Consider the following 55,257-nt stretch of genomic DNA (forward strand, 5'->3'; position numbering starts at 1 on the left):
AGGCCCTCGCTTTTTACATCACGCCACGCTGTTCACAACCTCCATGGGAATTACAACTAGCGGACCAACCTGCGGGCCGCGGGGCAGCCGCCTATGCAAAGGGAAACGGACGACGGCGGGACCCGCCCGCCGTCGTCCGCGTGGAAAGGCGCCTGCCGGGCTTAGTCCCCGTACACCGCGATGAAGCGGCCCACCGCGCCGCCCTTGCGGAGCTTGTCGATGGCGCCGGGAATGTCCTCCTGCTTGATGAGGTTCATGGGCGGGTTGAGCTCGCCGGATTTCATGAGGGCATAAAGGTTCTCCAGGTCTTCCTTGGTGCCGGACTTGGATCCCTTGATGGACAGCTGGTTGATGATCAGAGGGTAGGTGTTGATGGTCGCTTCGAGGCGTCCCATCCCCACCTGGACCAGCGTGCCGAATTCGGCCAGGGTTTCGAGGGCCTCCGAGGTGGTGGTGCCGAATCCGGCGTAGTCCACGATGAGGTCCAGTTTCTTGTCCTTGAAGGCGGTGATGGAGTCGGCCACGCCGGCGAGGCCGATCTCGCCGGCAAGCTTTTGCGTTTCGGGGTTCACCTCGGCGCCATAAACCTCGGCGCCGGAGAGAGCTGCGACGCGGGCGCCAATGTAGCCCAGCCCACCCAGGCCGATCACGCCTACCTTCATGCCCGCCTTGGCCCCGCCCACGGCCATGATGGCGTGGTAGGCGGTGAGGCCGGCGTCGGTGGCCATGGCACCCAGTTCGAAAGACACCTCATCAGGCAGTTTCACCAGGTTGTCGTCCGTGGCGAGCAGCTTGGGGCCGAACCCGCCGTCCCACGTGCCGTAGCCCAGGGCAAAGCCGTCTGTCATGACGGGGGAGAGGCCCACCCGGTCGCCTACCTTCCAGTGCTCCATGCCGGGGCCCACTTCGGTGATGACGCCGGCATTCTCGTGGCCCATGGTGCGCGGGAGTTCCGGGAACAGGGGCATCCAGCCGGCGTCGTCAATGGCGGTGACGTCGGAGTGGCATACCCCGGCGGCCTTGACGCTGACCACCACCTGTCCCGGACCTGCGCTGGGTTCAGCCACTTCGTTCAGCGTCAGGGGGTTGTTGGTACCGGTGAACTGCCATGCCTTCATGGGGCATCTCCTTCGGATCCGTTAGATAAGTTCATGCATTTGCATGCAATTGCAGCCTACGCCTGCTGCGGCCCAGCGTAGCGCTGATGTGACGGAGGGAACATGGTGCGTGATCATCACCTGGCGCCCTAAGCCCGTGAACGGCGGCACCCTCCTCCACGTCGAGCACGCCTGCTTCCTTGCCGGGGTGTCCTGATCTCCCCGCATCCTGCTACGCTCCACCTACCCGGCCCGTCGCCGCGTTTGGGGCCGGCCATCAGCTTCGGTTGTGAGCGAGGGAAGCACCATGACGGTTGCCCAGATCCAAGTGGACCAGCGTGTGATCGGGATCGATTCCCGGCGCTTTGCCTCGGTTGAAAAGGCGCTGGTGGAGCTCATCACCAACAGCGATGACAGCTACGCACGGCTGGAAGAAGCCGGCCGCGAGGTGACAGGCTGGATCCAGGTCGGATACCAGCGGCACCACTCGGGGGCGGTGCTGACCGTGGGCGACCAGGCGGAGGGAATGTCCTTCGAGCAGGCCGGCCGCGTCCTCAGCTACGGCGGTGCCCACAGCCCCCTGGCCCGCGGCGAAGGAGCGGGCCGCGGCTACTTTGGACGCGGGCTCAAGCAAGCCATCTTCGGCCTGGGCCACGGCTGGATCGAGACCATCCAGGCCGGCCGGTTCACCCGCATTGACATCTTCCGCGGCAGTAATGGCGGCTACCTCTATGACGACGACGGCGCTGACCGGCAGGCGTTCCCCGCGGACTACGCCCGGCTTGGGATCCCTGGGGGCGGCAGCGGCACCAGGGTCACCATCGTCGTGGACAACCCACACGCCACCATCACCCAGCAGGCAACGCTGCGCCAGCTCCTCGCCGACAACATCTACCTGCGGGACGTCCTGGAACGGCGCACGGTGGAGCTGCTGCACGGACACCCCGGGAATGGGGACTACGGCCGCGACAGCCTCCGCTTCCGTGAACCGCCGGCCACAACGCTCGTGGGCCCGGATGCGCCCGGCAGTTTCAGCGTCGACGGAGCCGAGTACGCATTCACCGTCACGCTCAAGCGGGCCGAGGGCGTCGAACTGACGTTGAAGGGCGACGAGCGGACTGCCGGCCTGGTGGTTGAGTCCGGCATGGCCGTGCTGGACTGCCAAATGTTCGAGTTCGAAAACCAGGTGGGCACCGAGTACCTCTTTGGAATGGTCCGGTGCCCGGCTTTGACCGACATGCTGGGCAGGGGCGTGGCCATCATCAGCGACGAGCGTGAGGGCCTGAACGCCAAGGACCCGTTCGTTGCAGCCTTCTCGCGCGCAGTGAGCCGGATGATCGCGGGAGCCGTCCAGGCGGAGAAGGAAAAACTCACGCACCTCGAACGTGCCACCACCTCCGGCCGGACGGCCGAAATGATTGAGCACCTGCTGCAGCATATGAGCGAGGCCGCAGTCCGGGACCTTGGCCTGGGAACAGCAGCTGTTGGCCTGGACGAAGACCGCGCCCACGCGCGGGAGGGAGAAACACCAGCGGCCTTGCGGTTCACCACGCCGTTCTACTACCGTCCGCCCCTGCATCCATTCCACATTGCCTTGCTGCTGGACCCGCACCAGCTGCCCCAGGGGGAAATGCTGGAGTTCGGCCTGGATCTTCCGGCCTCAATCCGGCTGGATCCGCTGCCCGTGACCGTTCCAGTCGGCACCCTGGCGGAGACTCTCCGGCTGGAATGGAGTGCAACGGGGGACAGGGCCGGGGACCGCGGTGAAATCACCGTCCGGGCGGGCGACTACTGGGCGCTCTGCGAAGTGGTCATTGCCGAGAACGCTTCACGCCATGCCGCAGACCAGCCGCCGCACCATGTGGCCGCCGGAACGCTGTCCGCCCCGCGCCGCCAGGCCCACCGAGCAAGCCGGGACCACGGCGTCGACCTTTTCACCGGCTATGACTTCAGGAACCTCCACAACACCACGGACCGTGCCGTCTACTCCCAGGAGGAGCGGAAGGTCATCATCAACACCGCGGCCCCCACCGTCCAGCTCTATGTGGACGGCCGGGGGCGGTTCCGCGATTCCGCCCGGCTCCTGCTCGCCGAACTCTTCCTGGACGTGATTTCGGACGAACTTGCCAAGCTCCGCGTGGAACAGCGTGGTGAGGCCGGCGACCTGGAAGCTTTCCGGAATGCCAAGCGGGCCATCGTCGGCCGCTACGGCAGCGAAGTGCACCGGACGTTCCTGGGGTGAAACCGGAGTGAACCTGGTTTGCCTGGGCCTAGGGCCAGTCGGCCCGGGTGAACCGGACGGGGCTTCGCATGGTGAGCAGGCAGTCAGACGTCCACTCCGCACTCTTGTTATCTACGCCCGGTGGCTCCGCCACAGCGGCCTGCTGCGGATCCTGTTTTTCGGCATTACGGAACCCTTCAACCGAGCTTTCCACGTATCCCCCTAGTAAAGCGTGTGAGCCCACCCTAGGCATCGCGTAATTTCACGGGAAGCAAATTAATCCAGCTGCCGGATAAACTGCGCAAATCTTGAGGAAGGCTGACGTGGGGGACGGGCGGGTGGCACATTCACTTGCCTGCGCGTGAGAATACGGCGGCGAAAAACGATGCCAGTGCGTCGGCTTTGGACTGTGCCTCGGCCTGGGAGGCCGTTCGGCCGGCCGCCTCGACCGACAGCGTGCCCCTCCGCGCCCCGCTCTGCACGTGCCATTCACCAGTTCCGTCGCTGAGCTGGTACGCCACGGCGTACCTTGAGTCAGCGGTGATGGCGGTGGCCAAAGCGGTGACGGAGGACCACGTCCGGCTCCCGCCACCGAGCAGGATTTCCTGCACTGACGCACAGCTGCGGAGCTGTTCAGCCCTCGCGTCGAACGGGTAGGGCGGCTGCGTTGCCGAAGGCGTGTTGACGACAGTGAAGTCGGTGTAGTCCATTTTGGTGGCCCCCTGGATCTGCCCCTGCCCCGAGACGGAACCAGCCAGCGACGCGTCGTATGACTGTTCATCGAGGGTGCAGGGAGAGTCCGGCGGCGGCGTCAGGACGGTGGGTGTGGAGCCCTGCGGAAGCCCGATGATCCTCGCCTGCGGCAGGTTGACCGGCTCCCCACCGGGAGTAGTCATGCCCTTGAACAGCGCCACCATCTGGTCGGGCGTCAACGAGTTGGGCGCATTGGGTACCGCTGGTGCTTGGGGTTTGCCCGCTTCGCTGATGAGCTCCTTCGCCAGTTCAGCCATCGAATCCAAGGCCGGCTTGGCGTCGGCCCCAGAGTTCAAGGTGGCAACAGCGAGGGTCAGTGAAATGGACAGCGTGCCGTGGAGGACACGCAAGCCGACTGAGCCGAAGTCCCCCGCGCCCTTCGGCTTGGTGACCTGCATGAACGCGTGCTGCTTGTCGGCGATAGGGGGAGCGGTCAGCAACTGGATCGCGTAGGGGGAGGTCCTGTCCGCCTCCGTATAGGCAAGGTCGAACTGCCCGCAGCGGGACAAGAGGTTATCTGTGTAGCCAAAATCGGCTTTTGCGATGGACGCCTTTTCCGCGCTCCTGAGGACAATCCCGATGGTGGTTGTGGGTCCGGACTCCCCGCCGGACGGCGGCATGCCGCCGTCCGCGAAGCTGATGTCCTTGTCGGCCCAGTGGGTGAACGGGTCCCCGGGAACCAGGGCCACGCACTCACCTGGCGTGGTTTCCGTCCGGGTTGGCGGGAAGGACCCGCTCGCCGCACCCGAGCGCAGGCGCGTTGAGTCCTGGGCCGCAGGGTACGGCAGGTTGCGCGCCCGTCCCACGCCGTTGATGATTCCTGCGAGCTCTGCGTCCGACAAGGGCCCGGACGGTGAGCCCGTCGCGGACGTTGCCGCCCCGGGCGGGGAACTGGAGGCCGGCACTGCAGGCGCCGGGCTGCTGGGTGGGCTGCCGGGCGCACACCCGGCCAGCGCAAGCAGGACTGCCGCGAAGGCGCCTGCCCGGCGTCCGCTGTTCCTTGCCGTTGCCACGCTGCAACGCGTCGCGCGCCCGCCTGAAGGCATGGCCGGCCTCCTTCCGTCAATGCCAGGTGTCAGCCTCGCCGCTTTCAGGTCCGGAGGACCCGGCCGGGTGCAGGACCTCCGGGAATGGGCGCCCCGCCCACGGCCGCCAACGGGATAACCTCCAGCCGGTCGTTTGGGCCGGCAACCACCAGCACGTGCTGGGCGGTGATCCCTGCCAGGGCGTGCGCCACCTCCCGCACTGCTTCCTCCAGGCCCGGAGCGGGGGCGGACGACGACGGAAGTCCGGTGCCGTCGTCGTCCGCCTGCAGCCAGGTGGTCACCTTGGCGCCTCCGGTGGCGTCAGTGATGCCGCGGGCCAATGCCATGGGATCCACGGAACCCGGCGGATAGCCGGTGACCAGGGTGACCCGCTCCACCGCGCGCTTGTGCAAGGGTGCCGCAGCTGCCAGCAGCTCCCGGTCCTGCCGCCACAGTGCGAAGTGGTACCCCGCCACGAGCCCTGCCACCACCAGGAGGCCAAGGGGTGCGCGGACACGGTCCAGGAGGCTGCCGCCCGTGACGTCGCCCAGAAGGAATTCAAAGAGCCGGTAACCGATCACCAGCAGGGTAATGAGTGCCACCACCGCGCTGACGCCGAAGAATGCCACCAGGTAGACCCGCCGGCCAGGCGGAATGTCTCCGGCGCTCCGCGGCTGGTGCCTCGGCTTCCACGCGAGCCACCACACGGGGGCGCCGACTGCCAGGGAACTGATGCCGCCCAGGAGCAGCGTGCGGGTGGCGCTGCCGGCCAGCGGCGAGACTGCTGCGGCCAGCAGCGCGTTGACCACCACGCCTACGCCGGAAGCAGCTGCGGCAAGGGCCACTGCGGACGTCACCAGGAGGCTTGCGCGGCGCGTCCTGGTGGAGCGGGTCACGGACGTGGTGCGGTGGTAGCGCCAGACCAGTGCCCCCACGGCGGCTGAGGCGATGGCCGGGGCGAGGGGCTCAAGAAGATCGTTCAGGGGGCCGCTGCGGTCGAAGGCCAGCCGCAGGAGGACGAACAGGATGATCCCCAGCCCGCCCAGCGCGGTGATCCCGGCGATGAAGATGCCCACGGCGATGATGGTGACGTCCACTAGCCCTGTCTGGAACCGCCGGCCAGCCTCCCGGAACCAGTGCCACCACCAGATGACCGCGCCGCCGGCTGCCCACACCAGGGACCGCAGGACGGGGAACCACCACGGCTCAAAGGCGGCCGTTGCCGTGAAACCGCGGATTGCCACGTCAAGCAGGGTGCCCAGCGCGGCAATGGCGGCGCCCGCGCCCAGCAGCAGGCCAAAAACGGAGCCGACGACGGCGCGGACGTCCTCAAGGTGTGAAGAGGCTTTGCGGGGGTGCTTCCACATCCACCGGTGCCACCACCAGATGGCCGACCACACCAGTCCATTGGCCAGCGGAGATGCCCACTGGCTGGCCTGGGTATCGATGAAGAATGTGGCCAGGTTGAGCAGGGACGTGGTGGCGATGATCAGCGAGACCACGTACATCCCGGTCAGGTAGAGGCCCCACCCGGGTGCCCGGCGCTCGGATTCGTCGTCCAGGCGCCGCCACACGAACCACCACAACAGCAGTGCCAGCGGGCCGCCGATCAGTGTGAAGGCCAGGGACAGTGCCAGGCCGGCCACGTCGCCTGGGACCAGGGTGGATGCAGTCCGGAAGAGCCGTTCCAGCAGGCCCTGCAGCCCTGAGGCCGCGATGACCACCAAGGCAAACAGCAGGACGTACAGGATCAGCCGGCGCAGGGTTGCCAAGCCGCCGGCCGGGGCGGGGACCGTGGGTGCTGCCGGGGCCGTCATGGCTTCACCGGCACTGCGGTGCAGTCCACCAGTGGGTACGGCGGCTGGTCGATCAGCCACTTGCCGTCCACTTTGAGGAGCGAGAAGGCTTCTTCCGTTTCGTATTCGGAAGGGCCGAACGGTCCGCCCTGGGACGACCGGACAATCGAAACCCGCACGGTGGCCGTGTCGGTGCGCTCCGTCGTCGAAACCAGGACGACGCGGGCGGGTACCGGATCGTTGGCGTACGCGCCCCGGCACCTGTTTTTGGCACCCTCGGTGAGGTAGGACGCGGCCGTTGCGGTGTCCCCGTCGAGTAATGCCGCGCTGTACCGCTGGACCACGCCGGCCGGGCTCGCCTCATCCAGCGGGGCCGGGCCGCCGCGGGTGAAGACCACTGCGAGCGCAACCACCACCAGGACGGCAACCACCCCTACCAGCGCCAGCAGGATCCGGTCCGGTCTTCGGGAAATGCGCTCCTTGGCGGCGGTCTCGTCCATGGCGCAAGTATGGGTCAGGCGGCGGGGATCCGCTGGTGTCTTTGGGCCCCATTTAAGCGCGTCAGGGCAGAATCTTCACAATAATTAAGAAAAGGGGTTGTTTGGCCAAAAATCTTCACTATAGTTATGTGAGTAAGCTCACCCAGTGAAAGACAACCGATGACCACCGAGAGTAGCACCACCGCACCGCCGGCCACCAGCGAACTGCTGGCCACGGTTGGCAATAAAGTGCGGGCCATGCGCAAGGAAAAGGGCATGACCCTGGCCAACCTCTCCGACGTCACCGGGCTCAGCCAGGCGATCGTCAGCCAGATCGAACGCGGCATGGCTAACCCGTCCTTCACAACTCTTGCCCAGCTGGCCCATGGACTGGACATTCCCGTGGGAAGGTTCTTCATAGGCCAGGACCAAACCAAGTCACCCGTCGTCCGCAGATCCGCACGGCGGAACCTGAAAAACGTCACCCGTGAATCCATGGGCGAGGCAGTTCACGAACTGCTCACCCCGGACCGTGACGGCACCATCGAAGCGCAATGGATCATGACGCCCCCAGGGCACGACACCAGCGCAACACCCTTTACCCATAGCGGGGAAGAGTTCTGCTACATCATTTCGGGCCGGAAGGACGTCTACTTGGACGGCGTCTGCTACAGCCTGGAAGAGGGCGACTCCATCACCTATCCGGCAGAAACCCCGCACTGGTACAAGAACAGCTACGAAGAGGTATGCGTAGCCATCTGGGTGAACGCACCACACAAGTGGTAGGCCAGCCGGTCTCCACCGGCCCCTGCGTTTCCCCCTGACTGTCCGGACACAACCCGTGGCCCCGGACAATCCTTGCCACCTTCGCATCCTGCGCCTCCTCCAACAGGCGCCGCTGCGTCATACCCTCCTGCGCCCTCCCCGGCGCCAGCGTAAGGACACTTCCATGCTCGACATCCAAGCGACGGACAACGCCGTACCGTCATCCCGTTCCACCACCCCGTCCCCCCGCAACCGCGACAAATTCACCCCGGAAGTCCGCAAAGGACTTCTGGGGCTCGGCCTGGGCAACGCCCTGGAATGGTACGACTGGATGGTCTTCGGCCTCCTGTCCGCCTTCATCGGGCCCAACTTCTTCCCCAGCACCGAGCCCCTCTCCGCAACTCTGAATGCGCTGGCAGTATTCGCCGTCGGATTCGCCTTCCGGCCGCTGGGCGGCTTCCTGCTGGGCACGCTTGCGGACCGCATCGGCCGCCGCCGCGTGATGCTCCTGTCCATCATGCTGATGGCCGGCACCACCCTGGTTATCGCCGTCACCCCCAGCTACGCCACCATCGGCGCCTGGTCCGGCATCATCCTCGTGGCATGCCGTGTCCTGCAGGGAATCTCCACCGGCATTGAGGCGCCGCTGTCCACCTCCCACGCCGTCGAACTGGCACCGGAAGGCCGCGAAGGCTACGTGGCAGGCATCATGTCCTTCTACGTCAACATCGGGATCCTGCTCGCCTCCCTGGTCAGTTTCGTCTGCAGCCTGGTGATTGGCGGAGCGGCCATGGGGGAGTGGGGCTGGCGCGTCCCGTTCATCATCGGCGCCCTGTTCGGATTCATGGTCCTCTACCTGCGCCGGTCACTCCCGGAAACCCTTAAGGAAGAGGAACGCGCGTCCAACACCGCCAAGACCGTGTGGTCCGGGGTGGGCAAGCACTGGCTCTCCGTCCTTGCCATCGTCTTCGTGGTGGGCGCCGCCCAGGCCTACAACTACGCCTGGAACGTAGGACTGCCGAGCGCCGCCCGCAGCGGTTTCAAGGAAGACCCCACCGCGGTCTTCGCCCTCACCACTGTCCTGGGTGTCATCCTGGTGGCCGGCAGCTGGATCATCGGCAAGCTCGCTGACGGCCGGTCCATGTCCCGCTGGTTCCTGGTGACCCGCGTCCTGGCCATCCCGTCCGTGTTCCTGATGCTCCTGTACGTACAGCCTGGCATCGGCGGATTCGCAGCGGTCCTCCTGGGCGGTTCGATCGTCCTGGTTTTGAACATGACCCTCTACAACGTGGTCAGCTCCTCGCTGATGCCCAAGAACATCCGCGGCACCGGCGTGGCCCTGGGCTACGGCATCGGTGTGGCCGTCTTCGGTGGTACCGCCTCCTATCTCCTGGTGTGGCTGCAGTCCCTGGACCTCACCTGGGTCTTCCCGGTCTACGTCGCCGTTCTCTCCATCCTCAGCATCGTTTTCTACCTCGCCGCGCGCCGCTCAAACGGCATCTTCGTCGGAAAGTAAGGACTCCCCTATGAACAACACACCCAGCTTCGCCGCGCCCAAAATCGGCTCCCTGGAGCTCTCCACCACCACCGCGGACCTCACCGCCCCGGTGATCTCCCGCTCCAACGTCCTGGTGGTTGGTGGTGGCCCCGCAGGCGTGGCCGCCGCCGTCACCGCCGCCCGCTCCGGCGCCAAGGTGACCCTCCTGGAACGCTACTCCTCCCTGGGCGGCCTGGCCTCCGGCGGCATGGTTCTGGTCCTGGATGACATGATCAACGGCCAGGACATCACCGTCACCGGCATCGTGTCCGAATACGTGGAACGCCTGCAGAAACTCGGCCTGGCCATCGTCCCGCCCGCCGAGGACCGCCGCACGTCGGAGGAACTCTGGAACAAGTGGGGGCGCTACGGCACGTTCGACTTCCACTCCCACACCAACCCCAAGCCCATCTGCTACGCCGCCGCGTTCGACCCCGACGGCTGGAAGCGCGTCTCCAACGACCTTGTCCGTGAAGCCGGGGTGGACCTGCGGCTGCACTCCTGGTTCTCCCGCCCCATCGTGGACAACGGCGTGATCAAGGGCGTGGTCTGCGAAACCAAGCTCGGCCCCCAGGCCTTCATGGCGGACGTGGTCATCGACACCACCGGCGACATCGACGTGGCCTCCCGCGCCGGCGCCAGCTATGCCAAGGACAACTACCTCACCACCCTGGTGTTCCGGCTGGGCAACGTGGACACCGCCGCCGCCGAAGCATTCGAGCAGGCCAACCCCAAGGAAGCCCGCGCCATCAACCGCAAAATCAAACGCCTCCTGGGCGGGGCCTGGGAGCTGTGGTGGCTCAAGACCCCCATCGACGGCGTGGTCTGGTGCAACGCCCCGCACATGACCGGCTTCGACGGCGTGGACCCGGCGGACATGACCGCCGCCGAGTTCGCCGCCCGCGACAAGATCTCCGAGGCAGTGGACTACGTCCGGGCCAACCTTCCCGGGTTCGAGAAGTGCTACATGCTGGACGTCGCCTCCCAGATGGGCGTCCGCCAGACCCGGCTGCTGCAGGGCGAGTATGTGATGACCAAGGACGACGTCACCTCCCGCCGCCACTTCCAGGACAGCGTGGCCCGCGGCCGCGACTACTACTACCCGTACCGGTCCTTGCTGCCCAAGGAAGTGGACCAGCTGCTGGTGGCCGGCCGCCATTATTCCGCCACCCCGGAGGCCCAGAAGATGTCCCGCGAGATCCCGCCCTGCATGGCCATGGGCCAGGCCGTCGGCGTCGCCGCGGCACTCGCCGTCGAGTCCGGCATGCTGGTTCGCGACGTAGCGGCAGCGGACATCCAGCTGGGAATGCGCCGGCACGGCGCCGACCCCGGCGAGGTCCCGTCGTCGAACGCCACCCTGGACAGCGAAGCGGCGGTCCTGGCATGAGCGCGGCAACGGCAGAGCGGATGGCGGAACGTACGACGGCGGCAGGCCCCGCCGTGGCTGCCCCACCGGTGCCCCTTCCGCTGGAGGGCATCCGGATCGTGGACTTCACCCAGGTGTTCATGGGCCCGTCCTGTACCCAGCTGCTGGGCGATTACGGTGCCGACATCATCAAGGTTGAACGCCCCGGCGCGGGCGACATTTCCCGCAACTCGTTCCCCGACCAGGACGGCCAGGACAACCCGATCTTCCTGTCCATTAACCGCAACAAGCGCAGCGTCTCCGTGGACACCCGCACCGACGAAGGCCGGGAGGTGCTGCACCGGCTCCTGGCCGACGCCGACGTGGTGGTCAGCAATTTCCGCTCCGGCGTCATGGAGCGGATGGGCTTCGGCTATGAGGACCTCAAGGCAAAGAACCCCGGCATCATCTGGGCCTCCGGCACCGGATTCGGCCCGGTGGGGCCGTACTCGCACAAGGGCGGGCAGGACGCGATTGCCCAGGCATACTCCGGAGTGATGTGGCGGCGCGAATCGGAGGACCAGAAGCCGGCCATCTACCCCACCACCCTCTGTGACTACATCACCGGCATGCACCTCATGCAGGGCATCCTCCTGGCGCTGCGTACCCGGCAGGCGTCCGGCGTGGGACAGAAGGTGGAGGTGACCATGTACGACTCCATGCTCCACCTGCAGATGCAGGAGGCCTGCATGCAGCTCAACCGCGGTTACGAGGTCAACTGGGGCGCCATGCCCCTGAGCGGCGTCTTCGAGACCACCGACGGTGCCGTGTGCATGGTGGGCGGATTCACCCCGGACCCGCTGGCCCGGATTTCCGACGCCCTGGGCCTGGACGAGGACCTGACCGAGCGGCCCGGGTTCGCCACGCTGGAGCAGCAGTTCAAGAACAAGCCCGCCCTGCAGGCCATCTTCCGCGGGCACTTCGCCACCAACACCACTGAGTACTGGACCGGGAAACTGGAGGAACAAGGGCTGCTCAACGCCCCCGTCCACACCCTGGAACAGGCACTGGCCGATGCCCAGACCGAGGCGAACGGCATGATCGTGGAGGCCGAACACCCCCGGGTGGGAACCGTCAAAATGCTCAACGCCCCCATCCGGCTCTCCGCCACCCCGCCCAGCATCCGCCGCGCTGCACCCCGCCTGGGCGAACACAACGTGGAGGTCCTGCTGGAAAACGGCTTCGACGCCGAGACCATTGCGCGCCTGCAGCAGCTGGGGGTCCTGCGGTGACCGCGGTGGCGGAGCGGGTTGATGAGGTGACCCTCTTCATCCACGACGGCGTCGCAACCGTCACCATCGACCGGCAGCACGTCCTCAACGCCGTCGACGGCAGTGCGCAGGCCCGGCTCAACAGGATCTGGGAGCAGCTGGAACAGGACCCGTCCGTGCGGGCCGTCGTCATCACGGGCGCCGGGTCCAAAGCCTTCTGCGTCGGAGCGGACATGTCCGCCTCCGCCGTGGACAAGACCGGCCTGGAATACTGGGCCGGCCTGGACCCCAACGGCTTCGGCGGCCTGAGCCTGCGCACCACCCTGGACATCCCCGTGATCGCCAAGGTCAACGGCTACGCCCTGGGCGGCGGGATGGAGATCGTCCTGGGTGCGGACATTGTGGTGGCGGCTGACAGCGCAAAGTTCGGGCTGACCGAGCCCCGGGTGGGTCGGTTGGCGCTCGACGGCGGCATCCACCAGCTGGTGCGCCGCGTCCCCTACACCCAGGCGATGGGCATGCTGCTCACCGGCCGGAAAGCCGGTGCAGCCGAGATGCACGCCATGGGCCTGGTCAACGAGGTGGTTCCTGCCGAAGAGCTCGACGCCGCCGTGCAGCGCTGGGTGGACCAGATCCTGGCCTGTGCCCCCACTTCCGTCCGGGCGGTCAAGCAGATGGCTGCCCGGACTTCGCACCTCACGGCCGCCGAAGCGCGCGGCCTCCGGCTTCCGGCCCTGATGGCTGCCCTGGACAGTGAAGACTCCGCAGAAGGCGTCCGCGCCTTCCAGGAAAAACGTCCGCCGGTGTGGCCGGGCTGCTGAACACACGTTTCCCACTAAGAGTTCCAACAAAAGAAGGACCACTCATGCCGCAATCCGTCGCGCCTGAAAATCGTGAATCCCTGGCTCCGGGCGTGTGGGGCGTCGTTGCCACCCCGTTCCAGGGCAGCACCCTGGACGTGGACCTGGACAGCCTCTCGGACCTCGTGGAGCGCTACGAAACCATCGGCGCCACCGGCCTGACCGTCCTGGGCGTATTCGGTGAGGCTGCCGCCCTCACGGCGGAAGAGCGGCGCCAGGTCCTGGAAATCGCCGTCGAATGCACCAGTCTGCCTTTGGTGGTGGGGGTCACGGCACTGGCCACCCGGCCGGCCATCGAGGAAATCCGCGCCGCACAGGAGGCAGCAGGCTTCCGGCTCGCGGCCGTCATGGTGCAGGCCAACTCGCCCAAGGCCGACGTGGTGGCCGCGCACCTGGACGCCATCCACCGTGCCACCGGCGCCAAGGTGGTGCTGCAGGACTACCCTCTGGCCAGCGGCGTGACCATCTCCACCGACGCCCTCATCGCGGTGGTCAAGGCAAGTCCTGACGTCATCGCCATCAAGGCCGAGGCTCCACCCACCAGCGTGGCCATCGCCACGCTCAGCGCCGCCACCGGGATTTCGGTGTTCGGCGGCCTCGGCGGCCAGGGCCTGCTGGACGAACTCCTCGCCGGGGCGGCAGGTGCCATGACGGGATTCTCCTACCCGGAAGCGCTTATCGCCTGCGTTCGGGCCTGGCAGCGCGAAGGCTATGCAGCCGCGGCCGCCCAGCTGGTGCCGTACCTGCCGCTCATCAACTTTGAACAGCAGGCCAAGGTGGCGCTGGCCATTCGGAAAGAATGCCTGCGGGAACGGGGCTGGATCAAGGACGCCGGCGTCCGGGCCCCGGCAGCTGGTTTCCCAGAGAACCTGCGGCACGCCATGTCCGCCCACCTCTGCGAAGCCACCACCGCACTGAAACTGGCCAGTGCCCCCGTACCGGCCGGGAGCCTCTGATGGATCTGGGTATCGCCGGACGCACGGCGCTGGTGGCGGCCTCCACCGGCGGGCTGGGACTTGCCGTGGCAAGCGCACTGGCCGCCGAGGGAGCCAGGGTTGCCATCGTGGGCCGGCGCCGGGACCGAGCCGAAGAGATCGTGGGCGGGTTGCAGGCAGCGCACGGCGGACTTCCGGGGTTCGCTGCCATCGCCGTCGAAGCCGACCTCACCGCTCCCGGGGGAGTGGAAGCGGCCGTGGCCCAGACCCAGTCAGGGCTGGGCCCGGTGGACATCCTGGTCCTCAACGGACCCGGCCCCAAGCCCGGCGCTGCCGCCACCCTGGACTCGGAGGACATCGCCTCTGCTTTCGAAACCCTGGTCAAGCCACACCAAGAGTTGGTGTCCCGCACCCTCCCCGGCATGCGGGAACGGCGGTGGGGGAGGATCCTGGCCGTCGGCTCCAGCGGCGTGTCGGCCCCCCTGCCCAATCTGGCCATCTCCAATACCGGACGCGCCGCGCTCGCCGCCTACCTCAAGACGCTCGCTGCCGAAGTGGCACTCGACGGGGTCACCGTCAACCTGCTCCTGCCGGGCCGGATCGCCACGGACCGGGTTACCGAGCTGGATCAGGCCGCCGCGAAGCGCCGCGGCACCACGCTGGAAGAGATCCGGCTTGAGTCCCGCAAAACCATCCCCGCGCGGCGGTATGGGGAACCCGCTGAATTCGGCGCCGCAGCCGCCTTCCTGTGCAGCGCGCCGGCGTCGTACATCACCGGCGTGGCACTGCGGTGCGACGGCGGCCTCATCCGCAGCCTCTAGCCACACCCAACATCCCGAAGGAACGCCATGACCTCCACCGCACTGGATCCCGAGACCACTACCCACGCACACCTGACCGCCCAGCACCTCATCAACGGCCAGTGGCTGGGAGAAGCAGCCACCCGGCGCATGAACCCTGCCCGGCCGGAGGAACTGGCGGCGCTGTCACCCAGCGGCACTGCCGCGGACGTGGACGCGGCCATTACCGCTGCGGCCGCTGCCCAACCGGCCTGGGCAGCGCTGCCGGCGCCCTCCCGTGGCGCCATCCTGCTCACCGCCGGGAACCTGCTGATCGAACGCCAGGCCGCCATTGCGGAGGACCTGGTCCGCGAGGAAGGCAAAACCCTGGCCGAGGCCAAGGGCGAGGTGAAGCGGGCTTCCGACGTGCTGCGCTTCTTCGGTTCACTCGGCTGGGCCGCCACCGGCGAAGTGCTGCCCAGCGGCCTGCCGGACACCACCATCACCACCCGTCGGGAACCCCTGGGCGTCGTCGGGCTGATCACACCCTGGAACTTCCCCATCGCCATCCCCGCCTGGAAGACCGCGCCGGCACTGATCAGCGGCAACGCGGTGGTGATCAAGCCTGCCGAACTCACGCCGCTCTCAGCCACGCACCTGGCCCGTGCGCTGCAGGATGCCGGGCTGCCTGCAGGCGTGTTCAACGTGGTCCACGGCAAGGGCCGGGTAGTGGGCGATGCCCTTGCCCGCGATCCCCGCATCGCCGGCATGTCCTTCACCGGATCCACCAGCGTTGGTTTGGGCCTGCAGGAAATCCTCAACGGCCGGCGCGCCCGGGTTCAGCTGGAGATGGGCGGCAAGAACGGGGTCCTGGTCCTGGACGACGCCGATCCCGTCAAAGCCGCCCAGGTAGTGGCTGCCGGTGCCTTCGGCCTCACGGGCCAGGCTTGTACCGCCACCTCCAGGGTCTACGTCACCCCCGGCATCCGCACGGCGTTCCTGGATGCCCTCGTGGCCGAGGCAGCCAAGTACACGCCGGGGGACGGGCTCGAATCAGCGATGGGCGCCGTGGTGAGCCAGCAGCAGTTCGAGCAGGACCAGGCAGCGGTGCGCGGCGCCGTCGAACGCGGTGCAACCCTCCTGCATGGAAAGTACGACGGCGACTCTTCCGAAGCGCTGTCCTTCCCTGCCGCGGTGCTCACCGGCGTGGCCTTCGACGATCCAGCCGTGACCGAGGAAATCTTCGGCCCGGTGGTGGCCGTCTTGGAAGTGCCCGACTACGAGGCCGGCCTGGCCGCCATTAACGACTCCCGTTACGGGCTGACCGCCGGCATCTGCACCGACTCGCTGGCCCTGGCCACCGACTTCTCGGCCCGCGCCCAGGCAGGGGTCATCAAGGTCAACCGGCCCACTGCGGGACTGGACCTGAACGTGCCGTTCGGCGGCGTAAAAGACTCCTCCACCAACACGTTCCGCGAGCAGGGAAGGTCCGCCTTGGAGTTCTTCACCTGGGGCAAGACCGTGTACACGGGCGTGTAGCCGCTGTGACGTATGTGATTGCGCAGCCCTGCGTGGATGTGAAGGACAAAGCCTGCATCCAGGAGTGCCCGGTGGACTGCATCTACGAAGGCGAACGTTCCCTGTACATCCACCCGTCCGAATGCGTGGACTGCGGCGCATGTGATCCCGTGTGCCCGGTGGAGGCGATCTACTATTCCGACGACGTGCCGGACGAGTGGACAGACTACGTCCGCGCTAACGCGGAGTTTTTCACCGAGGTGGGGTCACCGCAGGGCGCATCGGCCGTGGGGAACCTGCACTGGGACCATCCGGTGATCCAGGCTGAGCCCCAGCCGGTCCGGTAACACCCGGGTTCCAGCTCTCTTTCTCCTGCAGTTCCCATGGCCGCCAAGCCTTCCCGCTTGGCGGCCATTGCTGCTTTAAGCGTCCCTTTTCGCTCTTGTTACAACCACGTTGCCTTGGACGCAACTAAGGAATTTTGGCTTCTTCTGGCATGCAATCGACCCCTCCGCCCGTGAAATGCTGACGGATCGCAATGTAATGCTGCAGAAAATCCTTGACTGTGTTCCGGATCACGGCCTATCTTGAAACAACCATGTTGCAAGCAATGCAACTCCTACTCTTAGTGGTGGTTCAATGAGTACCGAATCAACCTCGCCCCGCGCAGGAGCCGTCGCCGCTGACGTCACCGGTCCCGCCCGCGGAGCCCAGGGTGCGGACAACTCCGTGGCCAGCAAGGACGTTCGACGCCGGGTGGTCACCGCCAGCTTCATCGGCAACTTCGTGGAGTGGTTCGACTACGCCGTGTACGGCTACCTCGCCGCGGTCATCTCCTCGGTGTTCTTCCCCGAGGCTGACCGGCAGACCGCGCTGCTGGCCACCTTCGCCGTCTTTGCCATTTCCTTCTTCGTCCGCCCCCTGGGCGGCTTCTTCTGGGGGCACATCGGCGACAAGCTGGGCAGGCGCAAGGCGCTCTCCCTCTCCATCGTCATCATGTCCGTCTCCACCTTCTGCATCGCCCTCATCCCCGGGTACGGGGCCATCGGCATGCTGGCACCGGTCCTCCTGCTGCTGGTCCGCGTGGTCCAGGGCTTCTCGGCGGCCGGCGAATACGCCGGCGCCTCAGCCTTCCTGGTGGAATACGCACCCGCCAACCGCCGCGGACTGTATGCCGCCGTCGTGCCCGCCAGCACCGCCGCCGGCCTGCTCCTCGGCTCCCTGATCGCGGCGCTCCTCACCTCGGTCCTCAGCACCGACCAACTGCACGAGTGGGGCTGGCGGCTGCCGTTCCTGCTGGCCGCCCCGATGGGACTTATTGGCCGCTACATCCGCACCAAGCTGGAGGACACCCCGGCGTTCCGCGCCTTGGCCGAGCAGGAGGAATCCGCTCCCAAAGCCCCCGCGCTGGACATGTTCCGGACCTACCGCAAGCAGCTGGTCATCGCCTGCGGCGCGGTGCTGCTCAACGCCGTCGGCTTCTACGTCATCCTCAGCTACATGCCCACCTACCTGTCCGAGGAACTGGGCTTCGGTCCCACCGAATCCTTCCTGGCCACCACTATCGCGCTGGCCAGCTACATCGGCTTCATCTTCCTCACGGGCCTCGCCTCAGACCGGTTCGGCCGCAAGCGCATGCTGATCACCGCGTCCGTCCTGTTCATCCTGCTGACCGTTCCCGCCTTTATGCTGCTGGATACCGGCAACTTCATGGTGATCGTCCTGGTCCAGATCCTGCTGGGCGGCATGCTCACCCTCAACGACGGAACGCTGCCCAGCTTCCTGGCCGAACTGTTTCCCACCAAAGTCCGGTACAGCGGCTTCGCCGTCAGCTTCAACCTCTCCAACGCCCTGTTCGGCGGCACAGCGCCCTTCATGGCCACCCTGCTGATCGGCATGACCCAGAGCAAGCTGGCGCCCGGCTGGTACCTCGTGGCCGCGGCTGCCGTATCCCTTATGGCCGTTCTTTTCGCCGCCGAAACCTCCCGGAAGCCCCTCAAGCACCTCTGACCAGGGCACCAACCCCGTCGGGGCACACAGACCTACCTCACTACGCAAACCGACACCAACTGCACCCACAGCAGCTGGCACCCATTAGAAAGGCACCACCCGTGACTATCACTGCCGACAACGCCTCCTCCATCGCCGAACTCGAGCGCCTCAAGGTCCTGCACAACGGCACCAAGGGCAAGCTCACGTTCTCCGACGCGGAATTCGAGCGCCGCCTCGGCGGCCTCCGCAAGATCATGGCCGCCAAGGAGCTGGATGCGGTCATCCTCACCAGCTACCACGGCATCAAGTACTACTCCGACTTCCTCTACACCACGTTCGGCCGCAACTACGCCCTGGTGGTCACCGCCGACGACTCGGTCACCGTCACCGCCAACATCGACGCCGGCATGCCATGGCGAACCTCCTACGGCGAGAACATCGTCTACACCGACTGGCGCCGGGACAACTTCTACTTCGGCCTCCAGGAAGCCCTGCGCCAGCGCGGCGTCAAGGCTTCCCGGCTGGGCGTCGAGGACGACTTCCTCCCGGGCCTGACCCGCGAAAAGATCGCCGCCGCGTTCCCGGGCGCCCAGCTGCTGGACGTCTCGCAGGACGCAATGCGCCAGCGCATGATCAAATCCGCCGAGGAGATCGAGGTCATCAAGCACGGCGCCCGCATCGGCGACCTGGGCGGCGAAGCCATCCGCAACGCCATCCGCGAAGGCATCTCCGAGTACGAAGTCGCCCTGATCGGCACCGAGGCCATGGTCCACGAGATCGCCAGGACGTTCCCGGACCGCGAGGTCCGCGACACCTGGGTATGGTTCCAGTCCGGCATCAACACCGACGGCGCCCACAACTGGGCCACCACCCGCAAGCTGCAGCAGGGCGACATCCTCTCGCTCAACTGCTTCCCCATGACCTCCGGCTACTACACCGCCCTGGAGCGCACCCTCTTCCTGGGCCAGCCGGACGAACGGTCACTGGAACTGTGGAACATCAACGTCGAGGTGCACCGCCGCGGCCTGGAACTGATCAAGCCCGGCGCCGTCTGCAAGGACATCGCCGCCGAGCTCAACGAAATCTACATCAGCCACGGCCTCCTGGCGAACCGCACCTTCGGTTACGGCCACTCCTTCGGGGTCCTCAGCCACTACTACGGCCGCGAAGCCGGACTGGAACTGCGCGAGGACATCGACACTGTCCTGGAACCGGGCATGGTGGTCTCCATGGAGCCCATGATCACGGTGGCGGACGGCCTGCCGGGCGCCGGCGGCTACCGCGAGCACGACATCCTGGTCATCGGCGAGGACAACTCGGTGGAGAACATCACCAAGTTCCCGTTCGGGCCGGAACACAACATCGTCCAGGGATAACCACCTGAACAGCCAAAGCGGCGCCGTGCACCACGGCGCCGCTTTCGGCGTCCACCCCCGACCATAGGGAAAGATGGTGTCCACCATGACTCCTGCGAAAACCCCAGACAGCAACGGCGGCGGAACCGGCACCAATGGCGGGCCGGACGCGAAAGGCGCCTCCGTCGTCGTCAATGCCATCGCCGTCCTGCGCACCTTCACCGCGGACGAACCCCTGCTGGGCGTCACCGAAATTGCCAACCGGGTGGGCATGCACAAAAGCAGCGTCTCCCGGATCCTGGCAACCTTCGAGCAGGAAAACCTGGTGGAACGTGACCCGGAAACCAAGCGGTTCCGTCTGGGCCTGGGGCTGATTGCCGTCGCCGGACCGCTGCTGGCCGAGATGGAGGAACGCCGCGTCGCCTACCCGGTCCTGCGGCAGCTGACCGAGCAGACCGGCGAGACCAGCGCGCTCATGCTGTGGAGCGGCGACGAAGCCATCTGCGTGGAGCAGATCGCCAGCCACCACCAGATCAAACACACCACGCCATTGGGTGCCCGCTACCGGGATGCCATGAGCGCCTCTGTCCAGGTGTTCCTGTCCACGCTTCCGGGCGAGCGGGTGCGGGAGCTGCTGCGCAGCGGCGCCATCACCTTTCCGGGACTGGACGACGACGGCCTGGCAGCGTACGAGGCCCGGCTCCAGGAAGTTGCGCAGCGGGGATGGGCGGGGAACTACGGCGAATCATCCATGGACGAAGTGGGCGTGGCCGCGCCCGTCCGGGACCACCGCGGCGACGTGGTGGCTGCCGTCCTGATACCGGCCCCGCGGTTCAGGGTTTCCAGGGAACAGTTCGAGAGCCTGGGTGAGGCCTGCATGGCCGCCGCCGCGAAGGTCACCACCCGGCTGGGCGGCCGGCCGGGCTGAAGCGGTCCATTGCGGCAGTGGGTGCCGGGCACTGGATTAGCCGGTGACCCCGCTGACCGCCACCACGCCGCCCCAGGGGTCGCTGATCACGGCGCTTCGGAATCCTGGGCTGTCCATGGGTGCCATCACCATCCCGCCGCCCAGGGCAACGGCACGGGCGGCGGTCCTGTCCGCATCAGTGACCGCGAAATTCACGCTCCAGTGCGGCGGCACAGCCACGCCGTCGGTGGTGGCGGCAACCGCCACCAGCTGGTCTTCCAGGAGCCACAGCGAAAACGGCGATTCCGGCGGCGACGTCAGTTCCCAGTTGAACATTGTCCCGTAGAACGCCCGGGCCGTTGCAAGGTCAGGCGTGTGCAGCGAACTCATGGCCCAGCTGTTGGGCTGGTCTGCCATCCCAACGCCGTCATTGACGCCCGCCTGCCGCAGGCAGAACAGCACGCCGGCGGAATCGGCAACCAGGCGCGAGCCCGCGCCGATGGCCCCCAGCTGCCGGCCTCCCGCCTGCTCCGCGAGGGCCGAGGCCTTCGCGGCATCGCGCACCCGGACATGGGTCAGCCATCCCGCGGGCGACCCCGGCGGGGCCTGTCCCACGCCGCCCACCGTGCGTCCATCAAGGCGCGCCTTCCAGTATTCACCCTCGAATCCCGGCGCCTCGTCGAACGTCCAACCGAACAGTCCGCCATAAAATTCCTTGGCGCCCTGTGGATCCGGTTGCCAGGTGTCGACCCAGCACGGTGCACCCACCGAGGACGTATCCCGCTGTGCCATCAACCGCACCCCTTCCATCCGGGTGGCCCGGGTCCTGGCCCGGCCACAGGGCAATGCCAGGCAAGCATACGTCCGGAAGCGCAAGGCCTGCAGGGGTCAGGGCAACCCGGCCAGCCTCGCTGCCAGATGCAGCGCCGCGAGGCGCCCTGTCCCGCGCGGATCGCCGCCGCAGAGCTCGAAGATCCGCTGCAGCCGGTGGTGCATTGACTGCCGCTCCAGGTGGAGTTCGCGCGCCGACTGTGCGGTGTTGCAGCCGGAGTCCAGCCACACCTGCAGGGTCTCGAGCAGCTGGGACTGGCGCTGCGCATCGTGGTCCAGGACCGCCCGCAGTTGCCGGTTGACGAATGCCTCCCGGGAGGAGGCGTCCATGCAGGTCAGGGCAAGGCTTTCCACGGCGGTGTCCTGGGCGTCCAGCACCACCAGGCCGCGTGCCGGGTGCCGCCTGCGCGCCGATGCGTTCCGGCGTTGGGTCTGCCGTACTTCCAGGGCCCGCCGCGCTTCCGCCAGTGACCAGGACGCCTCCGCCACCCCGGCTGCCAGCGGTCCCACCGCAATCACGGCATCATGGTCTCCGTCCAGTCCCCGCAGGGACTCCAGGATCTGCCGCCGCACCCCGGCCGTTTCGGTGCACGGCAGCCCGATCATCACCACCAGTTCGGTGTCATCCAGGTACGCTGCGCTGGGAATCCGCTGCGAGCTCAGGAAGTTTTCGACGGCGCCGCGCAGCTCCTGCGGTGCCGCCGCATGAATGGCTGCCACCACGGCGGGGGAGTCCGTGGGGAAACCGGCGCCGGGTGCCAGCTGCTCGAGGCGCCATTCCGGCGCGGCGTTGAGCACCGCGCGCATCAGTTCGGCACCCGCCAGCGCATGCAGTCCCGGCGGGGTGTGCTGCAGGAGGGCCAGGCCCAGGATGTCCACGGCGCGCTCGCCGGCCACCTGGGCCAGTGCTGTGTCCGCGGCGACGGGTACGTGGACCTCAAGCCGCCCCATGAGGACTCCCCGGACGGGGATGTCCACGGTGATGACTGTTCCGCCGGGCACCGGGTAAAAGCCGCCGTGCCCGCCCGGCCCGGTGCCGTCGTCGTCCGCTGTTCCTTCGCCGGCGTCCCCGTCCGGCCCGCTGCTCCAGCCCTCCGGGACGGCGCTGCCCAGGGTGACGCCCCACGGGGAGGTGAGACGGACGGCAGCGCCGGTCATTCCCACCAACACGCCCAGGATCTTGTCCAGCGAGGCGCCATGGGCCAGCTCGGCAGCCATGGCGCGGGTGGCGGCGTCCGCCTGCTGCAGGTGCCCCACGGACTCGCTGACAAGCATGGAGTTGATGGCCTGCATGACGCCAACAAACGGGACCACCCTCCGCAGCTCCACGACGGCAAGGCCGAATTCCTCCGCCGCTTGGAGCATGTCCGCGGGAATCTCCGGCAGTGCACCGCCGGTCTCAATGGCCAGGGCGGCAATGCCGCGCTGCGCCAGTGCGCGAATGTAGTCCACGCGTTTTGCCGGATCCGCAGTGGCCAGCGTGATTCCGCCGCAGAGCAGCAGCTCCCCGCCGCGGAGCAGGGGAGCGATATCCAGTACTTCGCTGGAGTGCACCCAGCGGACCGGCTGGGCGTCGGCGGCCACGCCCCGGGGATGGACCACGGGCTCCGCAGCGGCGAGGGCGGGGTGGGCGAGTATTTCGCCGAGAAACACTGACACGACAGTCCGTAACGTAGTAGGGGGATCTGTTAGACAGATTGTATCTTGTTGCTTGTGATGGGGGCCACATAGCCTATTTGGTACTTATCCACCTCACGGAGGCCCCCATGCAAGAAAAGCTTTCAACAGCCACGCACGGCCAACCTGACCAGGCCACACAGGACCACAGCGCCGTGGACCACGAAGCCTGGCTGCAGCCCATCCCCGAATCAGCACGAACACGCAAGGTATCCGGCCAGTTCTGGATCTGGGCGGGCGCCAACCTGGCACCCATCAACTGGGTGCTGGGGGCACTCGGTATCCAGCTTGGACTCGGCCTCGCGGACACCATCACCGTCCTGGTCCTGGGCAACCTGATCGGCATGCTGCTCTTTGGCTGCTTCGTCCTCCTGGGCCAGAAGACCGGAGCCACCGGCATGGTCCTGGCCCGGGCGGCATTCGGCCGGCGCGGCAACTACCTGCCGGCAGCAATCCAGGCACTGCTGGTCATCGGCTGGTGCGCGGTCAACACCTGGATCATCCTGGACCTGGTCATGGCGCTCTTCGGAACCCTTGGCTGGGTTGACCCCGAGGCCCCGAACTACGGTTGGAAGATCGGCGTGGCCACCTTCATCATGGCCCTGCAGGTTGCCATCGCCTGGTTCGGCTACAAGGCGATTGCCGCCTTCGAGAAATGGACCGTGCCACCCACCATCCTCATCCTGGCCGTCATGTCCGCAGTGGCCTGGTTCGGCATGGACATCAACTGGAGCTACGCCGGTCCTGCCGGCGCCGTGCTGGAAGGCTCCGAGCGGATCGCCGCCATGAGCGCCGTCATGACCGCCATCGGCATTGGATGGGGCATCACCTGGTTCACCTACGCCGCGGACTACTCCCGGTTCGTGAGCACCAGCGTCCCCAAGAAGAAGGTCTACCTCGCTTCGGTGCTGGGCCAGTTCATCCCGGTCGTCTGGCTCGGTGTCCTGGGCGCCAGCCTTGCCACCAACAGCGGCGAGATCGATCCCGGCAAGCTGATCGTCATGAACTTCGGAGCCATGGCGCTGCCCGTCCTGCTCATGGTCCTCCACGGGCCCATTGCCACCAACATCCTGAACATCTACACCTTTTCGGTGGCCACCCAGGCCCTGGACATCTCCATCAGCCGCCGCAAGCTCAACCTGTTCGTCGGCGTCTTCTCGCTCGGCGCCGTCGTCTTCTTCATCTTTCAGGAGGACTTCGCTGCTGTACTCGACGCCTGGCTGATCGGCCTGGTGGCCTGGGTGGCCGCCTGGGGCGGAATCATGCTGGTGCACTACTTCTGGCTGGAGAAGCGCTGGCCCGGCGGGACTGAACGGCTGTTCGACGGCGTCGGCACCAAGCGGCTGCCGGTGGTCAACTTCGCCGGCGTCATCTCACTCGTGGCCGGGATCTTCGCAACGTGGCTGTTCATGTACGGCCTGATCCCCATCATGCAGGGCCCCATCGCCGTGGCCCTGGGCGGCTGGGACCTGTCCTGGCTGGCCGGTGGACTCACCAGCGCGGGGGTGTACGCCATCCTCGGCCCGCGCCAGCACATCCGCTACCTGGCCCTCGAACCCCGCGCCGTACAGAAGGCGGACGCCATCCCCGGCGCCACCGCTCCCGAAGCAGGAAGCAAAGCGGCGGAGAGCACGCCCGCCCTTCCCGCCCTCTGAACTCCGCTTCCCATAGAACCTGGCGGGCGCCCACAGCGCCCGCCGAAAGGATTTCCCGTGAACAACCCTGCCATCGCGGACCCCCTGCACCCCATCACCTGGCCCGAGGGCTTCAAGGCTGCAGCGTCCTTCACTTTCGACGTGGACGCCGAATCCTGCACCATCGCCCACGATCCCACCAGCACCCGGCGCATGTCGCTGATGAGCCACCAGTCCTACGGCCCCAAAATCGCGGTTCCCAGGCTGCTGGCCATCCTGGCCCGGCAGGACATCCAGGCCACCTTCTTCATCCCCGGTTTCACCGCCGAGTCCTACCCCGACGTGGTCCGGCAGATCGTTGACGGCGGGCACGAGGTGGCCCACCATGGCTACCTGCACGAGCCCATGCAGGGCATCGACGCCGCCACCGAGGCCAGCTATATGGACCGCGGCCTGGAGGCGCTGGCCAAAGTCGCAGGGGTACGGCCCGTGGGCTACCGGGCGCCCTGGTGGGAGCTCAATTGGCACTCTCCGGGCCTCCTGGCGGACCGCGGCTTCCTCTACGATTCCAGCTTGCTCGACGGTGATGCCCCCTACCGCTTCGCCGTCGCCGCGGACGATCCCCGCGACATTGTGGAGATTCCCGTGGACTGGACCCTGGACGACTGGGAGCAGTACGCGTTCTACCCCGGAGTCACCGGCAGCGGCGTGATCGAGAGCCCTGCCAAGGTCCTGGAAATGTGGACGCTAGAAGCCGAGGCGCACCACTCCCAGGGCAGCTGCTTCGTCCTCACCAACCACCCCTTCATCTCCGGCCGGCCCTCCAAGGCCGTGGCCCTGGAGCAGCTGATGGAACGGGTGAAGGCCATGGAGGGCATGTGGGTGACCACTATGGAGAACATTGCCCGGCACACCAAGGAAACGGTCACCGAAATCCACACCCACGCGCGGATCGAGGTGCCGGTATTCCCGGGCGCGGGTGCACAGTTCAAGCCGGCCATGGTGCGGCAGGGGGTCCCGGCCTAAAGTTGGCCGCAGGGGCCGGAGCCGCCGGCCGGAAGGAGCCTGCACATGGATCTGCCCCGCAACGCAACGGACGGCATCGAACAGGAGCTGGACTGGCAGGTTCCGCTCTACGAACAGTTCCACCGGAATCCGGAACTCGGCCTCGCCGAACACCAGACTTCCGCAGCGGTTGCGGAGAAGCTGGCCGGCTGGGGCTTTGATGTCCGCCACTTCGGCGGCACCGGAGTGGTGGGTGTCTTGGCTAACGGGACCGGCCCCGGCGTCCTGGCCCGTGCCGACATGGACGCCCTCCCGATGGCGGAGGCAACGGGGGCACGCTACGCCTCCGTCAACCCGGGGGTGATGCACGCCTGCGCGCATGACATGCATGTGGTGGCGCTGCTCGGGGCGGCGAAGTACCTTGCCGGGCACCGGGATGCCTGGCGGGGGACCTACACCGCCCTCTTCCAGCCGGCGGAGGAAACGGCGGCGGGTTCGCAGGCAATGCTCGACGACGGCCTGGCCGCCGGGATCCCGCGGCCGGACGTCGCGCTGGCCCAGCACGTGATGCCCACCGAGGCGGGAACCATCGGCACCACGCCGGGTCCCATCCTTTCGGCCGGTGATTCAGTCCGGATCACCGTCCACGGCCGCGGCGCCCACGGCTCCATGCCGCATAAGGCGGTTGATCCGGTGGTGCTTGCAGCCTCGATCGTCCTCCGTCTCCAGACCGTGGTGTCCCGGGAAACCATGCCGGGAAAGTTCGCCGTCCTGACCGTTGGGTCCCTGCAGGCCGGAGCCACGGCCAACGTCATCCCGGACCGGGCCGTGCTGCTGCTCAACCTCCGCACCTACGACGTTGCTTTGCGGGCCGGCATCATCGCGGCGATCGAGCGGATTGTCCGGGGGGAGTGTGCAGCGGCGGGATCCCCGCAGGACCCGGAGTTCGAGTACTACGACCAGTACCCGCTGACCAGCAACGATCCGGAAGCCAATGCCCGGGTCACCGCCGCCTTCACGGAGGCCTTCGGCGCGGATGCCGTCTACCGTGCCGCGCCGCAGACAGCGTCCGAGGATTTCAGCCGTATCCCCGACGCCTTCGGCATTCCGTACGTGTACTGGGTGGTGGGCTCGGTGCCGCCGGAAACCTACCGGCGGGCGGTGGCGAACGGCACGGTGGACGCTGACATCCCGGCCAACCACTCGCCGTCGTTCCTCCCCGCCGTCCATCCCACCCTCGCCGTGGCCACGCGTGCCCAGGCGGCCGCGGCACTGGCCTACCTCGCGGCGCAGCCCGGTTAGGTCCCCGCCAGCAGGGACTTCATCTGCGCCGCGGCGCCGCTGCCCGGGGCCGGCGTGTAGACCACAAGGTGCAGATCCGGCCGGTCCGACGGGGAGACCTGGTGGTGTTCCAGCTGCAGCACCCCCACCGCGGGGTGGTGGAAGAGGCGCTCGCGGGACTCGAAGCCCAGGATGTCGTAGAGGTCCCAGCCCTGCCGGAACTCCGGGCTCGCTTCCTTGAGCCGCTCTACCTGGTACTGGATGTCCGGATCGCCCAGCCGCTGCCCGGTTTCGGCGCGGAACTCGGCCAGGAATCGTTTGCTGGTGGTCTCCCAGTCCGGCAGCAGGTTCCGGACGTAGGGATCGGTGAAGACCAGCCACAAAAGGTTGCGGTCCGCCGCCGGCACAGTGGCGATGTTGGGATACAGCGCCGCGTAGGCCGTGTTCCAGCCCGCCACGCCCCAGTCCGGAAACAACGCGAAGGACGGATTGGGATCCAGGGCATCCAACAGCCGCTGGATGTGGGGTGGGGCGGAATCCGCGGCCGGAGCCGCCGGTGCTGTGGACGCGTACCCGCCCAGCGACAGCACATAGCCAAGGCCGGTGCTGGACAAGTGCAGCGCGCGGCTGATGGCCTCCAGCACCTGCCGGGACGGGCTGATGTCCCGGCCCTGCTCCAGCCACGTGTACCAGGTGACGCTGACGCCTGAGAGGAACGCCACCTCCTCGCGGCGGAGTCCGCGCTCGCGGGTGCGGCCCACGGGCGGCAGTCCGTACTCCGCACGCAGGGCCTGATCGCGCCGGGCCCGGAGGAAAAGCCCCAGTTCTTTGCGGCGGCCGGGATTGTTCACCTCAAAATACTATTACTCTGGTACTCCTACTACTAGTAGCAGCGCTGTCTTCCACCCAGCCCTGCAAGGCCAGAGGATGGTAAGCATGCCTGCACTCCGCTCAAAAACAGTCACCCACGGCCGCAACATGGCCGGAGCCCGCGCACTGCTGCGTGCCTCCGGCGTCGCCAATTCGGATATCGGCAAGCCGATCATCGCCGTGGCCAACTCCTTCACCGAGTTCGTCCCCGGCCATACCCACCTGGCCCCCGTGGGCCGGATCGTCTCTGACGCGATCCTCGCCGCCGGCGCCGTGCCGCGCGAGTTCAACACCATCGCCGTGGATGACGGCATCGCCATGGGACACTCCGGCATGCTCTACTCGCTGCCGTCCCGCGACCTGATCGCCGACTCGGTCGAATACATGGTCAACGCCCACTGCGCCGACGCCCTGGTGTGCATCTCCAACTGCGACAAGATCACCCCCGGCATGCTCATGGCAGCGCTGCGCCTGAACATTCCCGTGGTGTTCGTCTCCGGCGGCCCCATGGAAGCCGGCCGCGTAACCCTGACCGACGGTTCCGTCCGCTCCCTGGACCTGGTCAACGCGATCGCCGACGCCGTGGACGAGTCCATCTCCGATGCCGACATCAACCTCATCGAAGAGAACGCCTGCCCCACCTGCGGCTCCTGCTCCGGCATGTTCACCGCCAACTCCATGAACTGCCTCACCGAGGCCATCGGCCTGTCCCTGCCGGGCAACGGCTCCGTGCTGGCCACTCACACCGCACGCAAGGCGCTGTACGAGAAAGCCGGCGCCACTGTCGTCGAGCTGGTGAAGCGCTACTACGACGGCGACGACGACTCCGTGCTGCCGCGCAACATCGCCACCGCCAAAGCGTTCGACAACGCCATGGCCCTGGACATCTCCATGGGCGGATCCACCAACACCATCCTGCACCTGCTGGCCGCGGCCCAGGAAGCGGGAGTGGACTACGGCCTGGCCGAGATGGACGCCAAGTCCCGCCAGGTGCCCTGCCTGGCCAAGGTGGCCCCGAACGTGGCCAAGGACAAGACCTACTACATGGAGGACGTGCACCGCGCCGGCGGCATCCCCGCCCTGCTGGGCGAGCTGAACCGCGGCGGGCTCCTGCACAAGGACGTCCACTCCGTGCACTCCAACGACCTGGACGGCTGGCTGGACGACTGGGACATCCGCGGCGGCAAGGCCACCGACGAGGCGCAGGCCCTGTGGCACGCGGCTCCCGGCGGCGTCCGTTCCTCCACCGCGTTCTCGCAGTCGAACGAATGGACCTCCCTGGACACCGACGCTGAGGGTGGCTGCATCCGGTCCGTGGAGCACGCCTACTCCAAGGACGGCGGCCTGGCCGTACTGCGCGGCAACGTCGCAGTGGATGGTGCCGTGGTGAAGACCGCCGGCGTGGACGAGTCCATCTGGACCTTCTCCGGCCCTGCGGTGGTCTGCGAATCCCAGGACGAGGCCGTGGAAAAGATCCTGAACAAGCAGATCAAGGAAGGCGACGTGGTGGTCATCCGCTACGAAGGCCCCAAGGGCGGTCCGGGCATGCAGGAAATGCTCTACCCGACGTCGTTCCTCAAGGGCCGCGGCCTGGGCAAGAAGTGCGCCCTGATCACGGACGGCCGCTTCTCCGGCGGCACCTCCGGCCTGTCGATCGGCCACATCTCCCCGGAAGCTGCATCAGGGGGAACCATCGCACTGGTTGAAGACGGCGACATCATCAGCATCAACATCTCGCAGCGGTCCATGGAGCTGGAGGTCTCCGACGAGATCCTCGCCGAACGCCGCGAGAAACTCCTGGTCAACGGCGGGTACAAGCCCAAGGACCGGGACCGCCAGGTATCGGCTGCGCTGCGCGCCTACGCCGCCATGGCCACCTCGGCGGACAAGGGCGCCGTCCGGGACGTGTCGCTGCTGGAGCGGTAACGCCTGACTCCGGGCGGGGGAGGGCCAGAACAGGGCCTTGTTCTCCTCCTCCGCTCCGGGACAAGGGGCCGAACGCCCCGTCCTGCTGCCCGGCCGCTCGGGTACCCTTTTCACATGGCGGGCGGAACGGTGGAATACGGGGCAGAAGCCATCCTGCTTGCCGGTGCGGGGCGCGCCATCCTCCTCCAGCTCGCCAACCCCTTGGTAGGCCGCGGGGTGGCGGAGAACAGCTCATTCGCCGAACGCCCCCTGGACCGGCTCAACAGCACGCTGACCTACGTTTACGCCATTACCTATGGCAGCGAGGAGCAGGTCAACGAGGTCCGCCGCCGGGTCAACCGCGCACACGCTCCCGTCCGCCGCGCTACCGATCCGGACTCCGAGGGCTACAGCGCCTTCGACCCCAAACTGCAGTTGTGGGTGGCAGCCACGCTCTACGACACCGCCAGCACCGTCATCCGTAACATCTACGGCCCGCTCGATGACGCCTCTGCCGACGCCATCTACCAGCACTACGCCAGGCTGGGCACGGCCCTGCAGCTGCCCCCGGAGCTGTGGCCTCCAGACCGCGCAGCATTCTCCCGGTACTGGGACGAACAGCTGGCCTCCCTGTCCGCCGGCGAGGCTGCCCTCCAGGTGGCCCGGGACCTGTTGTACCCCGCCAACGTCCCGTGGTGGTACCGGGGCGTCATGCCCGCAGCCAGGTTCCTCACCGCAGGCCTCCTTCCGGCCCAGCTGCGGCAGGACTTCGGCCTCACCTGGAGTGACCGGCATGACCGCCGCTTCCACCGCGCCATGCGGTTCCTGGCGCTGACGTATCCGCGGCTGCCGCAGCGGGTCCGGCACTCGTACCGGAACTACTGCCTGAACCGGTTGGACAAGGACCTTAGGCGGAACCGCAGGCCCCGCCAGCGCCAGGGGATCAGTGCGTAATCCCACCACCGTGGAGCAGCGGATCGACATCCGCGCCCGCCGCTTCCTGGCCACGGCTCCAGCCGGGGGTGCCAAGGCAAGGCTCACCGAGTTCATCATTTTTGGACTCAAACAGGGGTGGGCCTGCATCTTCGGGGCAACGCTGCTGGCGGTGCTCATGGCTGCCCGGCTCTGGTATCCGGATACGGCGGCCCTTGCGCGCAACGACTTCCTGACCGTCGCCGCCGTCGTCATCCAAATCCTGATGGTCGCCTTCAAGCTGGAAACCCTGCGCGAACTGCGGGTCATCGTCCTGTTCCACCTGGTGGGGACCGTGATGGAGCTGTTCAAGACGGACATGGGTTCCTGGTCCTACGACGCCGAAGGCGTGCTGCGGATCGGCGCGGTGCCGCTCTTCAGCGGGTTCATGTACGCCGCCGTGGGCTCCTACATGGTGCGGGTCTACCGGCTTTTCGACCTGAAGTTCGCGGCGTACCCCCGCCGCTGGGTGACCGCCATCCTCGCCGTCGTCATCTACGCCAACTTCTTCACCCACCACTACATCTGGGACCTGCGCTGGGTGCTGCTGGCCGCCGTCGCGGTGGTCTTTGGCCGGTGCGTGATGCACTTCCGCGTGTTCCGGCGGGAGTTCCGGATGCCCCTGGTGGTTTCCTTCCTGCTGGTGGCGCTGTTCATCTGGCTGGCCGAGAACATTGCCACATGGTCGGGTGCCTGGCTTTACCCCAGCCAGGTGGATGGCTGGCACCCCGTGGGCCTGGAAAAACTGGTGGCCTGGTTCCTGCTGATGATCATCTCGGTGGTGCTGGTTGCGTGGGTCTACAAGCCGCAGCCTCCGGAAACAGGCAACGCATCACGCCCGGAGGTTCCGTCTGCGGCATCGGTGCCGTAAAGGGGTACTGCGAAAACCGGTTTCAGCAGGGCCCTCGCTAGGGCGTGGGGAGTACGGTTCGATGGAAGGCATGGCCCCCAAAACACTTCCAACCAACACCAGTGCGCCCCAAAAGCCCAGCCCGCAGCGGCAAGCGCACTGGGGCGGCGTCTTCGCGATGTCCCTGTGCGTCTTCGCCCTGATCGCCTCGGAATTCATGCCGGTCAGCCTGCTCACCCCGATGGCCGACGAGCTCCGCGTCTCCGAAGGGTTGGTGGGGCAGGGCATCGCCATCTCGGGCCTGTTCGCCGTGGTCACCAGCCTGACGGTATCCACGCTGGCCGGCAGCCTGAACCGCAAGACCCTGCTGCTGGGCCTCACCACGCTCATGGCTGTTTCCGGTGCCGTCGTGGCGCTGGCCCCGGGATACCTGCTCTTCATGGTGGGCCGTGCACTCATCGGCGTGGTGATTGGCGGATTCTGGTCGATGTCCGCAGCCACTGCCATGCGGCTGGTGCCTGCCCACCAAGTGCCGCGCGCCCTCGCCATTTTCAACGGCGGCAACGCCCTGGCCACGGTGTTGGCTGCGCCGCTGGGCAGCTACCTGGGGTCGATCATCGGGTGGCGTGGAGCGTTCTTTTGCCTGGTTCCGGTGGCAGGCATCGCCTTGGTCTGGCAATGGATCAGCCTCCCTTCCATGTCGGTGGAAAGGCAGGCGTCCGGAAACGTCCTCGCGATTTTCGCCGCGTTCAAGAGGCCGCCGGTCGCCTGGGGAATGGCCGCGTGCGGCACCTTCTTCATGGGCCAGTTCGTCCTGTTCACCTACGTCCGCCCGTTCCTGGAACGGGTGGCCGGCGCGGAGGTGGCAACGGTATCGCTCGTTTTGCTGGTGATGGGTGCGGCCGGGTTTGCGGGGACCATGCTGATTGGCCGGTTCCTGGGCAAGGGGCTGTACCGGACGCTGGCCACCATCCCGGCGCTGATGGCGGTCATCGCAGCGGCCCTGGTCCCCACCGGCGGCCGGCTCGCCGTCGTGGTGGTTCTCCTGGCTGTTTGGGGGCTGCTGTCCACGGCCGCTCCGGTGGGCTGGTGGAGCTGGATTGCGCAGGCAATGCCCCACGATGCCGAGGGCGGTGGGGGCCTCATGGTGGCCGTCGTCCAGACCTCGATCGCCATCGGATCAACGCTGGGTGGCGTCCTGTTCGACGCCGCCGGACACGGCGGCGCCTTCCTGGCTGCCGCAGCCATCCTTACCGTTTCAGCGGTCATCGCCGCCGTGACCGCCAGGGTCACGGTCCCCAACGCCTGACCTTTGACAGTTTCAATCCATCAGTAACCACAGGAGGAAACCATGAAATACACCAAGAGCGGCGGACAGACCGGAGCCGGTCCCAGGGAATGGTTCACCGGGACCGTGCAGATCGATGGGATCCGGAATCCTGACGAACAGTCAGCCATCGGTTGCGCGCACGTCCGTTTCGCCCCCGGTGCCCGGACCGCCTGGCACCACCACCCCAAGGGCCAGACCCTCTACGTCACCGATGGCGTTGGGCTGGTGGCACGGCGGGGCGGCAAGGTCCAGGAAATCCGTCCCGGCGACGTCGTCTACATCGAACCCGGGGAAGAACACTGGCACGGGGCAACCCCGGAGCGCTTCATGGCCCACATCGCCATGCAGGAAGCGGATGCCGACGGACACGTCGTCACCTGGCTCGATCACGTCACCGACGAGGAGTACCCCGCCTGACCATGCACAACAGGTGGGCGGACGACGGCGGGAGGTGCCGCCGTCGTCCGCCCACCTCCTGCTGTGGCAGGTCAGTCCTCGTAGGTGTTGGCGATGTACACGTCACACGGGGCGTTGTGCGCCACGCTGTTGGCGACGCTGCCCAGGAGCCGGCCAATGCCGCGCATCCTGCGGTTGCCCACCACGATCACCCGGGCGTCCAGGCGGATAGCCTCCTTGATCAGCGAATCAGCCGGCTTGCCGCGTGCCGCGAAGTGGGTAATCTCCACCCCCGGCCGCGACGCGCCCAGCGACTTTGCCACCATCTCGGAGCTGTCGGCGTTGGAAATCCGCACCTTGTCCGAGCCCACCCCAAACGTTTCTGCACTTTCCATCTCAAACGCGGTCACCACATGCAGGGACGCTCCCAGCGATTCGGCAAGGTCCAGCGCCACTTCTGCGGCCTTCCGTGCGGACGGGCTCGCGTCAACGCCTACTACAACAACTCCACTCATCGTTTACTCCTTCATCATTCCGGGCATACAACGTCCACAGGCCAGTCTAAGGAGTACCCACCTGACGGCCGGCTAACCGTAGACTTTGGAAGCGGTTCATCACGTGGGTTGAGGGGGGAACATGGGCGGGCTTGCCGATCAGGCTGCGCAGGACCAGACAGGCCTGGCACCGGTCTACGTGGACGTGCCGGACAAATCAGGCGTGCCCGGTGCAGGCACCAGCAGGCTCCTGAACACCGGCCTGACCGAGGCTGAGGCGACCATTGCCGCGGAACCGGCGCCGGCCCTCCACCCCTCCAGGAAACAAGAACGCCGGAGCACCATCCTGGGCGCCACCTGGATTTTGGGGTGTATCACGGCGGGAGTGATGCTGGGACTGTACAAGGATGCAGTCCAGGGCGGTGACACCGGACAGGCAGGCTGGGTGCTGGCGGTGCTGGCCGTCCTTGTTCCGTGCCTCGCCGTGCTGGGCTTATACCCGCAGTGGAAAAGGCAGAAGTTCATCAAGGGCTATCAGCGCCGGCACCAGGCCTGGGTAGCCCGTTTCATTGGCAACTGGCCGCTGCGGGAGCGCCTGACCGATGTGGATGCCATAGCTGATGTCTGGCAGCGGGTCAGCACCCGGACCATGGCGGACACCTTGGAAGCAGACCGGAACGCCGTCCTGGCCCGCGGAGTCCATGGGGAGCTTCCCACCAGGCTGCTGGCCGAGGCGCTTGCGGCCGTGGACGCCTGGGCGCGGGCACCCTGGTCGGACCCCTCCCTGTACCGTGCTGCGCAGGATGCCGTCGACCGCTTCGGCGGGCTGGCAGGCCGGCGGGAGGATGACGTTGAACCTTCCGGGCCGTCGTCGAACCATCCCTGACCCCGCCTAGCCGCCGAAAAGCCTTTTGCCGATGCCCTTGAAGAAACCCGGTTCCAGTGCTGGATCGATTACCGCGGGCCGGGCAGCGGTGTCGGTCCCCCAGGCGGCCACAGGACGTCGCCTGTTGTTCCAGTCGACCGAGCTGAACTCCGGATTGTAGAGCGGTGGTTCCACGCCTTCTGCCCTGAAGATGTCCCACATCCAGCCGGGGATGTGGTCCGCTGTCCGGGGGTAGGCCAGGAGCTGCCGGGCCCACAGCGCGGCGTCGGCCGGTTCTGCGCCAGGGTGCCACCGGCCGTCGTCCCCCTTCCTCAGAAGTTCCTCGTCAAACAGCTTCACGAACCCAGGCCTCTCCGGGTACACATGCACTTCCGCCGTCGTCCAGGTCCCTGAGCCAGGCTCGTACGCGCGGCTTCGGTGTTCATCCAGCCACACAATCAGTGCTTCGTAGGAAAACCCTTGCTCGCCGTCCTCCAGCCCGCTCACGCTGGTGTCGGTACTTGAGCGGACATAACCATGGCCCAATGTGCTGGACACCCTGTGGACCAGTACCTGAACCACCTCTTTCGCGCCCTGGGCAAACCCTGCAGGCCCAAACGCTTCGCGCTTCAGCGCTTCGAGCCCCTCGGTCACGAACGGATCAGAACTCAAGTCACGCACCGGGGCCAGCACCTGCTTTCTTTTCGGGAGGAGTGAGGGCCTTAGGCCGGCACATGGCCTTGGGCCGTCTCTGTGATTTTTTCGGTGGCCGCCCAGGACGCCAGGAGCTTGAGGGCTTCCGCGGAGGGGGTGCCTGGCGTGGCGGGGTAGACGGTGAGGGTGTGCCCCGGGTCTTCCTCAAGCCCCAGCACCTGGTAGTTCAGCTCGAGGAGGCCCACCACGGGATGCTGGAAGAATTTGGTTCCGGCGTAGTGGCGGCGGACGTTGTGCGCCGCCCACCGCGTGCGGAATTCGTCGCTGCGCATGGACAGTTCACCGATCAGTCCGGCGATGCCCTTGTCGTGGGGATTGCGGCCGGCCTCGCGCCTGAGGATGGCCACGTTGGTGTTGGCCGCACCATCCCAATCCGTGTAGAAGGTGCGGGCGCCGGGATCCAGGAAGATGAACCGTGAGTGGTTGGCCGGCCGTGACGGCGTGCGGTACATGTCCGAGTACAGGGCGTAGCCCAGGGTGTTGGCGGCCACGATGTCCAGGCGGTTGTTGCCAATGAACGCAGGGGCCTCCGTGATGGCATCCAGCAGGTACTGCAGCTCCGGCCGGACCGTGGAAGGTGCGGTACCGCTGGTGCCCCCGGCGCGTTGGCGGCCGGAGGTGTTGGCTGCCCGGGCCAGGTCGTAGAGGTGGTCGTGCTCGGCCCGGTCCAGTTCAAGGGCCCCGGCGATGGCATCCAGGACGCTGTCCGAAACACCGTGGAGGTTTCCCCGTTCCAGCCGCGTGTAATAGTCCACGCTGACCCCTGCCAGCCGCGCCACTTCCTCGCGCCGGAGCCCCGGAACGCGGCGGCGGCCACCATAGGGCTCGATGCCTGCCTGCTCCGGGGTGATCCGCCCACGGCGTGAGGACAGGAACTGCCGTATCTCGGCTCGGTTATCCATAGGCAACACGTTACGACGAATAGCTGGACCCTAAAGGGGTTCTGCCGGAACCAGTTACGGCTGGACCCTCGCCAAAGGTGCCGGGCCCGGGTTTGATGGGAGTGTCCCTGTCAGCCGTTTCACCATTTGGAGGCCCAATCATGCGCGCAACCATCATGCATGCGCCCGGAGATGTCCGTGTTGAGGATCGCGACAAGCCGGCCCTCCGGCGGCCCACGGATGCGGTCATCAAACTCGTCGCCGCCTGCGTCTGCGGGTCCGACCTGTGGCCGTACCGCGGCGCCGACAAAATCTCCAAGCCCATGCCGATGGGCCACGAGTATGTGGGAATCGTCGAAGAGATCGGCGCTGACGTGAAGAATGTCCAGCCGGGGCAGTTTGTGGTGGGGTCCTTCCTGGCGTCGGACAACACGTGCGAAATTTGCCGCTCCGGCTACCAGAGCGCGTGCGTCCACCGGCAGGGCGTGAGCGGTTCACAGGCGGAGTACCTGCGCGTCCCGCTGGCTGACGGCACCCTGGTGGCAACCCCGGGCATGCCGGACGCGGACAAGATCCCGTCGCTGCTGACCGCCTCCGATGTGCTGGGCACCGGATGGTTCGCCGCCAAGGCGGCCGAGGTGGGTCCCGGCAAGACCGTGGCCGTCGTGGGCGACGGCGCCGTAGGGCTTTTGGGGGTCCTTGCGGCCGCGCAGATGGGCGCCGACCGGATCATCGCCATGTCGCGCCACGCGGACCGGCAGGCGCTCGCCCGTGAGTTTGGTGCCACGGACATTGTGGAGGAGCGCGGGGACGACGGCGTCAAGAAGATCAAGGAACTCACCGGCGGCCTCGGCGCCCATTCGGTCCTCGAAGCCGTGGGGACCCAGGAATCGATGCTGCAGGCCATCCACGCCACACGGGCGGGCGGGCATGTGGGGTTCGTGGGTGTGTCCCATGACGTGGCACTGCCCGGCCGGGACTTGTTCTCCTCGCACGTCCACCTGCATGGCGGCCCGGCGCCGGTGCGGCAATACCTTCCGGAGCTGATCGACCTGATCCTCAGCGGCGCCATCAACCCAGGAAAAGTCTTCGACCTTGAACTCCCGCTGGAGCAGGCCGCGGACGCGTACAAGGCCATGGATGAACGCCGCGCCATCAAGGTGCTCCTGCGCCCGTAGCCGCGGCCGTGATCCAGGGGACATCAGGGTAGGACTCTCAAGACCAGTCACAACAGGGCCACCCTCAAGCCACCTTTTCCCGGGTTTGCTCCGAACAACCCCGGTAATATTTAGCTGTCCCCCCAACAGATCACAGGAGAACCATGACTACCGTCAAGGCTTATGCATCCCCGTCCGCCACGGAGGACCTGGTGGCTACCACCATTGAGCGCCGCGAAGTGGGTCCCCACGATGTCCTGATCGACATCAAGTTCGCCGGCATCTGCCACTCGGACATTCACACCGTCCGCGGCGACTGGGGCCCGCAGCAGTACCCCCTGGTGCCTGGCCACGAAATTGCCGGCATCGTCACCGAGGTGGGGGCCGAGGTGACCAAGCACAAAGTAGGCGACCGTGTTGGTGTTGGCTGCATGGTCAACTCCTGCCGCGAGTGCGTCAACTGCCAAAAGGGTGAAGAGCAGTACTGCCTCAAGGGCAACACCGGCACCTACGGCGCCGTCGACCGCGATGGCACCATCACGCAGGGCGGCTACTCCACCCACGTCGTGGTTACCGAGGACTTCGTCGTCACCATTCCCGAGGGCATTGACCTCGACGTCGCCGCACCCCTGCTGTGCGCCGGCATCACCACCTACTCGCCGCTGCGGCACTGGGGCGCCGGTCCCGGCAAGAACGTTGCCGTCGTTGGTCTCGGCGGGCTGGGCCACATGGCCGTCAAGCAGGCCCACGCCATGGGCGCCGAGGTGACCGTCCTGTCACAGTCACTGAAGAAGCAGGAAGACGGCCTGAAGCTCGGTGCCGACCACTACTACGCCACCAGCGACGAGAACACCTTCTCCGAACTGGCCGGCTCCTTCGACCTGATCATCAACACGGTCAGCGCCTCGATCGACATCAGCTCCTACCTGGGCCTGCTGAAGCTCGACGGCGCCATGGTGAACGTCGGTGCCCCGGCGGAACCGCTTCCCGTCAACGCCTTCGCGCTGATCGGCGGCCGCCGTTCCTTCGCCGGATCCATGATCGGCGGCATCCGGGAGACCCAGGAGATGCTCGACTTCTGCGCGGAGCACCACCTCGGCGCCGAGATCGAGGTCATCCCGGCCGAGAAGATCAACGAGGCCTACGAGCGCGTGCTGGCATCGGATGTCCGGTACCGGTTCGTCATCGACACCGCCACGCTCTAAAGCATCACCTTCGCTCCCAAGGCGTAAACGGCGGGCCGGCCCCCACAAGGGGCCGGCCCGCCGTCGGGCTTTAAGGCGTGCCCGCTGCTTCCCGCCGGGCCCGGCGCAGCCAGCGCGAGCCGCTGCCTTCCCCGGCGGCGGCATCTCCTGCGTTCATCAGGGAGCAGCGCTCTACGGACAGGCACCCGCAGCCGATGCAGCCTTCCAGCGAGGTTTCCAGGACCTTCAATTCGCGGATCCGCTGCGCCACCAGTCCGGCCCATTGCCGGCTCATCGCCGTCCAGTCCGCCTGGGACGGTGCCCGGCCCACTGGAAGGTCATCCAGTGCGGCCTTGACCTCTTCGAGGGAAAGGCCCACGCGCTGGCCTGCGGCGATGACGGCCAGACGGCGCAGGGTCAGGCGCTTGTACCGGCGCTGGTTTCCCGCTGCGCGTTCGGAGTGGACCAGCCCGCGCTCCTCGTAATACCGCAAGGTGGGGACGCTGATCCCTGCCCGGGAGGCGATCTGGCCAACGGTCATCAGGGTGTCATGGCTGGGTTGGGGCACCGGAGCAGTCTGCCATGCGGCCGATTTGACCTCAAGTCAGCTTGAGGTTGTTGGCTTGCTCCTGGCAGATACCAATCTCTTTGGAAAGCAGGCCCGCATGAAAAACCCCCGCAAAGATCGTTCCCGGATCCAAAACCCCGGCGGGGCGGAGCGGCCAACAGCAACACAGCTGCATGTCCCGCGGCCCTGGGAGGGCAGGTCGTTCGACGCGGCGCTGAGCTCCATGCTGCATATCCGGTGAGGGGTGGGGTGCCCTTACGGCGCGAGGCTTTCCAGGATTGATGCCGCAGGCGCCTGCATGCAGCTGCGGTAGTTAATGCCCGCCCACAGATTCAGCCACTCCGGATCCCCGGCGGCCGCCGCCGCGGCACGCAGGGGAGAGGTGAGGTGGTGGATCTCCGGGTAGCCATACGGGGCGTCGCGGTCGTGGCGGCGCATGAACTCGTTCTGGAGGCCACGGGCATTCCGCCCGGAGAAGGCCCGGGTGACGGCGGTGGTGGTGAAATGGTCCGACGCCGACAACGCAGCCCGGTGCGCCGCCTTGGTTCCCGCTTCGTCCGCGCAGAGGAACGCGGTTCCGGCCTGCACAGCCACTGCCCCGACCGCGAGTGCTGCCCGGGTGTGCTCTGCGGTGGCAATGCCGCCCGCTGCAATCAGGGGGACTTCCAGATCGGACAGGCCGCCGAGGATTCCGTGCAGCGGCACCAGGGGAGGAGGGGCATCCGCCGCGAAGGTTCCGCGGTGGCCGCCCGCTTCCGGACCCTGGACGCAGAGCGCGTCGGCGCCTGCGGCAAGGGCCTGCACGGCTTCGTCGCGGCTGGTGACGGTGGCGATTACGTAGATGCCGCGCTGCCGCAGTGCCTCTATGTCGCCGGCGCGGGGAACATCGAAGGTGAACGAAACCACGGGCGGTGCAAGGTCCAGCAATGCCTCGAGCTTCTGGTCCCAGCCGTCATCGTCATGCCGTGGCTCGCCCAGGCCAACTCCGAAGCGTCCGGCATCCGGGGCCAGCGAATCCGCATAGCGTTGCAGTGCCGCCGGGTCGATGACGGATGGTTGGGGGACGAACAGGTTGACGCCGAACGGCTTGTCCGTTTGTCCCCTGACGGATTCGATCTCGGTGCGCATTGCCGCGGCGGTCTTGTAGCCTGCGGCGATGAAGCCCAGGCCGCCGCTTTCGCTGACCGCCGCTGCCAGTTGCGGGGTGGAGGGCCCGCCGGCCATGGGCGCCTGGATGACGGGGACCGCCAGAGCATCGAACCGGAACCTGGTGCCTCTATGCTGGGTGGCCATGTGCCCTCACGGTCGTTGGGATCTACCTGACGAATGCTACGCCGGCAGGCACTCCGATTCGACAGGGGATCCGCCAGGGTCAGCTGGAACCGGCCTCAACCATGAGCTTGAGGTTCTCCAGCGTCTGCTGGCGTGCACTTTCCTGCATCCGCTCAATAATCAGTTCATCGGCGAACTTGCCGATGGCGCTGCCGGGGACGTTGTAGTCGATCTCGGCGGTCACCAGGGTACTGCCGCTTCCGTCGGGGGTGTAGTCCCACGTCTGCCGGCCCTTCAGCGGACCGTCGAACTCCAGGCGCAGCCGCTGTCCGCCCCCGGGGGTCTCTTCCCTGCCTGTTACGCGCGTGGTGACGTGGAACGGGACGCCTGCCATCAGGTACTTGTGCTCGACGACGGTTCCCACGCCGCCGTCGCCCTCGATCTTTTCCGCTTCGCCCAGGTTGACCCACCACGCGGCCCAGTGCCTGGGGTCGGATGCCACCTCAATTACGCGGTCCACCGGTGCATTGATGGGGATGCTTACCTTGATATGGCCCATGCGATCCTCCTCGTGCCCGCGGCCGGATCACTGGCTCAGGGCCGTTCATTGGTGATGAGCCGAACCTATCGGCGCCGTCCCCTCCCCACCAGGGGCGAAAGCCCTGAAGGGCCCGGTGCCGGTGGGGTGGTCAGTCCTCCTGGCTTGCGGCCGGCGGATCGCCGGCGGCGATGCGGACCACGGTGACCTGGACGGCCACCTTCTCCGGGGCCAGGTGGTTCCGTACGGCGGCAGCCACGGCCCGCACCACGTCGGGCGTCCGGGCGTCCGGGCTGACGCCGATCCGGACGGTTGCCTCGGCACGGCCGCTTTCCTCGCGGACCTCCACCAGCGGCGGTGCATCAGCAGCGTTCCGCTGGAGCAGGGACGCCGCCCGGCCGGGGAGGCGCTGCCACAGGTTGCGGGCGGGGAAAACTTCCGTGACGCCGTCGACCGCCATGATGGCCTGCTGCAAAGCGCTGGTCACTTTTCCTCCCGGGGTGCTTCGATGACGTCGGTAATAGTGATGTCGATGGCCGCGATGTTCAGCTCGGTGTGGCGGGCCAGGGCCTCGGCCAGGTCCTGCCGAAGCGACGCCGCGCTGGGCATGAGCGCGTGGCCGAACAGGACCGCCAGGTCCAGCCGGACCGCCACGGGGCTGCCCGGAACCGTGACGTCACCATCGAGCCTGACTTTTCCGGCGACAGCTCCCGGCAGGCTGTCTGCCACGGAGCGGACCAGGGCCAGGATGGAACCTTCTGTTTCGGACAGGGTGTCGGCGGGATCGTCGGAACGCAGCGGGATGCTCCGCCCCGGCCGCAGTTCCAGTGCGAGGTTTGCCAGGATGTCCTTCATCCAGTCGTCATTGCCGCTGCCGGCTGCTGCCAGATCACTGGCGAACAGTTCTCCGCCCGCCGCGGCGAGCCGGCGGAGGGAGTCGAGGCCGTTGCGGCATTCCGGGCAGGACTCCAAGTGCGCCGGGTCGGGAAATTCACCGGTGTCCAGGTAGAGGCTCAGTTCCTCGATCGTGTGGCCGCACTCAAACGTGTCGTTGGGCATGCTCATCGCCAATCTTCCATTTCGCGGACCAGTGTAGTCCGGGCACGGGCAAGCCGTCCCCGGACACTGGCTGGGCTGATGTTCAGGGTCCGGGCAATCTCCTCATAGCTTTGGCCGTTGATTTCCTTCAGGATCCAGCAGCGCCGCTGCTCCTCGGGCAATGCCGAGAGGGCCGCCTTCAGGGACTCCAGGCCGGCGCCGGCAACGGCCGCCGCCTCCGGCCCGGCTTCCGGGGAAACGGTGTCCGCCGGTGCATCCCCGTCCGCTGCGGCCAAGCTGGCGTGGTTGCGCCGCCTGCGCAGCAGGTCGATGCTGCGGCTGCCGGTGAGCCGGAGCAGCCAGCCCTTCACTGCGGCGGGTTCGCGCAGGGTGTCCAGCTGCTGCCAAGCCTGCACCAGCACTTCCTGCACCACGTCATCCGCGTCGGCGTATGAACCCGTCAGGCGCCGGGCGGCCGCCCGCATGTGCGGACCATAGCGCCGGGCCAGTGACTCGAAGGCCGCCGTGTCGCCGTCGGCTGCCCTGCCGGCCAGGATGGCATCGGGGACCACGTCCAGTTGGTCGCGCACCAAGGGTAATCCTGTCACCGAATTCTGCTTTCACTATCGGCGCGAGCGCCTGAGGGGCAGGCGGGCCCGCCCACCACAAGGGTGGAACGGGCCTGCCGCAGGGGGAACTGCCTACTCTTTGCTGAAGCCCTCCTTGACCTTGGCCGCAGCGTCCTTGAGGTTGCTGCCGATGCCCTTGGCGGCATCCTTGACCTTCTCGCCGGCTTCCTGCAGCTTGGCCTGGGCCTGGTCCCGCTGGCCTTCGCGCTCCAGCTCCTCATTGCCGGTCAGCTTTCCCGCGCCTTCCTTGGCGGCGCCGAGGTGGTTGGTGGCTGCGTTGTTGAGCTTGTCGTCGAGTCCCATGATCGATTCCTTTCCTTTGTTTCCTGTTTCCTGCTCAGCCGGCGCGGTGTGCGCTGGCCAGCTTTGTCCTGGTTCCACTTCCTATTCGGACCAGAACGGTGGGGTGATGGCCCAGCTGCGCGTCAATTGCGCCAACCAGGTCCTCTGCCAGGTCCGCCACCTCACGCGGGGAGGCGCCTTTACGGGCCTGCAGCGTGAGCCGGAGGGCACTGGATTCGTTCCGTTTGTTGCGGCCGCGCCAAGCGGTAAGGGAGCTTCCGACGACGGCCCTGTTGCCCTTCAGTGCCTGCTCCACACCTGCTGCCAGGTAGGAGACGTCCACTGCTGTGTCCCCAAGTTCCGGATCCTGTTCGCCGGCCGCAGTTCCGGTCCGTCCGCCGCCCTGGCGCGTCAGCCAGAAGATGCTGGCAACGGCGCCAAGGAGCAGCAACGCGGGCAGGGCGAGGGTCCACCAGCTGCCCAGGGGCTCCGGTGCCGGAGCGGTTGAAAGCAGTGCCTGCCACCGTTCCAGCAAGCCGCCGGCGACGGCGGTCCACTGGTCTGCGATGCCGGGAACCAGTCCCGCTCCCGCGGCCAGCAAACCCGCGCCCAGGAGCACCAGCCCGGCAATGGCCAGGAAGAGCCTGTTCACGGCCCTGTTCGTGCTGTTCATCGGCCTACTGCTCCTTCCGTGGCAATGTGGACCCGCGCCCGGAGGGCCCTGCGGAGCCGCAGCCCTGCCACCTCGTCAGCGGCTGCCGCGGTGAGGACTTCCGGGTCAAGGGTGATGCCCGACGTCGGGCGGACGCTTACCCGTGCGTGGTTCCGGGCCACGGTGGTGGCCACCTGCTCGGGGGCCAGGTTGGCTGCCAGGCGGACCTTGCGGGAAATAGCGGCTGCAATTGCTTCGTCATCCACCACCAGGGCGCTGCGGTCACTGACCATGGCACGCCTTCCGCGCCGCCCACCCTTGACTGCGGCGACCAGCAGTCCGGCGCCCACAAGCGCCAGGACGGCTCCGCCGGCCACCAGGCCTGCGGGCAGGACGGCATGGGGAACTTCTGCCGTGAGCGATGCGAGGTGGCCGGGGGAGGCAAGCAGTGCAGGCTGCCCCAGCATCGACAAGATGCTCTCGGTTCCCAGCCACAGGCAGGCGGCCAACACCAGGATTGCGGTGGGGATGGACAACCCCGAGCGGGACGAATGCGTTTCCCGGCGGATGATGCGGTTGGTGATGCGCGCCTGGTTCACGGTCTCCTCCTGTCCTGACCGGAGTCCACCCGGTCTTCCTGGATGGCGCGGCCACCCGCTCCAAGGCGGATATTGATGCGGCCGCACTGCAACCCGGTAATGTGCTGGCCCAGGGACGAGATCCTGAGCCTGGCGATCCTTGCCTGTTCAAACGCCGGCTGCCGCTCCGGTCCGGATGCGCCAGGCGCCAGGGCCGGCCCCAGCAGCGGGGGAGGGGGGAGGCGGACCTGGAGGTCCACCCCCAACTTCCCCGCGTCGTCGTGCAGCGTGGCTGACACGTCGCCGCTTCTAACCTTGAACGCGCCGGCCGCCACCGCTTCCAGGGTGTGGCGCAGGGCGGCCTGCTCGATCCGGGTATGGCCCTGGCGCGTGGACGCCTGCACCGTCACGATGACGAGCGGCGGCCGAGGAGGGCATCCAGGACGGCGCCGAGGTCCAGCCGGCCTTCGGCTGCCCTGCCCAGGACGGCTCCGATTCCCATGAAGATTGCCATCAGCAGGAAGCCCCAGAAGCCGAAGGCCAGGGCGGCCAACGCCAGGACGGCCCCGCCGGCCGCCCCGGCAACCACCGGGGTCATGCAACCCTCGGCTCGTGGCCGGCGTCGTCCGAGTCGTCATCCTCGGACGGAACGTGGATGTCGGTGATGGTGATGTTGACCTCGGTGACCTCCATGCCCACCAGGTCCTCCACGGCGGAGTAGACCGCATCGCGGGCGTTGTCTGCCACCTGCTGCAGGGGGTGCGGGTACTCCACCACGAGGGTCACGTCCACGGCAACCTGGGTCTGGCCCACCTCGACGCTGACACCCTGCGTCAGGTCTTTCTGGCCAACCTTTTCGCGCAGGTTGCCCAGGGCACGGGCTGCGCCGCCGCCCAGGGCGTGCACGCCCTCGATTTCCTGGATGGCGATGCCGGCGATCTTGGCCACGACGCCGTCTGCCACTGTGGTGCGTCCACGGCCGTCATTGCCGCCTGCTGCCGAAAGCTCGTGGCCGGGGGCGGCAGCCGTCTGCTTCTGCTGGACCGTGGCCGGGGTTTGCGTCTGCGTGGTCATGTGCGTCGCTCCTTCTTGTTGTGGAACTGGATTCAGGGGCGCGTCCTGCGCCCTCACATGTAAGACGCAGTGGCAGGGCGAAACCTCACGCAAAAGTATTTGTGATCGTCATCACACTGCTGTGAGGGCAGCAAAAAGGGCGTTGACGACGCCGGGTTGATCCCGGCGTCGTCAACGCCCCTTCGCGGGGTATCCCCTAGAGGGCCAGTGCGGGCTCATTCCCGCGCACGCTCAGCGTGAAGGTGTTGGGTCCGCTGCAGGTGACGGCGATGCGGCACGTGGTGGTGTTGTGCCGCGTGGAGAGGTCCGAGACCGCGGAATCAAGGGTCTCGTGGAGGGAGGTCCGGTCCCAGATTTTCAGCGTCACGGATTCGGCAGTGTTAAACGTCATTGTTCAGTACTTTCCTGTATCAAGCCGGTTCGATCGTCCGGCAGTGGCCTGTCCGCGCTCGGAGGGTCGGTGGCCTGCGCTCACCGGTGGGCCTCGTTGCGTCACCAGGATGTCAAGGGCGGATGGTTCCCGCCCTGCCAGTCAATAGTGCCCATGGCTCGAGGGCCGGCTCAACCATATTGCCGAATTATTGCGAGTGAATCTCATCACGTGTGACGGACGGCACAGTCAGTCGTCGAAATGCGCGGTAATCCTCTGTTCCCCGGAAATCGAGGTGATGACGGTGGCTGCCACTTCCCGGAGCTTGATGTTCCTGGTGCTCGAGGCGCGGGTGAGGATGCCGAAAGCTGTCTCCCGGTCGCAACGGTTCTGGGCCATGATTGCCCCGATGGCCATGTCGATCACCGTGCGTGACTGCATTGCGGCGGTGAGGTCATTGCGGGCTTCCTTCAGCTGTGAAATCCGCAGGATCAGCCGCAGCGAGCTGGCTGCCTGGGCCACAAAGGACTCTACGGTGGTGATGTCTTCGCCGGAGAATCCGTTGCTCCGGCCGGAGTAGAGGTTCAGGACGGCCTCGGCGTCCCCGGCGAGGTCAAGCGGCACGGCCAGGATGGAGGAGACGCCGTGCTGTTCGGCGGTGCGGACATATGGCCCCCAGCGGTCTTCGGCGGCCAGGTCCGGCACCAGGAGCGTGCTTCCCTGCCGGAGCGCGGTGAGGCACGGGCCCTGGCCGAATCGGTTCTGCAGTTCATCGAGGGCCTGCGCTGCGGCGTCACTTGCCGCCACGGCCTGCGGCCGCTTCTGCCGCAGGACGGTGACGCCGCTGTGGATCCTGTTCCCGGGGCTGGACAACCGCTTACTGGCCAGTACCGCCAGCTCGGTGAGGAAGGCCTTGATGTCCGGACTCTCCAGCACTAACTGCTGCAACGACAGTTCCATCGCTTCCAGCGGCAGGTCCCCCGGTTCCGGGAGCGGCTGCTCCCCACTGCCGGTCATTGGTCCCCACCCGCTGACAATTCCCGCATGGCCGTCGCTATCAACGCCACCTGGGATGCCGGGAGATGCAGCGCTTCATTGAGGTAGGCATCAAAGGACATCTCGTCAGCGTCCCCGCCGAGACCGTAGTAGTACGTCCACAGCTTGATCATCGGCACCTGCGTGCTGCGGAAGCGACGGGCCACATCCCTGCGCTGCTCGTCGGCTTCCATCAGCTGGTCAGGGTCGCCGGTCCAGTCGGCGTTCATGCCTGCGGTCCGCTCATCGGCGCGGGAATAGGGGGATGGGTTGCCTGTGCGTGGTTCACGGCCATATGGCCTCGATCCCGGGTTGCGCCCCGCACCTGGTGCCGGACTGGTGGCCGCCGCTCTTGAACGCTGACGTCCCGATGTATTCAACCCCTGGATCCTGCTGCCATCCCGAAATCTCCTACCTTTGACACTACGCTCCCGCACGGGTTTGCGGTATACGTCAGGGCAGCTTGGCGGGAATGCCGGCCGCTCCGTGAATTTCCGGACCAGGCGGGCGCCGTAACCGTAAGATGAACCCCATGCTGAATCCTGCTGACAACGTGACCGTGCAGCACCTCCAGGAGGTCCTGGTGGGCGCTGAAAATGCCGTGGAATTCCTGTCCGGGCTCTCGGGAATGGCGGCGGCTGCAGTATCAGAGGCCGCGGGGGACACCATCGAATGCGCCGTTACCCTGAAGCTCCGTCGCCGCCCCACCACGGCGGCAGGCTCCAGTGCCAGGGCCCTGGAGTTGGACCTCATTGAGCAGGCGCTGGGGGACGGACCCTGCATCCGCGCACTGCGTGAGATGGCGCCGGTGCTGGTTGACGACGTCGCGCGCGATCCCCGGTGGACCACGTACAGCCGCGAGCTCACAAAGCGGGGCGTGCAGAGCACATTGGGCGTGCCTTTGGAGATCAGCGGTGAGGCCAGCGCCGCACTGAACTTCTTCGCAACCAGGCCGGGCATCTTCACGGCGGACGTCTACGACAAGGCCGCCGGGTTCGCCGCCGCTGCCCACAACACGCTGCACCTCTCCGTCCGCATCCACGCCGCGCAGAACCGGGCGGATGACCTGGAAGCTGCCCTGGAGAGCAGGACCGCCATCAACCTGGCCTGCGGCGTGATCATGGCGCAGAACCGGTGCTCCCAGGAGGATGCGATGAAGATCCTCACCAAGGTCTCCAGCAACCGCAACCGGAAGTTGCGGGACGTGGCAACGGAGCTCATTGAGCAGCTCTCCGGGAGCAACATCCAAACCCACTTCGACGCGTAGGCCCGAACGCCGGGGCTCCCGCAATCCGCCGGCTGCTGCCGTCCGGTCAGCCGGCGGCCCGAACGGAAACGGAAACTGCCGCGGTGCCGCCGGTTTGCCGGATGTCCCAGCAGTTCCCGCTGCCGATCACCCGGTAATCACCGGCACCGGCGGCTTCCAGCACTACGGCCGTACCTTCATCAATGGCAACCATCCGTTCCACCAGGCCTGCAGCCACGGCGCCCACCGCGCGGCTTAGTGTTCCGGCCTGGGCCGCGTGCACATCCAACGCGAACGGGACCAGCCCCAGGCCGTCCCGGACGTCCACGGCGTCCAGGCCTTCCCCGCACTCCTCCCCGCATACCTCCACCCCGTTGATCCGGTAGCCGCCGATCAGTGCCCGGCGGGGCGCCACCATGGCACCGGCGGAGAACCCCAGATAGGGGGTGCCGCCGGCAACCAGCCGGGACACCGCGGCAGCTGCCGGGCGCAGGCCCTCCCAGTACGCCGGCGTCAGGCCTCCGCCCACCACCACGCCGTCCGCGCCGCTGAATGCGGTGGGATCGGCCGGGCTGCCTGCTGCCAGCGGGACCGCCACGATCGCGCCCCCAAGCCTGGTGCGGAGGGGACCCGCACAGGCCTCCAGAATGTCCTGCAGGCTCCCGCCGCCGGGATGGACCGCTACGGCAACGCGGGGTGTGCGGCCCGGGCCGGCATGCCTCCGCACGTCGTCTGCGAAACGGTCGAATATGCCGGGGAAAGCCTGCGGATCCGGGCCGGCGCCGGCAAGGAAGATGCTCATGGGCTTCAAGATACCGGCTGCAGCCTTTCGGCGGAGGCGGCAACAAATAGCCCTTGACGTGCCCCCGGTGCCGGACTAACGTACAACCAAATGGTTGTAGAAACGCTGAGTGAAAACGAACTGGACCGCCTCTTCCAGGCGCTTGCCGATTCCACCCGCCGGGACATTGTCCGCCGCGTCACCCTGGGCGGGTACTCCGTCTCCGGCCTGGCTGCGCTCTACGCCATGAGCTTCGCCGCCGTCCAAAAACATGTGGCGGTATTGGAGCGTGCATCCCTGGTCACCAAGGAAAAGCACGGAAGGGAGCAGATCGTGCGGGGCAATCATGAAGGACTGCAGGAAGCCCGCCGGCTGCTCGACGGCTATGAGCAGATCTGGCGGCAGCGTGCCGACCGGATGGCCGACATTCTCGCTGAAGGATAGGAAGGCATTGCCATGACAGTCATCAGTACGGAAAAGAACCCCGAAGCATTGAGCCTCACCCTCGTCGCAGAGTTCGACGCCGGCGTGGAACGCGTCTGGCAGCTCTTTGAGGACCCGCGCCAGCTGGAGCGCTGGTGGGGGCCGCCCACCTATCCCGCCACGTTCTACAAGCATGACTTCGTTCCGGGCGGCAAGGCCAGCTACTTCATGACCGGCCCCGAAGGAGACCGGGCACACGGCTGGTGGGAGTTCACCGGCATCGACGCGCCCCGCCGGCTGGAATTCGACGACGGGTTCGCGGACAGCGACGGCAACCCCACCGGGGAATTCGGCGTCAGCCACGCCACGGTGACCCTGGAAGCGCTGGGGGACCGCACCCGGATGACCATGCTGTCCATCTTCGAATCCGAGGAACAGCTGCAGCAGATGATGCAGATGGGCATGGAGGAAGGCCTGAAGGAAGCCGTAGGCCAGATCGACGGCATCCTCGCCGAGCACGCCAACGCCTGATGCCGCCCCACCTTGGCCGGGACGCCAGGTGGGCGGACGACGGCGGGAGGGCCCGCCGTCGTCCGCCCACCCCCGGGCGGTGGATCCCCAGGCGTTGAACCCGCAGGCCCACCGCTGAATACTGGAAGCCTAAGACCAGCAAAGGGAAGGCGGTGGCGCGATGGGCGGCGGGGCAGGGGATTTCCGCAAGCGACTCGAGCGTGCCGCCGAGGCCCGTTCATACCGGGGTGCCGGCATCACTGCCGAAGAGGAAGCTGCGCTGGACGCCCTCGATGCGCAGGAACGGGAGAAGCGCAGGAAAGTCACCGATGCCGCCCGCGCCGAGTACCTGGTCCGCGATGCCATGGCGCAGGGCAAGTTCGACAACCTGAAGTACGCGGGTAAACCGATCCCCGGGCTGGGTGAATCGTACGATCCCGACTGGTGGGTCAAGGGGTTGATCCAACGCGAGAACATCAGCGGCCTGGGCCCGGCAGCCATTTTGTTGCGCACCGAGGACGCCGGGCTCGACGCGAAACTGGACGCCCAATACACCGAGCAGCAGGTGCGCGACATCCTGCAGGATTTCAACCGGCGCGTCATCGACGCCCGCCGGCAGCTCCAGGGCGGCCCGCCGGTGGTCACCAGCACCCGTGACGTAGAGGAGCAAGTGGAGCGCTGGCGCAGCCGCCGTGACCGGCGTGTTGCGGACGCTCCGGTCGCACCGGAGCCGGAGCGGTCCTGGTGGAAGCGGCTCTGGAAGGGCGCGGGGTAGGCGTCTGGGTCTGCTTTCCCGAACAGCTCGCAGGCGGCGTAGCAGTACCTGTCGGTCTGGCCCCCTGGCTACGGCCTGTAATTGGGGTTGGGGCCAATCATCGATGCGGGCGGAGGCGCGAACGGACCCGCGGGATAAAGCGGTGCCACCTGGAGCATGTAGTTGGCCCACTGCGGCCCGGCGATCATGTAACCGTCGAGGCGGGGATAGAACGTGCCATTGATGGTTACATTCTGGCCCGCCCGTTTTTGGCCCTCCAGGGCATCTCCAAAAAAGGACGCAGTAACCAGGCCGGTGGTGTACCCCACCACCCACGTGGACCCGTTGGTGTTCGACGTGCCGGTCTTGGCGGCGGCGGGAACCTTGTCCTGCACCTTCGGATTGATCCAGACGCCGGAACCCTTCTTCAGCACGTCCTGCAGTACCGAGTTGACGCCGCGGGCCACATCCGGCTTGACGGCATCATGGCAGTCGGGGGCCTGGGCGGGCAGTTTAGCCCCGGCGGCATCAATGACATCAACCAGGGCGATGGGAGCACAGTAGCGGCCCTCCGTAGCGAACGTGGCAAAGGCATTTGCCAGGGTCAGGGGTGCCACGCCGGTGCCGCCCAGGAGGTTGCCCAGCTGGTGCATGTTGACGGGGGTGCCGTCCAGGCCGCTGTGCAGGCCGACGGCGTCCACCATCTTCTGGATGCCGCAGAAGTCGAGCTGGGCTGCGGAGGCAAAAGTGGCGGTGTTGATGGAGTTGTACAGGCCGTAGTTGACCGGCATCGGGCGGTAGAAGCCGTCCTCCGCATTCTGCAGGTCATCGGCAGCGCCGAGGGCAGGGTTTGCCTGCGCCGTGCTGTACGCACCCAGCACCTTGCCGCAGCTGTCCTTCCACGGGAACCCCAACGGATAGACCCGGCGGGAAGCGTCCACTTGAGCGGTGAGCGGCTTACCCTCATTCAGCCACTCGGCGAAGGTGAAGGGCTTCATGGTGGAACCCGGCTGGAACCCACCGGCGCCATTCAGGGTGTTTCCCTGGGGATCCCTGGCATCCACGTTGAAGTTCAGGTTGGTGTCGAACCTGCCGGGCTGGGGGAGGAACACCGTGTTTTGGGCCATTGCCAGGATTTTTCCGCTGCCGGGCTGGAGGCTGAGCAGTGAGGCTGCCCAGTGGTCCGGATTTTCGCCCGCCGTCCCGTCCACCTGGGCCTGGGCGGCCGCCTGGAGCCTGCTGTCCAGGGTGGTGGTGATGGTGAGGCCCCCGCGGTAGAGCCTCCGCTCGCGTTCCGCCTCGGTAGGCCCGTAGGCGGGATTGTTCAGGATCAGGTGGGAAACGTAGTCGCAGAAGTAGGGTGCCATGGCAGCGTTGGCGCAGCCTTGCTGCTGGGGTGTGATGGTCAGCTGGATGGGGGTGGCCGCGGCCGCATCGTGCTGCGCCTGCGTGATCTTGTGCAGGCGCAGCATTTCGGACAGGACGTGGTTTCTTCGAAGAACCGACGTGTCGGGATTGGTGACCGGATTGTAAAGGGTGGGGCTGTTGACCAGGCCAGCCAGCAGAGCCGCCTGGGGAAGGGTGAGGTCCTTGGCGGTGGTGCTGAAGAAATACCGCGCAGCGGCTTCAATGCCATATGCGTTGCTGCTGAAGAACACGATGTTCAGGTACCCCTCCAGGATTTGGTCCTTCGTGAACCTCTTCTCCAAAGCAATGGCCAGCTTCATTTCGCGCAGCTTGTCGCCGAGGTTTTTCTGTCCGTTGAGGACCACCGCTTCCGGCCGGTCCTGCGAAAGCTGTGCCTCGTTCAGGACATTGGTGACGTACTGCTGGGTGATGGTGGAGGCACCCTGTTGGCCGCCCTTTGTCAGGTTGGACACCACGGCCCGGAGTATCCCCTGCGGGTCCACGCCGGCGTGCTCGAAGAACCGGCTGTCCTCGATGGCGACGATGCCGTCCTTGATGAAGGGCGACATTTGGTCCAGCGGGACCCGCACGCGGTTCTCCGCGAAGAAAGTGGCAATCTGCTGCCCGTCGGACGTCAGGACCTTGGTGGCCTGCGACGGCGGCTGAACGGTGAGTTCCGAGGGCAGGTTTTCGAAAAACCCGATGGAAGAACTGACGCCTATTCCAGCAGCCGCGACGGCCGGCACCACCAGGCTTGCCGCCAGCACCCCGCACAGGGCACTGGCTGCGAGGAATCCCAGGAACCTTCCCAGGGCTGCCCCCACACCGCGCCTGTGCCTTCGCTTCCGTGCCAATTCCCCACCCCCGCGCTCGAAGGTGGGATCAGGATACGCTCCGGCCAGGGGACGGACCAGACCCGGACAGGTCAGGATTTGGTCACGCCAGACCATTGACGAGCGATAGTTACCGACATATCGTTAACTATCGCTGAATATATAGCGAGTAGATCAATGTGAAAGGACGATGCCACCATGAAAGGCATATTCGACGAGAAACATCCGGGCCCTGGGTTCGGCGGCGGCCGCTTCGAGCGGGGGAGGAGCCAGCGGGGGCCCCACGGGCACCGCGGTCCGGGTTTTGGTCCAGGGTTCGGCCCTGGCTTTGGTCCCGGATTCGGTCCGGGGTTTGGCCCTGGGTTCGGCCCCGGCTTTGGCCGTGGTGGGCGGAGGGCAAGCCGGGGTGATGTGCGGGCGGCCATCCTGTCCCTGCTGGCAGAGGCGCCGTCCAATGGTTACGGACTGATCAAGACCATTGCCGCCAAGACCGGCGGCGTGTGGCGGCCCAGCCCGGGATCCATCTACCCCACGCTCCAGCAGTTGGTGGACGAGGGCCTGATCGAGGCCGTGGGCGAGGGCCGTGGAACAGAGTTTGCGCTGACGGACGCCGGCCGGGCCTACGTTGCGGAACACGCCGAGGAGATGGAGAACGCGTGGAACGCCGAACCTGACAGTGCGGACCGGGACTTCCATCAGAGCATCGCCAAGCTCATGGGAGCCATCCACCAGTTCCGCGCCGGAGTGACCGGGGAACAGCGGGCTGCCGCCGTTGAAAAGATGGATGAGCTGCGCCGAGCGCTCTACAAGATCCTTGCGGACTAAAGCGGGAACCTACGCGAAGGAGTCTTCCTTGACGTGCCGTTCAGCCGGGGCCGGTGCGGTCGGGATGTGGGCGGCGGCCTGGCGCAGGGGGTTGAATCCCGCTCCGATCTCACCGAAGGCGTAGGCCGTCTCGGCGTGCTCAGCCAGGTCCACGCCGGCGGTCTCAGCCTCGTGGCTGACACGGAAGCCAACGGTCTTGTGGATCACCCGGGCAATGACCGCGGTTCCAACGCCGGACAGCAGGAGCGTGATGACCACCGCGGCCACCTGGGCGATGAGCTGCTGGACCCCGCCGCCATAGAAGAGGCCGCCGCCCTGGCCGTTGACGGGAAGGGCGATGAACCCCAGGGACAGGGTGCCGATCAGGCCTGCGCCCAGGTGGACACCCACCACGTCCAGGGAGTCATCAAGGCCAAACCGGTACTTGAGGTCCACGAACACGCAGCAGGCGGCTCCGGCCACCAGGCCCAGGCCGATAGCGGCCACTGGGCTGATGTTGGCGCAGGACGGCGTAATGGCCACCAGTCCGGCGACAACGCCCGAAGCGGCGCCAAGTGAGGTGGGGTGGCCGTGGCGGGCCTTCTCCACCACCAGCCAGCTGAGCATTGCCGCGGCAGGAGCCACCAGGGTGTTGATCCAGATCAGGCCGGCCTGCTCAACGCTGGTGGCCGCGCCGCCGTTGAAACCAAACCAGCCGAACCACAGGATCGCCGCGCCGAGCATGATGAACGGCAGGTTGTGCGGGCGGTGGTTGGGGTCCTTCGCGAAACCGTGCCGCTGGCCAACGATCACGGCCAGCACCAGGGCCGCCGTTCCCGAGCTGATTTCAACTACGGCGCCGCCGGCGAAGTCGATCACCTGGCCGAAGATCTCCGTGACGGCACCCCCTGCACTCATCAGGCCGCCACCCCAGATCATGTAGGCGAGCGGGCAGTAGATCACGGTGATCCAGACGGGAACGAACAGGGCCCACGCGCCGAACTTGGCGCGGTCCGCGATGGCGCCGCTGATCAGGGCCACCGTGATGATGGCGAAGGTAGCGCTGTACCCGGCCTTGAGGAGGTCGGGTGAACCCATCAGGTTCTGCAGGCCGAAGCTGGTGAAGGGATTGCCAAAGAGGCCCAGGACGCCGTCCCCGGTGGTCATCGAGTAGCCCCACAGGACCCAGACCACGCCGACGATTCCTGCCGAGATGAAGCTCATCATGATCATGTTCAGGGCGGCCTTGGCGCGGGTCATGCCGCCGTAGAAAAGGCCAAGCCCGGGGGTCATCAGCAGGACCATGGCGGCTGAAATCATCAGCCAGACGTGTTGGGCAGTGATCTCCACCGGTGGGTCCCTTCGCAACGTGATCGTGGTGCGGGACCCGTTGTGGTCCCGTGCATTTCCCCCGGGATCCATTTTTGGCGGCGTGTGTTTCAGCCAGTGCAGCCTAAAGTTGCGACCACGTTACACAAATCGTCCCTGCGTGAAGTTCACGTATCAGCCATGTTTCGGGCATGTAAACACCCTCTGTTCCACTGCCTGTCTCCACGTGCTCCGCCCCTTGCGCTTCCCTTCAGGCAAGGGAAAGAGCGGCCGACGGCAGGTGAGACCCGCCGTCGGCCGCTCTTTTGCGTGTGTTTCGAAGCTATGAACGTGGCCTCACCCGGTCAGAACCTGCGCGCGTTGGCCAGGACCGGCAGCTTGGCACGGATGCCGTCCACCGTTGACGGATCGATGTCGACGACGGCGAGTTCCGGCTTCCCGCCCAGCGCCGCA

The 55,257-nt window shown here is 66.8% G+C and carries 59 protein-coding genes (1 of these 59 only partly in view); 30 read left to right on the plus strand and 29 right to left on the minus strand.

The window, feature by feature from the left end:
• Positions 1-161 precede the first annotated feature (161 nt).
• Positions 162-1,118, minus strand: a complete 957-nt coding sequence (locus HNO81_RS10330) for a zinc-binding dehydrogenase (protein WP_175318043.1) — start codon at positions 1,116-1,118, stop codon at positions 162-164.
• A 286-nt stretch (positions 1,119-1,404) separates the two neighbouring features.
• Between HNO81_RS10330 and HNO81_RS10335 the strand changes: the two genes are divergently transcribed.
• A complete protein-coding gene (locus HNO81_RS10335) occupies positions 1,405-3,339 on the plus strand; it encodes an ATP-binding protein (RefSeq protein WP_175318044.1) in 1,935 nt (644 codons plus the stop codon).
• A 326-nt stretch (positions 3,340-3,665) separates the two neighbouring features.
• Here the strand turns inward: HNO81_RS10335 and HNO81_RS10340 are convergent, their stop codons facing one another.
• The 3 genes from HNO81_RS10340 to HNO81_RS10350 all read right to left on the minus strand — a co-directional run bounded on the left by HNO81_RS10340 (position 3,666) and on the right by HNO81_RS10350 (position 7,392).
• On the minus strand, positions 3,666-4,913 hold the full coding sequence (locus tag HNO81_RS10340) for a hypothetical protein (RefSeq protein WP_254703411.1): 1,248 nt from the start codon (positions 4,911-4,913) through the stop codon (positions 3,666-3,668).
• 248 nt (positions 4,914-5,161) lie between these two features.
• On the minus strand, positions 5,162-6,913 hold the full coding sequence (locus HNO81_RS10345; RefSeq protein WP_175318140.1) for a DUF5671 domain-containing protein: 1,752 nt from the start codon (positions 6,911-6,913) through the stop codon (positions 5,162-5,164).
• The gene (locus HNO81_RS10350; RefSeq protein WP_175318045.1) at positions 6,910-7,392 is read right to left on the minus strand and encodes a hypothetical protein; all 483 of its coding nucleotides are present in this window, start codon (positions 7,390-7,392) and stop codon (positions 6,910-6,912) included. The genes HNO81_RS10345 and HNO81_RS10350 overlap by 4 nt, the downstream gene beginning before the upstream one ends.
• 159 nt (positions 7,393-7,551) lie before the next feature.
• On the opposite strand from HNO81_RS10350, the gene HNO81_RS10355 reads away from it, so the two are divergent.
• The 12 genes from HNO81_RS10355 to HNO81_RS10410 all read left to right on the plus strand — a co-directional run bounded on the left by HNO81_RS10355 (position 7,552) and on the right by HNO81_RS10410 (position 20,656).
• Complete coding sequence (locus HNO81_RS10355) at positions 7,552-8,157, plus strand: helix-turn-helix domain-containing protein (protein WP_175318046.1); 606 nt, start codon at positions 7,552-7,554, stop codon at positions 8,155-8,157.
• A 163-nt stretch (positions 8,158-8,320) separates the two neighbouring features.
• Positions 8,321-9,652, plus strand: coding sequence for an MFS transporter (locus HNO81_RS10360; protein WP_175318047.1), 1,332 nt, complete (start codon positions 8,321-8,323; stop codon positions 9,650-9,652).
• 10 nt (positions 9,653-9,662) lie between these two features.
• On the plus strand, positions 9,663-11,060 hold the full coding sequence (locus HNO81_RS10365) for an FAD-dependent oxidoreductase (RefSeq protein WP_175318048.1): 1,398 nt from the start codon (positions 9,663-9,665) through the stop codon (positions 11,058-11,060).
• Positions 11,057-12,310, plus strand: a complete 1,254-nt coding sequence (locus HNO81_RS10370; protein ID WP_175318049.1) for a CaiB/BaiF CoA-transferase family protein — start codon at positions 11,057-11,059, stop codon at positions 12,308-12,310. Before HNO81_RS10365 ends, HNO81_RS10370 begins: the two co-directional genes overlap by 4 nt.
• Positions 12,307-13,110 (plus strand): enoyl-CoA hydratase-related protein, encoded by an 804-nt coding sequence (locus tag HNO81_RS10375; protein ID WP_175318050.1) that lies wholly within the window; start codon positions 12,307-12,309, stop codon positions 13,108-13,110. The genes HNO81_RS10370 and HNO81_RS10375 overlap by 4 nt, the downstream gene beginning before the upstream one ends.
• A 44-nt stretch (positions 13,111-13,154) precedes the next feature.
• Positions 13,155-14,105 carry a dihydrodipicolinate synthase family protein gene (locus HNO81_RS10380; RefSeq protein ID WP_175318051.1) on the plus strand — a complete coding sequence of 317 codons (951 nt, stop codon included), beginning with the start codon at positions 13,155-13,157 and terminating at the stop codon, positions 14,103-14,105.
• Positions 14,105-14,905, plus strand: coding sequence for an SDR family oxidoreductase (locus HNO81_RS10385; protein WP_175318052.1), 801 nt, complete (start codon positions 14,105-14,107; stop codon positions 14,903-14,905). Before HNO81_RS10380 ends, HNO81_RS10385 begins: the two co-directional genes overlap by 1 nt.
• A 27-nt stretch (positions 14,906-14,932) precedes the next feature.
• A complete protein-coding gene (locus HNO81_RS10390) occupies positions 14,933-16,402 on the plus strand; it encodes an aldehyde dehydrogenase family protein (RefSeq protein WP_175318053.1) in 1,470 nt (489 codons plus the stop codon).
• 5 nt (positions 16,403-16,407) lie between these two features.
• A complete protein-coding gene (fdxA, locus tag HNO81_RS10395; protein ID WP_175318054.1) occupies positions 16,408-16,728 on the plus strand; it encodes a ferredoxin in 321 nt (106 codons plus the stop codon).
• Positions 16,729-17,020: 292 nt separating this feature from the next.
• Complete coding sequence (locus HNO81_RS10400; protein ID WP_175318055.1) at positions 17,021-18,391, plus strand: MFS transporter; 1,371 nt, start codon at positions 17,021-17,023, stop codon at positions 18,389-18,391.
• 101 nt (positions 18,392-18,492) lie between these two features.
• Positions 18,493-19,749 (plus strand): aminopeptidase P family protein, encoded by a 1,257-nt coding sequence (locus tag HNO81_RS10405; protein WP_175318056.1) that lies wholly within the window; start codon positions 18,493-18,495, stop codon positions 19,747-19,749.
• A 73-nt stretch (positions 19,750-19,822) separates the two neighbouring features.
• Positions 19,823-20,656, plus strand: coding sequence for an IclR family transcriptional regulator (locus tag HNO81_RS10410; protein ID WP_175318057.1), 834 nt, complete (start codon positions 19,823-19,825; stop codon positions 20,654-20,656).
• Positions 20,657-20,692: 36 nt separating this feature from the next.
• Here the strand turns inward: HNO81_RS10410 and HNO81_RS10415 are convergent, their stop codons facing one another.
• On the minus strand, positions 20,693-21,427 hold the full coding sequence (locus tag HNO81_RS10415; protein ID WP_175318058.1) for a VOC family protein: 735 nt from the start codon (positions 21,425-21,427) through the stop codon (positions 20,693-20,695).
• 96 nt (positions 21,428-21,523) lie between these two features.
• Complete coding sequence (locus tag HNO81_RS10420; RefSeq protein WP_175318059.1) at positions 21,524-23,125, minus strand: PucR family transcriptional regulator; 1,602 nt, start codon at positions 23,123-23,125, stop codon at positions 21,524-21,526.
• Between the two features lie 107 nt (positions 23,126-23,232).
• Here HNO81_RS10420 and HNO81_RS10425 point away from each other — a divergent pair, with 107 nt between their 5' ends.
• The 3 genes from HNO81_RS10425 to HNO81_RS10435 are packed head-to-tail and all read left to right on the plus strand — an operon-like array spanning position 23,233 to position 27,084.
• Positions 23,233-24,798, plus strand: a complete 1,566-nt coding sequence (locus tag HNO81_RS10425; RefSeq protein ID WP_175318060.1) for a cytosine permease — start codon at positions 23,233-23,235, stop codon at positions 24,796-24,798.
• Between the two features lie 57 nt (positions 24,799-24,855).
• Positions 24,856-25,803 carry a polysaccharide deacetylase gene (locus HNO81_RS10430; RefSeq protein ID WP_175318061.1) on the plus strand — a complete coding sequence of 316 codons (948 nt, stop codon included), beginning with the start codon at positions 24,856-24,858 and terminating at the stop codon, positions 25,801-25,803.
• Positions 25,804-25,848: 45 nt separating this feature from the next.
• Complete coding sequence (locus HNO81_RS10435; RefSeq protein ID WP_175318062.1) at positions 25,849-27,084, plus strand: amidohydrolase; 1,236 nt, start codon at positions 25,849-25,851, stop codon at positions 27,082-27,084.
• Here the strand turns inward: HNO81_RS10435 and HNO81_RS10440 are convergent.
• The gene (locus HNO81_RS10440; RefSeq protein ID WP_175318063.1) at positions 27,081-27,914 is read right to left on the minus strand and encodes a helix-turn-helix domain-containing protein; all 834 of its coding nucleotides are present in this window, start codon (positions 27,912-27,914) and stop codon (positions 27,081-27,083) included. The two genes, HNO81_RS10435 and HNO81_RS10440, sit on opposite strands and share 4 nt — an antisense overlap.
• Positions 27,915-27,999: 85 nt before the next feature.
• On the opposite strand from HNO81_RS10440, the gene ilvD reads away from it, so the two are divergent.
• The 5 genes from ilvD to HNO81_RS10465 all read left to right on the plus strand — a co-directional run bounded on the left by ilvD (position 28,000) and on the right by HNO81_RS10465 (position 33,407).
• Positions 28,000-29,859: a dihydroxy-acid dehydratase gene (ilvD, locus tag HNO81_RS10445; protein ID WP_175318064.1), complete on the plus strand. Its 1,860-nt coding sequence runs from the start codon at positions 28,000-28,002 to the stop codon at positions 29,857-29,859.
• A 114-nt stretch (positions 29,860-29,973) separates the two neighbouring features.
• Positions 29,974-30,792, plus strand: coding sequence for an oxygenase MpaB family protein (locus HNO81_RS10450; protein ID WP_175318065.1), 819 nt, complete (start codon positions 29,974-29,976; stop codon positions 30,790-30,792).
• A complete protein-coding gene (locus HNO81_RS10455; RefSeq protein WP_175318066.1) occupies positions 30,785-31,681 on the plus strand; it encodes a DUF817 domain-containing protein in 897 nt (298 codons plus the stop codon). Before HNO81_RS10450 ends, HNO81_RS10455 begins: the two co-directional genes overlap by 8 nt.
• A gap of 70 nt (positions 31,682-31,751) precedes the next feature.
• Positions 31,752-32,969, plus strand: a complete 1,218-nt coding sequence (locus HNO81_RS10460; protein ID WP_175318067.1) for an MFS transporter — start codon at positions 31,752-31,754, stop codon at positions 32,967-32,969.
• A gap of 42 nt (positions 32,970-33,011) precedes the next feature.
• Positions 33,012-33,407: a cupin domain-containing protein gene (locus HNO81_RS10465; RefSeq protein ID WP_175318068.1), complete on the plus strand. Its 396-nt coding sequence runs from the start codon at positions 33,012-33,014 to the stop codon at positions 33,405-33,407.
• Positions 33,408-33,478: 71 nt separating this feature from the next.
• Here HNO81_RS10465 and HNO81_RS10470 read toward each other — a convergent pair whose 3' ends face one another.
• A complete protein-coding gene (locus HNO81_RS10470; protein WP_175318069.1) occupies positions 33,479-33,901 on the minus strand; it encodes a universal stress protein in 423 nt (140 codons plus the stop codon).
• Positions 33,902-34,022: 121 nt separating this feature from the next.
• On the opposite strand from HNO81_RS10470, the gene HNO81_RS10475 reads away from it, so the two are divergent.
• The gene (locus HNO81_RS10475; protein ID WP_175318070.1) at positions 34,023-34,766 is read left to right on the plus strand and encodes a hypothetical protein; all 744 of its coding nucleotides are present in this window, start codon (positions 34,023-34,025) and stop codon (positions 34,764-34,766) included.
• Positions 34,767-34,772: 6 nt separating this feature from the next.
• Here the strand turns inward: HNO81_RS10475 and HNO81_RS20120 are convergent, their stop codons facing one another.
• Positions 34,773-35,417, minus strand: coding sequence for a hypothetical protein (locus HNO81_RS20120; RefSeq protein ID WP_254703413.1), 645 nt, complete (start codon positions 35,415-35,417; stop codon positions 34,773-34,775).
• Positions 35,418-35,467: 50 nt separating this feature from the next.
• Entirely contained in the window at positions 35,468-36,361 is an 894-nt protein-coding gene (locus HNO81_RS10485; RefSeq protein WP_175318071.1) for a helix-turn-helix transcriptional regulator, read from the minus strand.
• A gap of 140 nt (positions 36,362-36,501) precedes the next feature.
• Between HNO81_RS10485 and HNO81_RS10490 the strand changes: the two genes are divergently transcribed.
• Together HNO81_RS10490 and HNO81_RS10495 are read left to right on the plus strand one after the other, a co-directional pair.
• Positions 36,502-37,518, plus strand: coding sequence for a zinc-dependent alcohol dehydrogenase family protein (locus HNO81_RS10490; protein ID WP_175318072.1), 1,017 nt, complete (start codon positions 36,502-36,504; stop codon positions 37,516-37,518).
• 143 nt (positions 37,519-37,661) lie between these two features.
• A complete protein-coding gene (locus HNO81_RS10495) occupies positions 37,662-38,702 on the plus strand; it encodes an NAD(P)-dependent alcohol dehydrogenase (RefSeq protein ID WP_175318073.1) in 1,041 nt (346 codons plus the stop codon).
• A 70-nt stretch (positions 38,703-38,772) separates the two neighbouring features.
• On the opposite strand, the gene soxR is transcribed toward HNO81_RS10495, so the two are convergent.
• Positions 38,773-39,249 carry a redox-sensitive transcriptional activator SoxR gene (soxR, locus tag HNO81_RS10500; RefSeq protein ID WP_371818220.1) on the minus strand — a complete coding sequence of 159 codons (477 nt, stop codon included), beginning with the start codon at positions 39,247-39,249 and terminating at the stop codon, positions 38,773-38,775.
• Positions 39,250-39,346: 97 nt separating this feature from the next.
• Between soxR and HNO81_RS10505 the strand changes: the two genes are divergently transcribed.
• Positions 39,347-39,490, plus strand: a complete 144-nt coding sequence (locus HNO81_RS10505) for a hypothetical protein (RefSeq protein ID WP_175318074.1) — start codon at positions 39,347-39,349, stop codon at positions 39,488-39,490.
• Positions 39,491-39,504: 14 nt separating this feature from the next.
• Here HNO81_RS10505 and HNO81_RS10510 read toward each other — a convergent pair whose 3' ends face one another.
• The 14 genes from HNO81_RS10510 to HNO81_RS10575 form a co-directional block, all read right to left on the minus strand.
• Positions 39,505-40,542, minus strand: coding sequence for a nitronate monooxygenase (locus HNO81_RS10510; protein WP_175318075.1), 1,038 nt, complete (start codon positions 40,540-40,542; stop codon positions 39,505-39,507).
• Positions 40,543-40,621: 79 nt separating this feature from the next.
• On the minus strand, positions 40,622-41,080 hold the full coding sequence (locus tag HNO81_RS10515; RefSeq protein ID WP_175318076.1) for an SRPBCC family protein: 459 nt from the start codon (positions 41,078-41,080) through the stop codon (positions 40,622-40,624).
• Between the two features lie 130 nt (positions 41,081-41,210).
• Entirely contained in the window at positions 41,211-41,546 is a 336-nt protein-coding gene (locus HNO81_RS10520; protein ID WP_175318077.1) for a hypothetical protein, read from the minus strand.
• A complete protein-coding gene (locus HNO81_RS10525) occupies positions 41,543-42,124 on the minus strand; it encodes an Asp23/Gls24 family envelope stress response protein (RefSeq protein WP_175318078.1) in 582 nt (193 codons plus the stop codon). Before HNO81_RS10525 ends, HNO81_RS10520 begins: the two co-directional genes overlap by 4 nt.
• Positions 42,121-42,687 carry an RNA polymerase sigma factor gene (locus tag HNO81_RS10530; protein ID WP_175318079.1) on the minus strand — a complete coding sequence of 189 codons (567 nt, stop codon included), beginning with the start codon at positions 42,685-42,687 and terminating at the stop codon, positions 42,121-42,123. The genes HNO81_RS10525 and HNO81_RS10530 overlap by 4 nt, the downstream gene beginning before the upstream one ends.
• 111 nt (positions 42,688-42,798) lie before the next feature.
• Complete coding sequence (locus HNO81_RS10535; protein WP_175318080.1) at positions 42,799-43,029, minus strand: CsbD family protein; 231 nt, start codon at positions 43,027-43,029, stop codon at positions 42,799-42,801.
• A 34-nt stretch (positions 43,030-43,063) separates the two neighbouring features.
• Positions 43,064-43,681, minus strand: a complete 618-nt coding sequence (locus HNO81_RS10540; protein ID WP_175318081.1) for a hypothetical protein — start codon at positions 43,679-43,681, stop codon at positions 43,064-43,066.
• Positions 43,678-44,259: a hypothetical protein gene (locus tag HNO81_RS10545; protein WP_175318082.1), complete on the minus strand. Its 582-nt coding sequence runs from the start codon at positions 44,257-44,259 to the stop codon at positions 43,678-43,680. Before HNO81_RS10545 ends, HNO81_RS10540 begins: the two co-directional genes overlap by 4 nt.
• Positions 44,256-44,642, minus strand: a complete 387-nt coding sequence (locus tag HNO81_RS10550) for a hypothetical protein (protein WP_175318083.1) — start codon at positions 44,640-44,642, stop codon at positions 44,256-44,258. The genes HNO81_RS10545 and HNO81_RS10550 overlap by 4 nt, the downstream gene beginning before the upstream one ends.
• Before the next feature lie 2 nt (positions 44,643-44,644).
• Positions 44,645-44,836, minus strand: a complete 192-nt coding sequence (locus tag HNO81_RS10555) for a DUF2273 domain-containing protein (protein WP_175318084.1) — start codon at positions 44,834-44,836, stop codon at positions 44,645-44,647.
• Positions 44,833-45,312: an Asp23/Gls24 family envelope stress response protein gene (locus tag HNO81_RS10560; RefSeq protein WP_175318085.1), complete on the minus strand. Its 480-nt coding sequence runs from the start codon at positions 45,310-45,312 to the stop codon at positions 44,833-44,835. Before HNO81_RS10560 ends, HNO81_RS10555 begins: the two co-directional genes overlap by 4 nt.
• 196 nt (positions 45,313-45,508) lie before the next feature.
• Positions 45,509-45,703, minus strand: coding sequence for a hypothetical protein (locus HNO81_RS10565; protein WP_175318086.1), 195 nt, complete (start codon positions 45,701-45,703; stop codon positions 45,509-45,511).
• A gap of 228 nt (positions 45,704-45,931) precedes the next feature.
• Complete coding sequence (locus HNO81_RS10570) at positions 45,932-46,699, minus strand: GAF and ANTAR domain-containing protein (protein WP_175318087.1); 768 nt, start codon at positions 46,697-46,699, stop codon at positions 45,932-45,934.
• The gene (locus HNO81_RS10575) at positions 46,696-46,947 is read right to left on the minus strand and encodes a hypothetical protein (protein WP_175318088.1); all 252 of its coding nucleotides are present in this window, start codon (positions 46,945-46,947) and stop codon (positions 46,696-46,698) included. Before HNO81_RS10575 ends, HNO81_RS10570 begins: the two co-directional genes overlap by 4 nt.
• Positions 46,948-47,249: 302 nt before the next feature.
• Between HNO81_RS10575 and HNO81_RS10580 the strand changes: the two genes are divergently transcribed.
• Positions 47,250-47,984, plus strand: coding sequence for a GAF and ANTAR domain-containing protein (locus HNO81_RS10580; protein WP_175318089.1), 735 nt, complete (start codon positions 47,250-47,252; stop codon positions 47,982-47,984).
• Between the two features lie 46 nt (positions 47,985-48,030).
• On the opposite strand, the gene HNO81_RS10585 is transcribed toward HNO81_RS10580, so the two are convergent.
• Positions 48,031-48,765 carry a Type 1 glutamine amidotransferase-like domain-containing protein gene (locus tag HNO81_RS10585; protein ID WP_175318090.1) on the minus strand — a complete coding sequence of 245 codons (735 nt, stop codon included), beginning with the start codon at positions 48,763-48,765 and terminating at the stop codon, positions 48,031-48,033.
• 90 nt (positions 48,766-48,855) lie between these two features.
• On the opposite strand from HNO81_RS10585, the gene HNO81_RS10590 reads away from it, so the two are divergent.
• From HNO81_RS10590 to HNO81_RS10600, 3 genes are all read left to right on the plus strand, one after another.
• Positions 48,856-49,188 (plus strand): helix-turn-helix transcriptional regulator, encoded by a 333-nt coding sequence (locus tag HNO81_RS10590; protein WP_175318091.1) that lies wholly within the window; start codon positions 48,856-48,858, stop codon positions 49,186-49,188.
• 12 nt (positions 49,189-49,200) lie between these two features.
• A complete protein-coding gene (locus tag HNO81_RS10595; RefSeq protein ID WP_175318092.1) occupies positions 49,201-49,698 on the plus strand; it encodes an SRPBCC domain-containing protein in 498 nt (165 codons plus the stop codon).
• 160 nt (positions 49,699-49,858) lie between these two features.
• Positions 49,859-50,452, plus strand: a complete 594-nt coding sequence (locus tag HNO81_RS10600) for a DUF1992 domain-containing protein (protein WP_175318093.1) — start codon at positions 49,859-49,861, stop codon at positions 50,450-50,452.
• A 68-nt stretch (positions 50,453-50,520) separates the two neighbouring features.
• On the opposite strand, the gene HNO81_RS10605 is transcribed toward HNO81_RS10600, so the two are convergent.
• A complete protein-coding gene (locus HNO81_RS10605) occupies positions 50,521-52,692 on the minus strand; it encodes a transglycosylase domain-containing protein (protein ID WP_175318094.1) in 2,172 nt (723 codons plus the stop codon).
• Between the two features lie 177 nt (positions 52,693-52,869).
• On the opposite strand from HNO81_RS10605, the gene HNO81_RS10610 reads away from it, so the two are divergent.
• Positions 52,870-53,496: a PadR family transcriptional regulator gene (locus tag HNO81_RS10610; protein WP_175318095.1), complete on the plus strand. Its 627-nt coding sequence runs from the start codon at positions 52,870-52,872 to the stop codon at positions 53,494-53,496.
• A 9-nt stretch (positions 53,497-53,505) separates the two neighbouring features.
• On the opposite strand, the gene HNO81_RS10615 is transcribed toward HNO81_RS10610, so the two are convergent.
• Complete coding sequence (locus tag HNO81_RS10615) at positions 53,506-54,825, minus strand: ammonium transporter (protein WP_175318096.1); 1,320 nt, start codon at positions 54,823-54,825, stop codon at positions 53,506-53,508.
• A gap of 323 nt (positions 54,826-55,148) precedes the next feature.
• Positions 55,149-55,257 carry the 3' end of a carbon-nitrogen hydrolase family protein gene (locus tag HNO81_RS10620; protein WP_175318097.1) on the minus strand. It continues 686 nt past the right edge of the window, so 109 of the gene's 795 nt are visible here — the last part of the coding sequence; its start codon lies off the right edge, out of view; the stop codon is at positions 55,149-55,151.

This window comes from Pseudarthrobacter sp. C4D7 (assembly GCF_013359725.1).
GTDB lineage: Bacteria > Actinomycetota > Actinomycetes > Actinomycetales > Micrococcaceae > Arthrobacter.

Excerpts from the sequence above, each read along its gene's own strand:
- HNO81_RS10330 (WP_175318043.1), bottom strand. The coding sequence starts at position 1,118 with ATGAAGGCATGGCAGTTCACCGGTACCAACAACCCCCTGACGCTGAAC.
- HNO81_RS10335 (WP_175318044.1), top strand. The coding sequence starts at position 1,405 with ATGACGGTTGCCCAGATCCAAGTGGACCAGCGTGTGATCGGGATCGAT.
- HNO81_RS10345 (WP_175318140.1), bottom strand. The coding sequence starts at position 6,913 with ATGACGGCCCCGGCAGCACCCACGGTCCCCGCCCCGGCCGGCGGCTTG.
- HNO81_RS10350 (WP_175318045.1), bottom strand. The coding sequence starts at position 7,392 with ATGGACGAGACCGCCGCCAAGGAGCGCATTTCCCGAAGACCGGACCGG.
- HNO81_RS10355 (WP_175318046.1), top strand. The coding sequence starts at position 7,552 with ATGACCACCGAGAGTAGCACCACCGCACCGCCGGCCACCAGCGAACTG.
- HNO81_RS10360 (WP_175318047.1), top strand. The coding sequence starts at position 8,321 with ATGCTCGACATCCAAGCGACGGACAACGCCGTACCGTCATCCCGTTCC.
- HNO81_RS10365 (WP_175318048.1), top strand. The coding sequence starts at position 9,663 with ATGAACAACACACCCAGCTTCGCCGCGCCCAAAATCGGCTCCCTGGAG.
- HNO81_RS10370 (WP_175318049.1), top strand. The coding sequence starts at position 11,057 with ATGAGCGCGGCAACGGCAGAGCGGATGGCGGAACGTACGACGGCGGCA.
- HNO81_RS10380 (WP_175318051.1), top strand. The coding sequence starts at position 13,155 with ATGCCGCAATCCGTCGCGCCTGAAAATCGTGAATCCCTGGCTCCGGGC.
- HNO81_RS10385 (WP_175318052.1), top strand. The coding sequence starts at position 14,105 with ATGGATCTGGGTATCGCCGGACGCACGGCGCTGGTGGCGGCCTCCACC.
- HNO81_RS10390 (WP_175318053.1), top strand. The coding sequence starts at position 14,933 with ATGACCTCCACCGCACTGGATCCCGAGACCACTACCCACGCACACCTG.
- HNO81_RS10400 (WP_175318055.1), top strand. The coding sequence starts at position 17,021 with ATGAGTACCGAATCAACCTCGCCCCGCGCAGGAGCCGTCGCCGCTGAC.
- HNO81_RS10410 (WP_175318057.1), top strand. The coding sequence starts at position 19,823 with ATGGTGTCCACCATGACTCCTGCGAAAACCCCAGACAGCAACGGCGGC.
- HNO81_RS10415 (WP_175318058.1), bottom strand. The coding sequence starts at position 21,427 with ATGGCACAGCGGGATACGTCCTCGGTGGGTGCACCGTGCTGGGTCGAC.
- HNO81_RS10425 (WP_175318060.1), top strand. The coding sequence starts at position 23,233 with ATGCAAGAAAAGCTTTCAACAGCCACGCACGGCCAACCTGACCAGGCC.
- HNO81_RS10435 (WP_175318062.1), top strand. The coding sequence starts at position 25,849 with ATGGATCTGCCCCGCAACGCAACGGACGGCATCGAACAGGAGCTGGAC.
- ilvD (WP_175318064.1), top strand. The coding sequence starts at position 28,000 with ATGCCTGCACTCCGCTCAAAAACAGTCACCCACGGCCGCAACATGGCC.
- HNO81_RS10450 (WP_175318065.1), top strand. The coding sequence starts at position 29,974 with ATGGCGGGCGGAACGGTGGAATACGGGGCAGAAGCCATCCTGCTTGCC.
- HNO81_RS10460 (WP_175318067.1), top strand. The coding sequence starts at position 31,752 with ATGGCCCCCAAAACACTTCCAACCAACACCAGTGCGCCCCAAAAGCCC.
- HNO81_RS10465 (WP_175318068.1), top strand. The coding sequence starts at position 33,012 with ATGAAATACACCAAGAGCGGCGGACAGACCGGAGCCGGTCCCAGGGAA.
- HNO81_RS10470 (WP_175318069.1), bottom strand. The coding sequence starts at position 33,901 with ATGAGTGGAGTTGTTGTAGTAGGCGTTGACGCGAGCCCGTCCGCACGG.
- HNO81_RS10475 (WP_175318070.1), top strand. The coding sequence starts at position 34,023 with ATGGGCGGGCTTGCCGATCAGGCTGCGCAGGACCAGACAGGCCTGGCA.
- HNO81_RS10485 (WP_175318071.1), bottom strand. The coding sequence starts at position 36,361 with ATGGATAACCGAGCCGAGATACGGCAGTTCCTGTCCTCACGCCGTGGG.
- HNO81_RS10490 (WP_175318072.1), top strand. The coding sequence starts at position 36,502 with ATGCGCGCAACCATCATGCATGCGCCCGGAGATGTCCGTGTTGAGGAT.
- HNO81_RS10495 (WP_175318073.1), top strand. The coding sequence starts at position 37,662 with ATGACTACCGTCAAGGCTTATGCATCCCCGTCCGCCACGGAGGACCTG.
- HNO81_RS10505 (WP_175318074.1), top strand. The coding sequence starts at position 39,347 with ATGAAAAACCCCCGCAAAGATCGTTCCCGGATCCAAAACCCCGGCGGG.
- HNO81_RS10510 (WP_175318075.1), bottom strand. The coding sequence starts at position 40,542 with ATGGCCACCCAGCATAGAGGCACCAGGTTCCGGTTCGATGCTCTGGCG.
- HNO81_RS10515 (WP_175318076.1), bottom strand. The coding sequence starts at position 41,080 with ATGGGCCATATCAAGGTAAGCATCCCCATCAATGCACCGGTGGACCGC.
- HNO81_RS10525 (WP_175318078.1), bottom strand. The coding sequence starts at position 42,124 with ATGAGCATGCCCAACGACACGTTTGAGTGCGGCCACACGATCGAGGAA.
- HNO81_RS10535 (WP_175318080.1), bottom strand. The coding sequence starts at position 43,029 with ATGGGACTCGACGACAAGCTCAACAACGCAGCCACCAACCACCTCGGC.
- HNO81_RS10540 (WP_175318081.1), bottom strand. The coding sequence starts at position 43,681 with ATGAACAGCACGAACAGGGCCGTGAACAGGCTCTTCCTGGCCATTGCC.
- HNO81_RS10555 (WP_175318084.1), bottom strand. The coding sequence starts at position 44,836 with ATGACCCCGGTGGTTGCCGGGGCGGCCGGCGGGGCCGTCCTGGCGTTG.
- HNO81_RS10560 (WP_175318085.1), bottom strand. The coding sequence starts at position 45,312 with ATGACCACGCAGACGCAAACCCCGGCCACGGTCCAGCAGAAGCAGACG.
- HNO81_RS10565 (WP_175318086.1), bottom strand. The coding sequence starts at position 45,703 with ATGACGTTTAACACTGCCGAATCCGTGACGCTGAAAATCTGGGACCGG.
- HNO81_RS10570 (WP_175318087.1), bottom strand. The coding sequence starts at position 46,699 with ATGACCGGCAGTGGGGAGCAGCCGCTCCCGGAACCGGGGGACCTGCCG.
- HNO81_RS10575 (WP_175318088.1), bottom strand. The coding sequence starts at position 46,947 with ATGAACGCCGACTGGACCGGCGACCCTGACCAGCTGATGGAAGCCGAC.
- HNO81_RS10580 (WP_175318089.1), top strand. The coding sequence starts at position 47,250 with ATGCTGAATCCTGCTGACAACGTGACCGTGCAGCACCTCCAGGAGGTC.
- HNO81_RS10585 (WP_175318090.1), bottom strand. The coding sequence starts at position 48,765 with ATGAGCATCTTCCTTGCCGGCGCCGGCCCGGATCCGCAGGCTTTCCCC.
- HNO81_RS10590 (WP_175318091.1), top strand. The coding sequence starts at position 48,856 with ATGGTTGTAGAAACGCTGAGTGAAAACGAACTGGACCGCCTCTTCCAG.
- HNO81_RS10595 (WP_175318092.1), top strand. The coding sequence starts at position 49,201 with ATGACAGTCATCAGTACGGAAAAGAACCCCGAAGCATTGAGCCTCACC.
- HNO81_RS10600 (WP_175318093.1), top strand. The coding sequence starts at position 49,859 with ATGGGCGGCGGGGCAGGGGATTTCCGCAAGCGACTCGAGCGTGCCGCC.
- HNO81_RS10610 (WP_175318095.1), top strand. The coding sequence starts at position 52,870 with ATGAAAGGCATATTCGACGAGAAACATCCGGGCCCTGGGTTCGGCGGC.